Genomic DNA, 53,611 nt, shown 5'->3' on the forward strand with positions numbered 1-53,611 from the left:
CCCGCAACAGATTGATGAAGCGCTCACGTCAGGTGTCACGACCATGGTTGGCGGCGGCACAGGACCAGCCACCGGCACGAATGCAACCACTTGTACGCCGGGGCCTTGGAACATTCACCGTATGCTGCAATCGTTGGATGCGTTTCCAATGAACTTTGGTTTGCTTGGGAAGGGCAACGCCAGTTTGCCAGAATCGCTTGAAGAACAAGTGGCCGCAGGCGCGTGTGGCTTGAAACTCCATGAAGATTGGGGTTCGACACCTGCAGCCATCGACAACTGCATGTCGGTTGCAGAAGCAACAGACGTGCAAGTTGCGATTCATACCGACACCCTGAACGAATGTGGCTTTGTGGAAGAAACCTTGGCGGCCATTGGTGATCGCGTCATCCATACCTACCACACCGAAGGGGCGGGGGGCGGTCACGCGCCTGACATTATCAAAGCGGCGGGCTTGGCGAACGTTTTGCCCTCTTCAACGAATCCGACCCGACCATACACGGTCAACACGGTTGACGAACACTTAGACATGCTGATGGTGTGCCACCACTTGTCGCCAGCCATCGCCGAAGACATTGCCTTTGCGGAATCTCGCATTCGCCGTGAAACCATCGCAGCCGAGGATCTTCTTCACGATCTTGGCGCTTTCTCGATGATCTCATCTGACTCGCAAGCCATGGGGCGTGTGGGGGAAGTGGTGATCCGGACATGGCAAACCGCACACAAAATGAAAGTGCAGTTTGGCGCATTAGAGGGCGACCCAAGCCATAGCGATAACCAACGCATTAAACGTTATGTCGCGAAATACACCATCAACCCAGCCATCACGCACGGTATGGCGCATGAAGTGGGTTCGATTGAAGTCGGGAAACTTGCGGACTTGGTGCTTTGGAAACCTGCGTTCTTTGGCGTTAAACCTTCGCTCGTCATCAAGGGCGGGTTAATTGTTACCGCGCCGATGGGTGACCCGAACGGGTCCATTCCGACACCTCAGCCAGTGCATTATCGCCCGATGTTTGGCAGCTACGGCCGAGGTCCTGCAACGAGTTCACTGCTCTTTATGTCGCAGTCTTCCATTGAGAACGGCGTGCATGACATGTTGGGTCTTCAAAGCGGTATCAGCGCAGTAAAAGGCTGTCGGACCATTCGTAAGAAAGACATGAAACTTAATGATTGGCAGCCCAATATCGAGGTTGATCCACAAACCTATGAAGTGCGCGCCGATGGCCAATTGCTGGTGTGTCAACCCGCTGATGTGTTGCCAATGGCGCAGCGTTATTTCTTATTTTAAGTGGAGGTGAGAATGATTGAATTCACTCAGCGAATTAGCGCTGAACATGACAAAAACCACGCATCTCCTGTCACTGGCACGGTCAGTTTGGGCATTGATGCGCGCATCAAAAGTCGTATCAAAGTCGCGTTAGACGATGGACGAGATGCGGGCCTATTACTTCCCCGTGGTATCACGCTTCGCGATGGCGATGTGTTGGTTTCTACTGACGGTGAACATGTCCGTGTGGTGGCGGCAGAAGAAAAAGTGTCAACGGCGAAGGCCGATTCTCCACTTCTGTTAGCAAGATTGAGTTATCACCTTGGAAACCGCCATGTGCCGCTCCAAGTTGGTGATGGTTGGGTGCGTTATCAACACGACCATGTGCTCGACGAGATGGTGGGATTGTTAGGGGGAGAGGTGATTGTCGAAATGGCGCCGTTTGAACCCGAAGCGGGCGCATACGGTGGTCACTCTTCTGGTCATCACCATCATCACTGATGGCACCGCAAAAGTATTTGTAAAAAGAAATAATGAACAAGGAAAAGTAAACATGAAAAAGACAACACAACTTGCTGCAGCCTGTGCAGTGTTTATTGGGTTAATTGCGCTGCCAGCATCGGCACACCCTCATAAAGAGTCAGCCAGCGGCGACTCTATTGTTAATACGGTCACGCATGATCATGCTGGCGGCGTTGTCACGACAAACGCGTGTGTGGGCAAAAACAGTGATAAAGAGACCTCTGCTGATGACTGCACAGTATCGCCTGTTTCAACTCATTAGCCCGTCACTGCCTGTCGGTGCATTCAGTTATTCCCAAGGGCTTGAGTGGGCGATTGAATGTGGATGGGTAGGGAGCCAATCCGATTTAACGGATTGGCTTAATAGCTTGGCGTTTGATTCGATGCAATACCTCGAACTGCCTGTGTTGCGTCGTTTATATCGTGCATTTGAATCACATGATGTTGAAGCGGCAGAGTACTGGTGCCAATGGTTATATGCCAGTCGTGAAACTGCGGAGTTTAGGAAAGAAGAAACCCAACGCGGCAGAACCATGTTGACCTTGCTCAAGCAACTCAAGGTGGTGGATGAGGGAGACGTTTGGGCGAGCATTGCGCAAAAAAGCCAAATAGCGGGCTTTGCACTTGCAGGCGTACGTTGGGGCATTGATGAAGAAACCCTGTGTGAAGGTTATATCTGGAGTTGGTTAGAAAATACCGTGATGGCGGGTGTAAAGCTTATCCCTCTCGGGCAAAAAGCTGGGCAAGAAGTGCTGTTGACGATGACGCCGGTGCTCAATGATGTGGTGGCTGCGTCACATGATGTGATGGATGATCAAGTCGGTGGCTTTGCACCAGCACAAGCCATCGCCTCTAGCCAGCATGAAACACAATATTCGCGACTATTTCGGTCTTAATTCGCAAGGGTTAAGGCGCTAAGGAGAATGATTATGAGCTACAAACAACCTTTACGAGTCGGTGTGGGTGGTCCTGTTGGGTCAGGAAAGACCGCATTGCTTGAAGTATTGTGTAAAGCCATTCGAACCACATACAGCATTGCCGTGGTCACGAATGATATTTATACCCGCGAAGATCAGCGAATTTTGACGGAAGCACAAGCTTTAGATGCTGACCGCATTGTGGGTGTCGAAACAGGCGGGTGTCCGCACACGGCCATAAGGGAAGATGCCTCTATGAACCTGGAAGCCGTGGACAGCTTGGCGCGCCATCATAAAGATTTGGATGTGGTGTTCGTTGAGAGCGGCGGTGATAACTTGAGTGCGACGTTTAGCCCTGAGCTTGCTGACCTCACCATCTATGTTATTGATGTGGCGGAAGGGGAGAAGATCCCGCGCAAAGGTGGCCCCGGCATTACCCGCTCAGACCTGTTGGTCATCAATAAAATCGATCTAGCCCCTTATGTTGGCGCAGATCTCAATGTAATGGAGGCGGACACGAAACGGATGCGTAAAGACAAACCGTACGTGTTTACCAATCTCAAAGAGAAGCAGGGGTTGAGTGACATTATCGCGTTTATCGAGACGGCGGGGATGTTAAAGAAAGCGGGCTAATCGCCCGCTCTTTTCTTGAGGATGTCGACTATTAAGCCAAGGTATTTACCGCATCTTGAAGCTGTGCTTTTAGCTCGTCGTTGCGCATTGTTTGCGTTTCTATGTCGAAGTTATCATAGAAACTTGGCACAGAAAGCGAGCCTTTCACCTCTGCGGCAAAGTAAGGGGCTGAACCGACAGCGCCTTGAAGCACAGAACTTGCGCCGCCAGGGCCTGGTGATGTTGCAAGGAATACCACAGGCTTGCCTTGGAACACTTTCATGTCGATGCGTGATGTCCAGTCGAACACGTTCTTGTAGGCCGCGGTGTAAGAACCATTGTGCTCAGCAAAAGAGATGATGATGGCATCTGCGTCGCCAATTTTTGCAAAGAATGCTTTTGCTTGTTCAGGCTGACCCAATTCCGCTTCGCGGTCTGAGCTGTAGATGGGCATTTCAAAATCGTTCAAATCGAGCGTTTCTACTTCCGCACCTTCAACAAGGTTTGCTGCATAAACCGCCAATTGTTTGTTGATTGATTGAGAGCTGTTGCTTGCGCCAAATGCTAATACTTTCATTGTGTTTTCCTCTAAGAATTCGTGTTTTTCTCGCCAAGTGGCGTCAGGTCATAAGCCAGTGAGTTTGGTTGACGTCTTATGTCTTGAGGTCACTATAGATATATTCCATACGAAAATTAATAGTGTTTTTGAAGAATGATTGTTTCCATATGACATGTAATTGCTTATGCTTTATTTCTGGTACGGCTTGAGACGTTAGAGATGAACACACAATTGCTTGATGGAATGGTGATATTTCGAGAGGTGATGAAGTACGGCAGTTTTACCAAAGCCGCTGATCGCACGGGGCATTCAACGTCCTATATAAGCAAAGAAATTAATAAGCTGGAAGAACGTTTGGGTGTGCGCCTTTTACATCGAACAACACGTTCATTGAGTCTAACGCCGGAAGGTGAGTTGTATTACGAGCAGTGCCGTCAGATTGTTCAGGATGCAGAAGAGCTCGAAAACGCCATGCTGGGCCGTCAGGTTACGCCCAAGGGAAACCTAAAAATAAGCTGCCCAACCAGTTTTGGTTTGACGCGCTTAGCGCCTCTTTTGCGGGGCTTTGCCGATGCATACCCTGACATCACGCTAAACATTGAACTTAATGATCGAAAAGTTGACTTGGTGGCGGAAGGGTTTGATATCGCTGTGCGCGCTTCACAGGCACTCGATGATTCAAGCTTGATTAGCCGTAAAATTCACTCGTCACACGCGGTGACGATCGCTTCACCGGCTTATCTCGAAAAGCATGGATTCCCGACGCATCCCAAAGAGCTCGTTAATCATAAGGTCATCAGCTACAGCAACATCCCGTCTTACAATACATGGCGTTATAAAGATCATGATGGCAGTGCGATTGATGTGGAACTGGAAAGCTTTGTTGTGAGTAACAGTTCGCAGTTAGAGCTTTTATTGTGCATTTCTGGCGAAGGCATAACACGTATGCCGCTGTTCAACTTAAATGGTGAGATTGATTCTGGCGAGCTAGTGGAATTGTTTACTGATTTTCCGCGCACCAGTATTGATGTGTTTATTGTTTATCCAAGCCGTAAACATATGTCCTCGAAGGTACGCTGTTTCATCGATTTTCTTATTGACGCTATGGACGAGCAATAGAGCCAATGATCCTTGTTGCATGGCGCTTAGCGCCGGCTCCTTATTTAGGACGGGACACATCAATAGAAAAAGCCCCAAGAAGGGGCTTTTTTGCGTTCTAATGGCTATATGCTTTTTGCTATTTGCCGAAACCGTAATGTCGTATGTAACCCACGCTAACCCAAGCGACAAGCAGAGTTGCAACGGTTAGCTCTGCCAATCCCAGCCGTTCGAGCCATGCCCAGTGCGCATGATCTTTCTCAAGCCATATTGTGAGTCGTTCCATGGCGACGGCGCTGATCACTGAAGGGAAGGTCAGTGCCGCGATCGTCGGCTGAAAAGGTTCTTTTAATAAGTCGACATAACACAGATAGACAAAGAGCGTCATCATGATCCCAACGCCGGCAAGCGCGCCCGCCAAGACTGGATCGGGGTTCGGTAAGTTAACCAAGTAGGCAGTGAGGGCAAGGTTAACGGGGGCTGCCATAATGGCGAGTACTGGACGACTGTTTTTCGGCAAGCTTTCTAAAAAGCACAGACGGTAAAGCACAAAGGGCAGCATGAAGAAGTATGCACCAATGCAAACGTGCGCCAGCAAGGCCGATTCATCGGTAAACCCTAGCTTCGGGGCGGCCAGCGTGCTGCTAATTAAGCCGACAGGGTACAAAAACCAGCTTGGGTAGATATTGCACTTCTCAAACGATTTGAACTGGTGAAAGAAGAAGTAACAAGCCATGAAGACGTGCATTGTCATGGCGGGATACCAAATCATGGCTGCGGCTTTGGTATCAAATTCCGCAAGGAAGTCGGCCATCAATAGCAATGACATGGTCATTGGTGCCATGAGGCTGCCATAGAGAGGATCCCGAAGATCTTGTAAAAAGCGTTTAGGTTCGAAGGCGTATTTCAGCCACACAGGCGCGATTAAGAAAATGCCAATGACCGATAAGAGCGGGCGCGTGAGTTCCCCTGTCGGAGGATGGTAAAGCGTCCATGCGACGCCGAGGCCAAAAAATGCCATCGCGAGAGAAGACTGTGCGGTTGGCACAAATCGAAAAGGGGAGCGAAAAACGGAAAGTTCAGTATCCATGACTATTTTAATGCTGTGTTTCGAGCGGCCATTATACGTGCGGTTTTGAACAATTAAGAATGTCGATCCGACCTTAATTAATGATTTTAAACCGTATGTGTGATGAAGACACAAGAGCGATGCGTAAAACCCACATTATGCAACGAACGCAAAGCATAATCCCTGCCGACATTATGTGATGATGTTAACAAATTGTTGTTTACGGAAACTAGGTCACATTCATAGAAATGAGATGTGGAAGGGGTAAAAGAGCGGCCTATACTCAAGATGCACCCAAAGAGAACCTTATGACGAATAGAGGACTGAGCGACAACGCTACACATCATCGGGCAACAGAAAGCCGATGTGGATTTGGGTTGCAAAACAATTTGGAGCGTTACATTAGCGTAGTAATACGCCACAGATAGAGATAAGACCTTGCTTTCTAACAACCCGTGATTTTTAAACTCGCGAGGTAACGGTGCTCAACGAAATGAGCAATGCAGGGCACGAAATATCGACGTAAAGCAATTTCACAGTATTTCTTTTAATCAATGTAGAATAATCAAAAAGCCACCCGCTAAGGTGGCTTTTTTCTTTGGAAATAAATAGAACATCAGAAAGAAATAGAACGTCGACCAGATGTGGAACGAGAGCGGGTGTCGGTATCTGATTCTTTTGCAGGCTTTTCGCTTTGTTGGCTTTTGCCTTTGCTGTTAGATGCTGTTGCACTCAATCCGTTTTTCTTTGGTTGTTTTTTAGCAACAGGGGCCGGTGCAGATTGAGGCGCTGCTTCGTGGCTTTGCTTATTCTCACGCGCTAAACGTGGCTCTGTGGGTGCTGGTGGGGTATCACACAACAGCACGTAGAACTCTTCATTAAAAGCAATCACATCGCCGTCGTAAATCTTGCAACGTTTACGCGTTTCTAGTTCGCCATTCACAATCACGTAGCCTTCAGCGATAGCATGTTTTGCTTCGCCGCCGCCACTGACTGCATTCGCCAGTTTAAGCACTTTGTAGAGTTCGACAGGTTGAGAGCTTACTTCGATGCCGATCGCTTCAACTTCAAATTCTTCGTGTGTCATGTCTGTATGTCTCTATCACTATTTCGAGGCAGTGTAACTGAACATGCATTTCGACACTACGAATAGTGGCGTGTGTGCTCACCAAAAGTCGGTGAAATTGAATAAATCGTTTAAATTTCAGTCATTAAGTGCGTTGGTGCATATGATCTGTGATCTGTACAACATAGATTCGGCGAGAATCACTTGAAAGTTGAAACCTAATGTAATAAAAATGGTCGTAACGTGACAGTTGATTAAAAACCAATCTAATTAACGCTGTCGCTTGTGCTGCTTCTTTAAAGCACATGGAGAAGAGGTCCTCTACAAAAAAAGAGGAAGTTAGCCAGCTAATGGCATCCGTGTTTTAGGAGGCAGGTTTATCAACTCAGGAATGTAATGTCGTTTTGTGATTCATCAAGGTGAACGCGAAATTACGCATTTTAACCTGATAAAAAAAAGAGGTGTTTATGAGTAACAAAAGCAGACGCCTGTGGTTCTACCATCAAAATAGACCACAAACCACGCGTCCACTAAAAATGCGCTAGTCGCAACAAATCCAGAAACGTCGCTACGGCGTTTCTGGTTGTAATACCTTCCTTCAAGTGTCATCTCCTTACCTTGTTTACCTAATCTCAGACTTCACCCGAAAAATTGGGGTAACTGTCAGAAAAACCGTTGTAAATCCGTATTATCCTGCACAAAGTGGCTACAATTTAGTCTATACAGCTCGTTGAGCGTGGACGTAAAAAGTAAGACTCAGGAGATAGTCGATGAACGTATTGTCGTGGGAGAATATTTCAAAGCTAGAGGGCCAATCTGTCCAGCTGATCGATGGCGCAGAAAATGAGTACGAAGTGCTTGTTGAATCCGTCAACGAAGAAGAAGGGAACGGCACCACCATTGATGATCGTCTCGTCGAACATTACACCATTGTACTCGTTGGTCCTGAGGATGCAGAGTTTCCTCAAGGCAACTATCTCATCTCTCACCATTCCATGGGTCAGCAAATTTTGTACATGATCCCTGCAAAGAACAATCACTACACCATTACGATGAACACGGAAGCATAAGCACCTCAACACCTCGTCACTACACCTACTCTCGTGAGCGTCTTGGGCTAATGGCTCGCTTAACTGATTGGGAAATGGTCAGGTTAACGGTGTGGTTGCGACAGAAGAATTTATCTGGTTATCTGCTCGCATTATCATCAGACACATCAATAAAGGCTTGATTCGATACCTTTGTCGTATCGATCGTTGGTATGATGTGCTTCTCAATCGCGCTTTTTATAGGGAATTCATGCAACGCACGTTTCGCGTCATTGTCAGCACATTCTTCTTATTGTTTTCACTGCTGCTTTCGCCTTTTTCTCATGCCAATGAAAGAGAAAGGGTGCTCGTTTTTGCTGCTTCTTCGATGACAACGGCGTTAGACCAGATTGCTCAGGCCTACCGGAAACAAACTGAACGTACTGTTATTTTGTCTTATGCATCCTCTTCTGCACTTGCTCGGCAACTCGCTTATGGCGCACCAGCAGACATCTATGTCTCCGCAAACGAAAAGTGGATGAATTACGCCGTCGACCAAGCGGTGATTAACGCCAATACATTATCTCCGTGGGTCAGCAATGCATTGGTTGTTGTCAGTGCCCGAGATGATATTTCTCAGGTCAACCTTGATGAAGCGTCTTTCCTTCATGCTATTGGTAATGCGCGTATGGCTATCGCAGACCCAACGCACGTGCCTGCCGGTATTTACGCAAAAGAGTCGCTCGAAAACCTTCAGCTATGGTCGGTGTTAGCGAATAAATTGGCTTACTCAAACAGTGTGCGCGCTGCGTTGGCGTTGGTAGAGCGTAAAGAAGCGCCCATTGGCATTGTTTATCGTTCAGATGCGATTGCATCAAAGGCCGTACATGTTGTTGCTGATGTGCCTGATACGTCCCATGCACCTATTATCTTTCCGAAAGCGATGACTAAAGACGCGTCTGAAGCTGCGGCGCAGTTTTTTGATTTTCTGTCTTCAGATGACGCACACCGTATTCTGGCAGAGCAGGGTTTCAACCTTGTGTCATCCTCGCTATCCGATCAGGAAATCTCGAAATGAACCATCTATGGAGTAATGTTTAACGCATGTTGTTAACTCCTCTCGAATGGCAAGCCCTCGCGCTGAGCTTGAAAATATCCACGGTTGCCGTTGCTGCAAGTTTGCCACTTGGCATTGCCGTTGCTTGGTTGTTGGCGCGTAAACAATTCCCTGGTAAATCTGTTCTCGATGGTGTGATTCATTTGCCGTTGGTGCTGCCACCTGTGGTCATTGGTTATCTATTGCTGGTGGTCATGGGGCGTCGTGGTGTCGTCGGGGAGTGGTTATACAATACGTTTGGCGTGTCATTTTCATTCAGTTGGAAAGGCGCAGCATTGGCGTCTGCCGTAGTTGCATTTCCCTTGCTGGTAAGGGCTATTCGCTTGTCGCTGGAATTGGTTGATCAGCGTCTTGAAGATGCGGCGAGAACCTTGGGTGCATCGCCATGGCGTGTGTTTTATTCGGTCACATTGCCATTGATTGCTCCCGGGATTTTGTCAGGTTTGGTGTTGGCGTTTGCCCGTAGTTTGGGCGAGTTTGGTGCAACCATTACGTTTGTTTCGAACATTCCCGGGGAAACGCAAACCATCCCATTGGCCATGTTCGCGTTTCTCGAAACCCCAGGCGCTGAAGAAAGTGTCGCGAGACTCTGTATTCTTTCGATAGTTATCGCATTACTGTCCTTGTTTGGTTCGGAATGGCTGAGTCGCCGAATGAAGAAAAGGATGGGCTTGTCATGATCACCTTGAATTTTTCGTTAGCACTCGATAATTTTTCATTGTCATTAGACGAAACCATTCCATCGTCGGGGATTACTGCGATTTTTGGCCGTTCTGGTGCGGGAAAAACATCGCTGATCAATGCGATAAGCGGGCTATCAGTGCCAGACACAGGCAAGATTTCGGTGGGTGACTCAACACTGTTTGATGCAGAAAAAAACATCAAACTGCCACCCGAAAAACGACGTATTGGGTATGTGTTTCAAGATGCACGTTTGTTTCCGCATATGTCAGTTGAGAAGAACCTGCGGTACGGGCAATCACGTGCGAATCCTTCAATGTTTGAAGAAATCACCCAGTTGCTTGGCATTGGAGAGTTACTTGCTCGCTACCCTCGAGATTTGTCGGGGGGCGAAAAACAGCGTGTGGCGATAGGGCGCGCATTGCTTTCTGAGCCTGAGCTTTTGATCATGGATGAACCCACCGCTTCTCTCGATGGTCCACGCCGACAGGAGCTGATTTCCTATTTGCTTCGCCTGACGGAGTCGCTCTCTATTCCAATGATTTACGTCAGTCACAGTTTGGATGAAATCCTACAATTGGCTGATCATATGTTGCTGCTAAACAAAGGCAGGGTGATTGCCAATGGTTCACTGCATGACGTGTGGAGTTCAGAGCACATGCAGCCGTGGCTGTCGGTAAAAGAACAAAGCGCCTTGGTCACCGCCACAGTGGTAGGGACGCATCCGCGCTATGCAATGTCGAAACTCGATCTTGAAGGCGAAACATTGTGGGTTCCGGCCGTTGAGGCAGCGCTAGATTCTCGCCTGAGATTGCGTGTCTTTGCCAATGACATTTCGATAGTGAAAACACCTGCATCAGACACCAGTATTCGTAATGTGCTGCCATGTTCGATAGAGTCGGTAACCCGAACCAAGCAAGGTGAAATGTCGACAGGCTACTGCCAAGTGATGTTAAGGATTGGTAACGAGGTATTGATTGCCAATATCACTGAATGGGCGGCGGATGAGCTTACCTTATCAGCGGGTGAAAAAGTATTCGCTCAATTAAAAGGCATCAGCATCGCGAAAAGCGATTTGGCACAGCATCATAGTAATTTTTAACAAATTACTTGCATACTTTTCGTGAGTTTTCAGTAGAATCCTCGTTACCGTACACTGTGTGCAGTGTGCCGCAAACGTCCTAGAAATATATGTATAAGAAGTATTATCGTGAGCGAATTAGATACTCTATTTAGAGAACTTACTCGAGGTGAGTGCAGGGGGACTAAATGTTTGGTTGGCTAAGCGGCTTGTTTGGCAAGGAAAAACTCAAGTCGACAGATTGGGTTAAAAAGCTCATGCATGCCAATAAAACGGGCAGTTACAGCAAGTACAAGGAATACTACGATAAACACGTTGTGCGTATTCACAAAACGTATCACGCAGATTTTGTTCGGTTTGAGCGCTTCGCGAATCAAACCTATAAGAAGAATGATCAGCGTGCATTTCTAGCGATTAAAACCGCGATGTATGCGCATAAGCTAGGGCAAATTAAAGTAGCTGCATGTGTAACAGCGTCAGTGATTAACCTTAATAAAAGATTGCTCGACAGTAAGCAGCTTCAAATTCACCCACGTTTGATGCGAGCTGCAACCGCGCTGCATAAGCAAATTATCGAAACACACGCGAATTCGAAATTGAAGAAGCGAAAAGAAAAAGCCTGATGAACCAGGCTTTTTTTATACGCAAATAACAGGCGTCTGTGGTGGTAAATCACGCTAACGTGTCACACTCAAGATTATGCGTGATGTGAATACGCGCAATCTCTGCAACCCGCCAAGCATTCTATGACCGATATTTAGAGCTCTTTGAAATTCCGAATTCAGATAAGGGGATTTATCACGATAGGCTGCCAATCGTGTCGTGTATAAGAGCATTTCAAACAACTTGGTTCGCAAAAACTTGAAGCAATAATGTTTAGTGTTCAAATAAAAGTGATGGCGATCACGTCGACAAGCTGCTAAAGTCCCGTCCCTCACGCATAATGTGAGAACACAATGACTTTTAAATCTCTAATTGCTAGCGATAAACTCGTTTCAACACTGACTATCGGTTTTTTCTCTTGCTTCCTCTTTGCTGCATTGTTTGACCTGCAGTCTTTTACTAACACGATCAATTCTCTCTATGCGATGTCAGCCAATATATTTGGCTACGCTTGGCAGTGGCTAATGGTGCTTAATTTTGCTATTGCATTGATCATCGCCATCTCGCCTGCGGGTAGAATGACACTGGGTAAGAAGCTCAAGCCTGAAATGAGCACGTTTCGCTGGCTTTCTATGATCATGTGTACTTTGCTAGCGGGGGGCGGTGTCTTCTGGTCTGCTGCTGAGCCCGTTTATCACTTCATGTCAGCACCGCCTGTTTTTTCTGGGGCAGAACCTTACACAGAAGCAGCAGCGTCTGCAGCATTGGGGCAAAGTTTCTTTCATTGGGGCTTTCTTGCATGGGCTGTACTTGGCACGCTGGCGACCATTGTTCTGATGCATGCACACCATCATAAAGGCTTGAGCCTGCGTCCTCGCGCACTGCTATACCCATTGTGTGGTGATCGCTTAGAAAACCATTGGCTGGGCGCGGTTGTCGATACGTGTGCAATCATCGGTGTTGCTGCGGGCACGATTGGCCCAATCGGCTTCTTGGCGAGTCAACTTGGTTACAGTGTCGAGTCTCTTACGGGTATGGAGAATACGCTGACACTTCAGATCTCGATTCTTCTGGGTGTTGTCGCGGTCTACTCGATTTCAGCATTTTCTGGATTGGACAAAGGGTTACAGTGGTTGAGTAAGATGAATGTCATTGGGGCATTTGCATTGCTGGTTGCTGTACTATTACTTGGGCCGACACAGTTTATTTTCGGTGAATTTGCCGCAGGTTTCGGCACCTATATCAGCCATTTTTCTTCGTTGGGGCTTGATGCTGCAAACGAAGGCTGGCAGAGCGGGTGGACGTGGTTCTTCTGGGGCTGGTTCATTGGTTTTGCGCCGATGATGGCGATCTTCATTGCCAAGATCTCTGAGGGTCGAAGCGTGAGAATGCTGATTCTGGCTATCAGTGTTTGCGCACCTATCGCAACCAATTTCTGGTTTAGTGCGTTGGGCGGCACGGGTATCTTCTTTGAGATGACAAACCCTGGCAGTATCTCTGGGCCATTATCAGACGCTGGTTTACCCGCTGTTCTGATTGCCATGCTTCAACAGTTACCGCTTCAAGCCATTCTCGTTCCTGCGTTCTTGTTACTGACGACGACATTTGTGGCGACCACGGGTGATTCAATGGCGTATTCCATTGCAGTAGTCACGTCAGAAAATACAACGCCTTCAAAGTACCATCGTCTGTTTTGGGCGATCATGCTGGGTGTTGTTGCTGCTGTGTTGCTGGCGGCGGGTGAGGGCGGATTAAGTGCGCTTCAATCCTTTATCGTGATCACTGCCGTCCCTGTGTCGATTCTCATCGCGACGACTTTGATATCTGCGCCTGTGACGATTTTTTGGATGATCAAACAATCGAAGCAAGAAAAGCGTTGGAAGCTCGTCACTACGAGTTGAATAAGATAAGCGAAATATACAAAAAAGGAGAACAGCCATTGTTCTCCTTTTTTGTTAGTTGGTTTCCCACACTGTTAGCGCTTGTGGCGTATCGATGTCAACGCTGGCATGTATAAGCGATACCGCTGTTATCGTGTACCCATCTTCATAAAACAACACCTTTGCGCCTTTGTCTCCTTCAAGTGATTTAAGGCGGTCAAACGTCGTTTGATTGAAAACAGCAGGCACACCTAAGGTATCCGCATATTGGCTACACGCAATATCCACGTCTTCGGCATAAAAGGCGGCCAATAGCGCGTTCGTATCCGCCCCTGAAACATCAGGTTGGTCAGCCAATAGAATCATCATTTCTGAACATGCCTGTTCCAACTGTTCGGTGACACTGGCAATCACACTTCCAATGCCGGATTTCCACTCTTTGGCATACAACAATTGCACTGGCCACGCATGTTGTTTTGCGGCTTTGCTAATGTCGTTATGCCAACATCCTGTCACAAGGTAGATGTCGTCACTGATGGCTTTTGCAGCCTTAATAGCGCGTGCAACGAGTGGTTCGCCATTGGCGACAGCGAGCGTCTTACACGATCCAAATCGAGATGCTTTTCCCGCCGCGAGAATGACGACCGTGGGTTTTGTCATCATGACAGCGAGCCACTGAACGATGCCCCAGACGCATCATTTAATCTGGCCATACATTCTGCCAATATCGACATGGCAATGCCTTCTGGTAACGCTGCGCCGAGATGTAAACCCGCGGGGCCTGATAAGTGACAGGGAAGATCGTCGATCTTAATCTCCGCAGCCGTTAACACGTCATCACGGCGATGTGTCGGCCCAAGTAACGCGAGATAGCGCAATTGCGTCTGTCGAAGTGATGAGAGCACTTGTGCGTCCAAGGTGACGTTGTGGGTCATGACAACAGCCGCATCAACACGATGCTTGAGGCAATACGCGGAGAGTGATTCCGCGGGGCCTCGTAAAATGGCATTGGCGGTTTGGAAATACTCGCGTCTTGCATTCGCAGGGCGCGGATCCCAAAGTGAAACGTGCCAACCTAATTGGCTTGCTAACGTGGCGAGCGGTTTTGTGTCTAAGCCTCCGCCTGCAATCAAGAGATGGACTGGCGGTTGAACATAGGTACGTAGCCAGTCTTGCTCACCTTCTTTGATAAGCTTTCCCAAAGTGTCTCCGTCGCTGACATAATGGAGTGTCTGCTCTGACGGAATGAATGATGCCGCGTCTGATTGCGAGCCAGAACGGTCAGCATTCTTTGTTGGAATACGCTGATAGAAGTGGCCGGATTGTCTCTGCATTAGGTGGGTATACACCTCCTCTAATGCGAGATAGTTGTTTGCAGCCGACAAAGGTTGCAGCATGACTTCGACTGTGCCGCCACACCCGATGCCAAGTTGAAAAGAGAGATCATCTTCATCCTGGCTATCATAAATTAGCGTGACACTGTCACCTGCATCCATCACTTTCTTTGCATGGCGCTGGATATCTGATTCCAAACATCCGCCGCTAAGCATGCCCAGTTGTTGACCCAAGCCATTAAAGAACATCATGGCACCTGCTTTCCGATAGCAGGGGCCATGTGTGTTGAAGACAGTGCCGAGCACCCACTCGGCATTGTCTTTTTCTGGGTACCATTGGCTAAGCAAATGGAGTAAATGATTCGACATGAATGTCCTTTACATCAGTTCCGTTTGTTTCACCTGATTAGCTTTTCGCTAATCGCAACGGCAAGTCGGTTAAACGCTGACCCGTCAACGCATACACGGCATTCGCGACAGCAGGTGCAATCGGTGGCGTGCCAGGTTCACCAACGCCTGTTGGCGGCTCGGCTGAAGGCACAATGTGCACGTCTATGGTTGGCATCTGAGCAAATCGCAGTACCTTGTAGTCGTGAAAGTTAGATTGCACGACAGCGCCATCTTTGAGGGTGATTTCGCTTTCCAGTGTCTGTGAAAGACCAAAACCTATGCCGCCTTGCATTTGTGCTTCGATGTTACTTGGGTTGATAGCAACGCCACAGTCAACGGCACACACGACGCGCTCGACAACGATCTCTCCGTTTTTCACCGACACTTCGGCCACTTGCGCAACGAAAGTACGAAAGGATTCATGCACGGCGATGCCTCGCGCGCTCCCTTCAGGTAAGGGCTTATCCCAACCGGCTTTTTCTGCAGCAAGCTTTAACACGCCTTTAAGACGTGGGTGGCCTTCTAGCATGTTTAGCCTGTAAGCCACGGGATCTTTTCCTGCGGCATGCGCGAGTTGATCGATGAAGGTTTCGGTCGAAAACGCGTTATGAGTATGGCCAACCGAACGCCACCACAGCACGGGAACCGGGCTTTTTGTGGTGTGTAGTTCAACAGCAAAGTGTGGAATGCGGTAAGGCAGTGTCGAAGAGCCTTCAACAGACGAGTTGTCGATGCCATCTTTCACCATGAAATCTTCAAACGAGGTGCCCGCTGCGATGGATTGACCCACAACACGCTGTTCCCATGCGTCGACATTACCTTGGTCATCCAATGATGCTCGGATTTTTTGAACATACATGGGGCGATAATAACCAGCATGCATGTCATCTTCTCGTGTCCACACCAGTTTGATCGGCACACCGCGTTGTGTGTTCGCGATCATCACAGTTTCAGCAACATAATCTGATTGTGGGTTGGCGCGTCGACCAAAGCTACCGCCTGCAAATACGGTGTTGATGGCGATGTTTTCTGGCTTGATGCTCAAGATAGACGCCGCAACAAATTGATCGATGGTCGGTAGCTGTGCGCCGTACCACATCTCACATTTATCATCTTCGGCCAACACCACACAGTTCATCGGCTCCATGGCGGCATGGGCGAGAAAAGGGAAGTAATAGGTGGCTTCAAGCACTTTATCAGCGGTGGCAAGTTTTCCACTGGCGTCGCCCTCAACCCGTGCGGGTAAGCCTTTTTGATCGGCCAGTGTTTTGTATTCTTTTATGAGGTCATCCGTGCTTTTGGTGAATGCGGAACGATCCCACTCCAGTTTTAGTTTGTCGCGTCCAACCTTGGCACTCCAAAAGTCTTTCGCAACAACGGCGACGCCTGTAGGTATTTGAACAACATCCACAACACCAGGGGATTTTTTAGCGTCTGTCGCATCTACGCTGATGAGCTTGGCACCGAAGGAAGGAGGGTGAGCTACCACAGCCGTCAACATGCCTTCGATTTGAACATCTTGAGTGAAGGTTGCTGTGCCGTTGCTTTTCCCGTGATCTTTGCGTGTTGTGCCCGTCTTACCAATCAGCGAAAACTGATCAGGCTTTTTCAACGTGACAGCATCATCAGCAGGGACGGCTTCCATTGCGGCCAATTCAGCCAGTTCACCAAAAGAGGCAGATTTGCCTGAGGCTTGGTGAGAAACAACGTTCTTGCTGACAGAAATATCACTTGCTGGCACTTTCCAGAGCTTGGCTGCCGCGCTCACTAACATGGTGCGGGCTTTTGCACCTGCCACACGAAGCTGCATGAAGGAGTTGGCGATGGCTGTACTGCCGCCTGTACCTTGTACGGGGCCAAACAAGAGGTTGTTGTAGAGGTTTGCATTCGCGGGAGCCGCTTCAGTTGACACCAATGCCCAGTCTGCGTCTAACTCATCGGCGGCAATGGTAGCGAGCCCAGTTGTGACGCCTTGCCCCATTTCTAGATGCTTAATCAAAATGGTGACGGTATTGTCTTCGCTAATGCGAATAAACGCGTTCGGCTCAAATTTTGCCCCCGTGGTGTCTGTTGCTGATGCAGCAAAGGCAGGCAGGTGAACGCCAAGTGTTAAACCCGCCCCTGCCGTGGTCATCAGCTTAATGAAGCTTCGACGTGATGTGCCAGAGGATGGTGTCGCTAAATCGGCGTTGCGTTTCGCTTGAAACGCATGAATAAACGTTTGCATGTCATTACCCCTGTGCTGATTCTTTCGCGGCTTGCTTAATGGCCTCACGGATTCGAACGTACGTTGCACAGCGGCAAATATTTCCGTTCATCGCGGCATCGATATCGTTATCTGTGGGTGAAGGATTGTTAGCAAGGAGTGCGCTCGCCGCCATGATTTGGCCTGACTGACAATACCCGCATTGTGGCACTGCAAGTTCTTCCCACGCAGCTTGAATGGCTTTGGCGGCTTTTGTGTCAATGCCCTCAATGGTGGTGATATGTTGCCCAACGACTGCTGAGACAGGGGTGACACAAGATCGAATTGGTTGGCCTGCCATGTGGACGGTACACGCGCCGCACTGAGCAAGACCACAGCCGAACTTAGTGCCTGTGAGTTTGACATTGTCTCGAAGTGCCCACAAAAGCGGCGTTTCAGGTGGGACATCCAGCTCATGATCTTGCCCGTTAATATTGATAGAAACGGTCATGTTTTTCTCCTTCCATAGGGGTTTTATTCTTCTCGAGTGACGCAGCTACACTGCGCTCGGTAGGGTGGCGATATCACCCTTTGTGGATGCATAAACCATTCAATATCAATCCACGTTGACTGCAAGTTACGCGTCTATTGGCTCGCGATCTTATAGGGCTTTAAACGTAGTGATGGATTATGATTTTAGGCAATAGCGGTCTACGACGTATTCTCATGTTAACTATGGCCACATTTCTGGTGATATGTTATCGAGATGTTCCTGTATTCTTGCCTATTTCTCCGAAGCTATTGCCATTAGCGGGCTTGAGTACGCGTTAGGTGTCATAATCCTACGATCGATATTGAAAGAGAGTTTGCATGGAATTTAATTCAGAATTGGCTGAATACGTATTCGAGCTAGCGAAGGGGAATTGTGTTCATCCTACGGCGATTGAAGGCTTGACGCTGTTTTCCTCGACACAAAATTTTCCTGTTATGCCAATTGTCCTGCAGCCTTCAATTTGTTTTGTGTTGCAAGGGAGCAAACAATTGAGTTCGGGGCAAAATGTCTATCAATATGACCCGTCTACTTACTTGATAAACTCTGTTACACGTCCCGTTGACGCCAGTGTGTCGTGCGTTGAGCCCGCCAGGCCTTATGTCGGTGCGAGTTTACGTATTGATCGGCAGGTGGTTGGGCAGTTGATGATGGAAATGAGTCAATGGCAGTCTGACAATGACCTTACACAGCAAATGGAACTCACACAATCAACGCCTATTACGCCAGAAATATTGGGAAATCTCGCTCGCTTGATTCGTATTGCTGACGATCCTATGGATCGGCAGGTATTGTCAGACTCTTTATGTAGAGAGCTTTATTATCAGGTTTTGAAAGGCCCTTCAGGGGGATTGTTGCGCAATAGCGTGAACAACCATGCGGGCGCGAACCGAATTACGCCAGTGGTGCACTATATTGAGCAGCACTTTGAGCGAAATCTGGATATCGATGAAATATCTCATGTGGCTGGAATGAGCGCGTCAACATTGCATGAACATTTTAAGCAAGTGACCTCGGTATCTCCGATGCAATATGTAAAATCGTTGCGGTTACATAAAGCGCGATCAATGTTGTCTTTGGGGTCTCAAGTGGCAGAAGTTTGCTATGCGGTAGGTTATAGCAGTCCATCTCAGTTCAGCCGTGAATTTAAGCGATACTTTGGTTTTACGCCGAGTGAAGCCAAGTCTGCGGTAATTGCGATTGGCTAGAAGATAGGCAGATAAAAACAGGAAAGGAGGTTCGAGTTTTCGTCTCGAACCTTACTATGGAAGAGTAGCGTTACATTAAAGACTAGAGTTCGAATCTCACATTGAGATAGAACTGCTCTTTGTATAAACCATTGGCGCGATATGATGCACCAATTGAGAGCGCATCGGTAGAGTGAAAGCGCCCCCCAATTTCAACCACACTTCGCGTGTCATCGGAATCAAAGGCCACTTGGCCAACCTGAAGGTTAGCTTCCATTTGTGGAAGCACCCACGCTCGAACGCCAATATTCACGCCGTAGGCGAGCTCACCCCAATCATGTTTGTCATCTTGAGGGAATTTGACCGAATAGACTTGCGCGTCACCATGCACATCGACAAAACCATTGATCGGTGCGTGAAATCCCGCGCCACCAGACGCAATCCAATCGCCCTCGAATTGGCTACTGCCATTCACAATGAAATGTGCGCCGTCCATAAAGGCCAATCTTGCTTTCGCTGCTAACCCTGACGGATTAGAGGTAAAACCAACCTCAAGGTTGGTGTAATTAAAATTTGTTGCCGAGGCAGCAGCGGAAAACAGGCCAAGTGAGAGTGCAATAGTTCGAATAACGCGTGTTCTTTTTCTAGTATTCACAGCTTTCCATGCCTTATCTATAAAGTATTACAACCGTTTGAGTGTATGAGTAGCTGGACGAAATTTGCAGGTGTGAAGCACATAAATTTGATGAAGATTACAAACAATTTCTCGTGCGAGGATTTCGGTAACATTTTTATGCAAACGGTGTGGTATCTTTGCATTTAATCACTAGTTCAAAGAAGCGGGATTTCGCTTTGTGGGCAACGGGTTCACGCATTACGTTGACGATCTCAGTACTTCACTGAACCTCACAGACACGCACACCCCTCAGAATATTCAGGTTTATTACATGCTTTCTACTCACAAAGCCCTCATGGTTCAAGGTACAACGTCAGACGCTGGTAAAAGTGTTTTGGTCGCTGGTTTGGGGCGTGTACTCGCGCGTCGAGGCATTTCCGTTGCCCCGTTTAAATCTCAAAATATGGCGTTAAACAGTGCTGTGACAAAAGACGGTGGCGAGATAGGCCGGGCACAAGCTTTTCAAGCCTTTGCTTGTGGTGTTGAGCCGACGGTTCATATGAATCCCATTTTGCTTAAACCAAACTCTGATTGTGCAGCACAAGTCATCGTACAAGGCAAAGCGACGGCGTCCATGGACGCAATTGGTTTTCAATCCTATAAAGCATTTGCGATGCCGCCTGTGATGGCGTCTTTTGAGATTCTTCAAAGCCAGTTCGAGACCATCTTGATTGAAGGTGCGGGTAGCCCCGCTGAAGTGAATTTACGTGCAAATGACATTGCAAATATGGGGTTTGCCGAAGAAGCCGATGTGCCCGTTATCATCGTTGCTGATATCGATCGTGGAGGGGTGTTTGCACACCTAACAGGCACGTTGAATTGCTTGTCTCAATCAGAACAAGACCGCGTTATTGGCTTTGTGATCAACCGATTTCGCGGCGACATTAAGTTACTAGAGCCCGGTTTAGATTGGCTGGAAGAAAAAACGGGCAAGCCTGTGATTGGGGTTATTCCTTATCTGCAAGGTTTGATGCTGGATGCGGAAGATGCCATTGATACTGCACAGTCAGACGATAAAGAATCGGAGTTATTCAATATTGTTGTTCCTGTGTATCCACGTGCCAGTAACCATACTGATTTCGATGCACTAAGAATGCACCCTCAGGTGAATCTTCAATTTGTCCGTCCGGGAGACCCATTGCCTGCTGCAGATTTGATCGTGCTTCCCGGAAGTAAGAGTGTGATCAGCGATTTGGCATCGTTACGTGCGTATGGCTGGGACAAGCACATCGCCAAGCACCTTCGCTATGGGGGCAAGATTGCGGGTATTTGTGGTGGGTATCAAATGCTGGGACAACGCATTGCCGATCCTTTTGGCATGGAAGGTGAACCTGCATCGGTAGAGGGGTTAGGTTACTTGCAGTGTGAAACCACAATAGAAAAAGAAAAGGTACTTACACAGAAAACAGGCACATTGGCATTACTGGGGCGTGAAGCACCAGTCAGAGGTTATGAGATCCACATGGGCGTGTCGACAGTCCATGGTAAATCCCCTATATCATATAAAAACGAAGGCAGTGACAACGTTTTGTTCGATGGTTTGGTGAGTGAGGATGATGTGGTGTTGGGAACCTATTGGCATGGTGTGTTTGATTCGCCAGATGCTTGTGCATTGATCCTTCAGTGGGCGGGGTTGGAAAAAGCGAAACAATCAAACCTAGATGCGCTTCGAGAGAAGAGTATTGATGTATTGGCTGATGCTTTGGAGGCGAATTTAGATCTTGATTTGCTTTTTCCTGAGCTGAAATTGCTTTCAAAGGAAGAGCGATAAACGGCGATTAACTGTCTGATAGTGATAGAATAAAAATTTCGTCGCTCCTGCTTTTTACTTATTGCTAGCACATAATTACCACCAGTCAATACGCCGCGGTGATAAATATTTTTAAAATCCTGTAAAAATAGGTTTGCACTCACGTTGGATTGGCGATAAGTTAACGACATATGAAGGAAGCATACGTTGTTTTGAACAGACAAAATGACGGCAAGAAATGAAAAAGGGTGAAATATGAGCATTTATCAAACAGACGACGTTCGCATCAGCAAAATCAAAGAACTTTTGCCGCCAGTCGCGATCCTAGAAAAATTCCCGGCAACAGATAACGCGTCAGAAACCGTGTTTAATGCTCGCCAATCCATCCATAACATTCTTAATGACCAAGATGATCGTTTGTTGATTGTTATCGGTCCATGTTCTATCCACGATCCAGAAGCGGCCGTTGAGTACGCAAAAAAACTAAAACCTTTGCGCGAAAAACTGAAAGGTCAGCTTGAAATTGTTATGCGCGTGTATTTTGAAAAGCCGCGTACAACAGTAGGCTGGAAAGGTCTTATCAACGACCCATACATGGATAACAGCTTCAAATTGAACGATGGTCTTCGTATTGGCCGCAAACTGTTGTTGGACATCACTGATATGGGTCTTCCAACGGCAGGTGAGTTTCTCGATATGATCACACCTCAGTACATGGGTGATTTGATCAGCTGGGGTGCAATCGGTGCGCGTACAACCGAATCTCAGGTTCACCGTGAACTGGCGTCAGGCCTTTCTTGTCCTGTTGGCTTCAAAAACGGTACTGACGGCAACATCAAGATTGCAACTGATGCGATTCGTTCAGCGGAATCTCCGCACCACTTTTTGTCTGTGACCAAATACGGCCATTCGGCGATTGTAGAAACTGCAGGTAATGAAGATTGCCACATCATTTTGCGTGGTGGTAAAGAGCCTAACTATTCCGCGGAGCATGTCTCTGCGATTCAAGAGCAGCTTGATTCTGCAAAACTACGTAACAAACTGATGATTGATTTCAGCCATGCAAACAGCAGCAAAGACTACAAACGCCAAGCGGTTGTTGCTGATGACGTAGCAAACCAAGTGGCTGGTGGTAACGATGCTATCTTCGGTGTGATGATTGAAAGCCATCTCGTTGAAGGTCGTCAGGATCTGGTTGATGGTAAAGCTGCTGTATACGGCCAGAGTATCACTGATGCTTGTATTGGTTGGGAAATGACTGAGCAGGTTCTTCAACGTCTCGCTGATGCTGTAGAAGAGCGTCGCGCTGCAAAATAATGCGCAACAGACAATAGATTGAATTCGAGGCCCGTAGCATGATGCTGCGGGCTTTTTTTATGCGTGAAATTCAATGAAAGCACTTTCTTTACGCAGAGGGTAGGGAAAGCGGTATAAGTACGTGTTAGCCAAATTTTTAGGGTCAGAGTTTGGGTTTCTCAAACACGTTAGCGCATGAAATACGGTGATTGGTTAACGCTAAATTAACACTTGATAGAAAAGCTTGATTGACACGAGTGACAATAAAATGACGGTGGCGCCAATAACCCGTAAAAATAAGTGTAACCTGTGTCACTGAAATGAAAGATGCCGAAAATATCTTAATATTTGGTGGATTGTTATGTAACTTACCCATTTATGGTGGCCATGTTGGAATATTTGTTTGCTCTCAAATAAAGAGACCAAAGAAAGCGCTTTCTTTTTGTGTTTTTAGAGGTATCTGTTGTTTGGCTCCGGTTTGAAGTCACTCGCACTAGACCGTTACTATCAGTACACGTATTCACATATGGTTAACAAATGAGTTATGTCGCAAACTGAAGCAACAGCCAATCCTAGCAACGTAGTCAGAGCCGATGTTCCTATAAAGCAAAAAGGAGCATACGGTGCTGGTACACTCACACTCAACCTCCTGCCTGGAGCGCTTGGTGTATTTTCGTTCTTTTTGATCACCGCGTTTGGTATTGACCCGTTTTTAGCCGGTCTACTGGGTGGTCTTCCTCGGTTATTCGATGCCTTGACCGATCCAATCATGGGCTTTATCACGGATAACACCAAATCACGATGGGGACGCAGAAGACCTTATATCGTAGTTGGTGCAATCTTGAGTGGCGTATTCTTTGCGTTACTTTGGCAACTCGACCCTGAAGCATCTCAAGCGTATAACTTTTGGTATTTCCTCATTTTCTCGCTGATCTTCACCATTGGTAACACCATGTTCGCAACACCGTTTGTTGCCTTGGGTTACGAGATGACTTCTGATTACAACGAACGTACGCGTCTGATGGCGTTTGCTCAAACCATGGGTCAAATCGCTTGGATGATCGTACCTTGGTTCTGGGTAATGATTGCAGACCCTGAGCTGTTTGACTCCCAAGCTCAAGGTGTTCGCACGCTCTCATTGTATGTGGCTGGTGCCTGTATCGTATTGGGTATTCTTCCGGGCTTGTTCTGTAAGGGTATTGATTCGAACAAAATGGAAAACCGTGCTGAAATTTCGTTTGCAACTATTTGGACAAACTTAGCCGCGGTATTCTCTGGCATTAAGAAAGTGTTCAAAAACGGCCCATTCGTTAGATTGTGTAGCGCGACGTTCCTTGTCTTTAATGGCTTCCAGCTTGTTGCTTCGTTTAGCTTCTTTATCATCGTATTCCACATGTTTGATGGCGATTATGGTGCAACAGGTAGCTGGCCAGCATGGTTCTCTACCATCAGTGCAATTACGACCGCGTTTTTGGTTATCCCGATCATTACTTGGATGGCAAATAAGTGGGGCAAACGTAACGCTTTCGTTATCTCAACCATGATCTCTATTGTCGGTTATGCGCTGAAATGGTGGGGCTTCGATCCTTCAAACCCTTGGATGATCTTCATGCCTATCCCGCTGATGTCATTTGGTATTGGTGGTCTGTTCACATTGATGATGAGTATGACGGCGGATGTGTGTGACATGGATGAGCTGGATAACGGTATGCCACGTCGCGAAGGTACATTCGGCGCGATCTACTGGTTGATGGTTAAACTCGGTCAGGCGCTAGCTCTAATCCTAGGTGGTCTAGTGATTAAGCTGGTCGGCTTTGATCCAGGCGCAGCAAGTCAATCTGCTGAAACGATGATTAACTTGCGTCTTGCAGACATCATCATTCCAGCATCAACGGCTGCACTCGCCATCCTGGTTATGTGGAACTATGACCTTACAGAAGAGAAAGCCCGCGCGATTAAAGCGAAGCTGGTTTCACTTCGTGGTGAGTTGTAAGCACGAGTATCGATGAGTCCTAGCACGGGACTAAGCGAGAAAACGGTTCACTTCGGTGAGCCGTTTTTTTTGCATCAAACAAAAGGTGTTAAGCATAAAGGTCTTCATAAGAAACAAGCGATACTAAGGAGAACGAGAGAATAAATGCTATCTAAGTCCGTTCATGTCTCTGATGATTTGTTCGAAGATTTTGCTAGAGATATCGATGAGGGTATCAGGGAAATCATAATGTGGGTCATGCAATGGTGGGTGCTCTGTACCACTACCTAGGCCAAAGAAAGCCGATGGCCATTGTGCGGAGTAAGCTGAAAAGTCTTCTGACCAACGCATGGGTTCATTGAGATCGGCATAATGAAAACCAATGTCCTTACAGGCTTGTTTTAGCAACATGTTGGCTTCACTGTGATTGATGGTTGCGTTGAAATTATCGTCCCAATCAATATCAAGCGTTAATCCGTCGCGATCTGCATATGCCTTCGCTCTTTCCTCAAGTCCTTCACACAATTGTTGGAAGCATTTATTACTATCACTTCGTAGTGTCACCATGAGTTGCCCTGATTCTGGTGTCGTGCCAAATGCTGGTTGTCCTAGGTTTACGTGGACAAGGGTTGCCATCGTTAGACCACCCAATGTGATAGGGAGAACGTCTATGTCTTGCATGAGCTCCCGAATAGCAAATGTTGGGTTAATTGCACTCTCTGGGTACGCCGCGTGTGCTGTCTTGCCTTTAAAGGTGATGGACACCCCCGAAGAAGCGCAAGCAAATGTATTTTCTCGACACAGTATTTGCCCCAATGGATAACCTGGAACGTTGTGGTATCCAAAGGCATAGTCAATTTTCCCCTTATCCCATTTCTCATCGCTTAGCATCGCGAGCGCACCCTGACCATTTTCTTCTGATGGCTGGAAAATCATCGTCACGGTGCCACGCTGCAAGGTGAACAATGATAATCGATATGCCAATGCCATGAGGCTCGCAGAATGCCCGTCATGGCCGCATGCATGCATGATGCCGTCATGTTCAGAACTATGCTGATGGACGGCGATTTCGTTAATGGGAAGCGCATCCGTGTCTGCTCGAAAAAGTAAGTGAGGGCCCGGCAATCCGCTGTCTATTTTCACCACTACACCGTGCCCACCTACATCTTCAATGGGCGAATAGCCAAATGTTCGTAAGGTTTTCACAAGGAGCTCATGCGTTCTTTTTTCAGAACCAGAAAGTTCGGGGGAGCGATGAAGTTTGTGGCGGAATAGAATCGGATTAAACATAGCAACCCTCGTGATTATGAAAATTAGCCCACTACCATACGCGCGCAGTTAATGAGATTTTGTGACATAGATCTTATCTAAAACGTGAAAGCGTAGAGGGTTTAAAAACTGTAACAGTTGTGGCGGGGAGAGGGCATTTTAGGGTGTGATTTTAAAAGGAAATTGACGGATGAAAAAGGAAAAGAAAAAAGGCGGATGTCATATCCGCCTTAAATAAAACTAATAAAGTGAGCAGGTTGCGTTGTGATTATTTACGCACACCTTCAACGTGAAGCTCTAGGTCAACAAAGCTTGATGCACCTACGACAGGGATGTCGAAGTCAGCCAGCTCTAGGCGTGTAGTACCTTCAAAACCCGCACGGTAACCGCCCCATGGGTCTTCACCTGCGCCGATGAAGTTAGCAGCAATGGCAATAGGTTTGGTTTTGCCGTGTAGCGTCAAATCACCATTGATTGTGAGTGTTCCGTCTGCGTTTTCTGCTATAGAGGTGCTTTTAAACGTCGCTGAAGAAAACTTCGATGCATTGATGAAGTCATCGCTGCGTAAGTGCTTGTCACGCTCAGCATGGTTCGAGTCAAGACTTGTTGTATCGATAGTCACTTGAATTTCTGATGCCGTTACATTGGCTGGGTCGTAGGAAAATTCGCCGCTGAAATCGTTAAAGCGGCCTTTAATAAAGCTGTAACCCAAGTGAGGAACTTTGAAGTTTACTGACGCATGCGCACCTTTTGTGTCGATAACGTAGTCATCAGCCATCGCAAAAGTTGGTGACAAAGTGGCAGCTGCAAGTCCTAGAGCTAATAGTGTTTTCTTCATGATGTCTTGTCTCCGATCATTTTCCGTAATGTATTGTCTTTATTGATGACATGGTGCTTTATGGCAGCGGCAGCATGTAAAATGGCTAAGCCAATGAGCGTGAATGCAGCGTAATAGTGAACCGCACCCGCGATGTCAGATTGATTTGGAAATAACTCACCCATTGATGGCACAGAGAAGACATTGAAGACTTCAATTGCTCGACCATCAGAGGTAGAGATGAGGTAACCTGAAACAAAAATGACGAACAGAAGAAGATAAATCGTATGGTGTGCAGCGTGTGCTGCTTTTCTTTCCAACGGTTTTCCTTCGATTGCTGGTGTGCCTTTAACGATGCGCCAAACCAATCTGAATACAGTTAAAGCAGCAAGGCAAATACCGATAGATTTATGCCAGAAAGGGGCTGTTTTATACCAACTGCTGTAATACGTCAGATCAACCATCCACCAACCAACGGCAAAAAGTCCGACAACGACAAGTGCTGTTAACCAATGAATGACGCGCAGCGTCAAATTGTAGTGTGAAGGGTTATCCATTCCTTTTTGTTTCCGATGTATTGTTGTTAATGAGAATTATAATTAATCGTGGCGAGAGTATAACCAGCCACGATTGAACAACTTGTTCGAAAAAATAGAATGAACTCTGGGCTAGCTGTCCAATTTTGCTGAACAACTCGCCATTTTATTGCGGCTTTTGCCAACTTAAACTGAGTGACACTGAGTCCGCAAACCTTAAAGCATGGGGCTTATCTATGGTTACGCGCGAGTATGTTACCCAATGATGCTCCGTCGTAATGTCTAGAACACTAGAAACTAATTTTTCGAGCAACAGGAATCGTCCATTTTCCACGTGATCGATAATGGTTTTTGTGATCACCTTGTAATTCAGTGCGTCTTCAACGTTGTCGTTCATACAGGCTTTTTCGCCGGGGTAATGAATTTCGATGTTGAGGACGACGTCTTGCTTCTTCTGTTGCTCTTCATCATTGAAACCAATATAAGTGCGAAGACGTAGGTTCGTGATAGTAATGATGGCGTTTTGCATAATCGATATCCGTTATTTTGGTGAATTACTTGAGCGCGCGACCGCCGTCTAAGTTGACACTTTGACCCGTCATGTATGCGCTTTTTAGGATGAAGTCTACGGCGTTTACTGCTTCACGTTCGCCAGGTGCTATCCCCATCAATGACTTAGAAAGGGCTTTCTTTTTATAGCTCTCAGAATCGCCCGCATTAAACATGATAAGGGCAGGGGCGATGCTATTCACTTTCACTCTAGGCGCCAGTTTCTGTGCAAATGAAAGGGTGAGGTTTTCCAGTGCAGCTTTACTTGCTGCATAGGCAATGTGCTTGGCACTTCCTTTGCGTACTACGTAGTCCGTAAAGTGAATGATGTCGGCGCTCCCGGTTTCATTGCCTGTGGTTGATCCTTTTAAGAACGGGTGTAACGCCAAATTGAGCAAATAAGGTGTTTTAACATGAATTTGCATCATCTGATCAAGCAACGCGGGGTAGTCATCGGTTTGGCTTTCTGCATTCCAGTCTGATGCGTTGTGTATCAATGCACGGACGTGAACGCCTAAACCCGCAATGTGATTTGCAAAAGATGTGATGCCTTCGTTGGTGGAGAAGTCCGCATGGATGCATTCCACGCCACGTTCTCTTAAATCAGAAATTGCTTTGTGTTCCGTACGGTAAGACACAATAACGTGATAATTGAGTTCTGAAAAATGTTGGGCAAGGGCTAAGCCGACGCGTTGTCCTGCACCTGTGATCAAAATGGTCTCTTGAGCCATATAAAAGAATTCCAATGATAAACAGCAGGAAAAAGTACGCATGGGCGTGGAGAAAGATCATTTTCTTGCTGTGTTTGAATGAAAATCATACGTTTAGAATATATTAGCAGAACGAATTAAGGGGTGAGGATGCAGAAAACAGTATTGGTGGCTGGCTCACATGGAACGATTGGTCGTGCAATTATTGATACACTGAGGTGTCAGGGTTATCACGTCATCAGCATCAGCCGCCATGGTGATCCATCGGACGAGCATCTATGTGTTGATATGACAGATCAAGGCAATGTTAAGAGGATTACCGGCTTTCTCACGCCGCATATCTCGACATTATACGGGGTGATTCAATGTGCAGGCGTGCTCCACAATCAGACGTATCAACCTGAGAAGAATCTTATGCAGTTGGATGAAGCATGGCTGCATGAATCCATGCGTATCAATGTGCTTCCGTCTGTGGTTCTTGCTCAAGCGTTGTCACCTTTGCTAAATCGCAAGTCCTCGGTACGTTGGATATCATTAAGCGCAAAAGTAGGGAGCATCGAAGACAATGGGCTGGGTGGTTGGTACAGCTATAGAATGTCAAAAGCGGCGTTGAATATGTTTATCAAAAATCTAGCCATTGAGTGGGGGCGAAAGTCACCGGAAAGCAGTGTTATTGCCATGCACCCTGGAACAACCCCCAGTGATTTGTCTGAACCGTTCACGAAAAACTGGCCCAAAGAAAAGCTATATTATCCAGAGATGACGGCATCACGCATTGTGAGTCTGTTTACCTCCATGACCGCCAGTGACAGTGGACAACTGTATCACCATGATCATTCTGTGATCCCTTGGTAAGACGATTCGCCATTGAAACTGGCGGAATATAAGGTGGCTTTGTCGTTAGGGAATGTAGATTTAGTGGTTAGTTTTTAACGAGCAGCGAGGGCGTTGAATATCGTCTAACTTGCCAGAATTTGGACGCCCAATACGGGTTGTCGAGACGCGAGATAATGACACCTTTTGACGACGATGCGTGCATGAATTGCTTCTCACCCACGTATATCCCGACGTGAAAACGTTGTGGCCCTGTTTTGAAAAACACCAAATCGCCATGCTTCGCTGCATTTAATGTTATTTTGTCGCCCAATTTGACTTGTTGACGTGTTGTTCTTGGTAGGGCGTGTTGAAAAACGGTGCGATACGCAATCTGCGTAAAGGCTGAACAATCGATGCCTTTTTTGTTTACACCGCCCCATTGGTAGGGCGTGCCTTGCCATTCTTCATAGTAAGCACTGAGTGCGACATTGGTGGGAGATTCCAAGCTGCCAAATGCAGCAAGGGTGTCAGGGCGTGGCGTCGTGTAGTGATGAGAGTTGAGGCCTTGCTCGGACGATGATGTGGATTCACAGCCAGAAAGCGCCACGCCTGCCATTGCGAAAATGGCAGTGAACAGTCGGCGTTGATAATTCGGTGAGAAACGCATAGAAATATCGACTAGCTAGTCCAAATAATGTGAAAAGTCTAAAAGTGCAAATGACGATGCGCAAGAGCCTCTATTCAGCGGTAGGCATAATGTCTCATCTTTGATGCGTATTTTTGCAACTTTCTACGCCGCGGTCTGATTTCTACGCAAATACCACTCAGTAATATAGTCTGAAAGTGCTAAAACGGCGGGCTCACTCGCGCCAGGTTTGAGGCATAACCCGCTTGCGATGGATGTTTCAAGGTTATCGTTATTTATCCAGTCGAGCAGATCCATCTTGTCTGTCACAGAGCAAGCGGCAATAAGAGAAACGGCCATACCAGATTCTATGGCTGCATTAAGGCCATGGAAATCCGCAGCTGACAGCACAACCTGATAGGGTACACCTGCACGATCAAGTAACTCCAATGCCAGCCTTCCCCAGCGACAATCACTTTCAATCGCGATAGGAATGGGGCGATCTTTACAAAAGGTGACATGCTTGCTTTTTGCCCAAACCAGCTTTTCTGTAAATAAAGGGGTCGCCGGATAGGTATTGTCGTGGATATTGATTAACGCTAAGTCCAACCTGCCATCAACAACTTGTCTGAGTAAGCGTTGGCTGCTGTTGCTTTGAACGGAAAGCTGCAGATTTGGGTATCTCTCGGTAAATCCATTAAGAATACGGCGAAATACAAGGTTTACGTAGTCGTCACAGACACCTAATTTCACCACACCATTCATATCAGGGCAGTGAAAGTGGGCGAGCGCTTCATCATTGAGTTGAAGCATTTGTCTGGCATAGCTCACTAGCGTTAATCCGTGTGTGGTGAGTTCATGGCGTCTTCCTTTCTTTTGGAAGAGTGCTACACCGGAAACTTCTTCCAATTTTTTCATCTGCATACTCACCGCCGACTGTGTTCGGTGGACACTATTGGCAGCCGCGGCAAAGTTACCGCAATCAACGATGGCGACGAGGGTTCTGAGTTGGTCTAGATCGAAGTTTGTCATTACTTCAACTCCTTTGAAGTATTAGGCAAAAAGTATTGGCTTTTCTTAATTATTTAATTGGTTAAAAATGCATCTGTCAAGCAAGAGGTCTAAAAGCGATAAGCGGGGTGAAGCATGAAAATCAATAGCGCAAAAAATTCACACGTAACAGGCTCTGAGAGCAAAACACCGTTTGAGCAATTTAAGCGCAATGTGTTAGCACGTATGGTTCATGCCGTTTGGTTGTTATGGCGAAAGCACGCGTTAATTTCTTCTCTTGAGCGAAGAAAAAACGATCCGCATTTTTTGAATGATATTGGCTTAACACAAAAGGATGTTGTGCGAGAGATCGAGAAACTGAAAGCGCAGAAGCCATTTTAGTTTAGGTTCAATACTACCGAGTTCGAGTCCATTAGCAGGTGATTTCTGCACATATAACCGCAATGATTTGTCATTTGCGGTTTTCTTTTATTTACCCAAAGCGCTTTAACTGACGTCTACAAACACGCTTTACATCAGTGTGTGAATCATATCTCGCACTAAATTCTAGGCAATGAGACAGCGGCGTGGCCTCTGTTTAGTTAATATACATGCCATTGATATCCGGTGTGATTGGTTCCTTATCGTTAAATAACGCTGACACATCAATGTGTAAAAATTTCTTTTATTGTGTTTTGCTTAAGGAAAGAATCCTGACTATTCTTTTATTAAGACACTGAGTTTAAAGATATTGTTTAGCCAAGCATTAATGTGCGACAGGGCACATGGCTTTTGCAATGATGATTCAAATGTGAGATGCTGGTCGCATCGAGATTGAGTAGATACAGTAAGCTGGTTTGTGAAAAGAGATTTCGGTCAGCAATAAAGGTTAGAACGCGAATCTTTACACGCTGTTATTGCTGCCCAGATAGTTTGTCCAATTGAGAACAAGTTAATAACAAAAAGATCTGCCTTGAGTGGATCATTTATGGACACATACAGTCATCAGGTTTTGGTTTGGTCGCCGACAGCCTAGTGATTGGTCCAATTTTGGCGTTACTGCATAGCTGGACTTTACGTTGCTTCGGCATTGAAAAGTTAAAATGAGTAACCAACCCGGCACATGGACCGGGTTTTTTATTGCCTAACGTTTGTGATTCACTCGCATTCGTTCGATATTTTCTCGCTTCTCGCTTCTCGCTTCTCGCTTCTCGCTTCTCGCTTCTCGCTTCTCGCTTCTCGCTTCTCGCTTCTCGCTTCTCGCTTCTCAAACGACAGATACAAAAAAGCCAGACTGTCGTCTGGCTTTCTGAATTTAACCGCGAAGTTAATGCACTAACGCTTATTCGCTTTTAGCGGCTTCTTCTGTTTCTAGCTTCTCAGCAACGACAGCAAATTCACGTGTTGGCTTACCTACGATAGAACGCGTAGTTTCTTTGATGTCTGCCAATACAATTTCTATTTGGTCACCCAGTTGGAATGCTTTGTTGCCATCTACAGATATGGTGCCTTGATCGCCATTACATTCAACACGCTTCTTGTTATCAACAATCAATGAGCCTGGAATGAAGGCCATTGCGCCATTTTCAAGTAGGCGCGTACGCATGCCAGCACGGTTGATGTCGAAAATCTCAGCGGTGAAGGTTGTTTTGGCCGCCACGCTGTCTTTCAACAGGCGAACGTATAACCAATCCGCAACATCACGTTCCGCCATGCGGTGGTGCTTACGATGCAAAGCCAATTCATCACCAATGAGCTCATCAGGCGTTTGTGCAGCAGTTTCACCACGCACAATCGCTTTCAATAAGCGGTGGTTCAGCATGTCACCGTATTTACGGATTGGAGAAGTCCATGTCGCATAAACATCAAGACCCATTGCGAAATGCGGAGATGGGGTGTTGCCTACTTCACTGTAAGATTGGAACTTACGAATGCGGTTGTCCAAGAAGCTCGTGTCTTGTTCATTCAACCAACGACGTAGCGCACTGAAGCCTTCTAGCGTTGCTAGGGTTTCTACGTCTGTTTCGCCGCCATGGCTATTCAGCAGTTCAACCGCCTCTGCGATCTTTTCAGGGTTGAAGCCCGCGTGCGTATTAAACACGCCGAAACCAAAGTGCTCGCGAAGCGCACGACCCGCACAGATGTTTGCGGTGATCATGGATTCTTCAACCATGCGGTTGGCAATGCGTCGTGCATCCACATGGATTGCAACAACATCATTGTCTTCGCTAAGTTCGAAACGGTAATCTGGGCGATCAGGGAAGGTCACAGCATTCGTTTCACGCCAGTTCATGCGTGCTTTAGCAAGGGCATGAAGGGCGGTGACTTGCTCTGCAATGACTTCAGATGGCTGCCATTTCTCGCAGTGACCGGTTTCGATGAAATCCGACACATTGTCGTAAGCCAAACGGCCCTGTGATTTAACCCACGCTGAGAAGAACTGTGCGTCGTCTTTGATGGTGCCGTCAGTATCGACGGTGACACGGCAGCAAAGTGATGGACGTACTTCATTTTCACGCAGTGAACACAAGTCATCGCTTAGTTCACGAGGAAGCATAGGGATATTGCGACCAGGCAAGTAGATGGTATAGCCACGCTCGCGTGCTTGACGATCTAGATCGGTGTTTTCGGCAACGTAAGCGGTTGGGTCTGCAATTGCAATGGTCAGTGTAAACGTACCATCGTTGTTCGCTACGGTGTGGAGTGCATCATCCATGTCTTTGGTTGATTCACTGTCAATCGTAATAAAAGGAACGTGGGTGAGATCTTCGCGTACGAGTGATTCATCCAACATGTCCCATTGCGCTTGCGGTGCTGGCTCTTGGTTCGGCAAGTTATGCTTTGCTAACGTTACCCACCAAGGTGCGATTTTGTCATTGGCGTCGGTGATTTTTTCGCTGATTTCACAGAAGAAACCGTTACCGCCTTTAAGAGGGTGCTGCGTTAAATTAGCAACAACCCAATCGCCTTCTGCCAATTCACTGTGGCTAATGCCTTTGCGTGTTTTCGCGCGAATAGCATCTTTTAACTGAGGATGATCTGGAACAACGTTCAATTTGTCACGAATAAGCTTAACGCGACCGATAAAACGCTCCACTGATTGCTCAAGCAACGCATCGGGTTCAGCGACTTCTTTGTCTTTTTCAGTACGAATTAGAGCCACAACCTTGTCACCGTGCATGACTTTTTTCATGTACGGAGGTGGGATGAAGTAGCTGTTTTTATCGTCAGCTTCCAAAAAGCCAAAACCTTTTTCTGTGGCTTTGATCGTGCCTTCTTTCTTTGGAATGCTTTCTTTGATTTGTTGTTTTAGTTGTGCAAGTAGCGGATTGTCTTGAAACATTAGCCTGGTCTCAGAATGTGAACCGCCACACTATACGTATTCGGGACGCTAAAACCAAGGTGTACCACGTTAGAATTTCCGACGATGAATAGCGCAAAAACTTAGTGGAGCCTCCCAAACTAGATGTAATCAGTATGCCTAATGTTCTTGAAATGACAGAATGACTTGAGAAATGTCCCAAGTATGAGAAGGCATAGATGGAAAATGCGCAGTTAAGCAGCCATACAAGAATTGTTAAGAAAGCCGACTCGTTAGAAGGATGGTGTGAAGAAGTCTTTGATCGCCTTAGACAGAGGAACGAAGCGCAAAATATCGCTCTGTTCATTTGGCATGAAGAAGGTTTGAAACTCGTTGCCAGCCAAACCCAGCGCGAGTTTTGCTTCTTTCAACAATTTCGCCCTGCAGAAGAATACAGCGGTTATCGTATTGATTGGGAAAAGCTCGCTGAAAGCGTGAAGGAAAACGACGGCTCATACATTTCAGAACTTCCTATCAATGCTGCATGGCGACAAAGTTCAATGCAGTGGGAACATGCGGTTATCCCTCTTTATGAAAATGAAGAAATCCTTGGCTACATGCTACTGGAAGTGGAATTGTTTAATGAAGAGAAGAAATTTTCCGAATCCAGCTTACTGTGGCTAAAAGATCGCGCTGAACGACAATTAAAATGTCGAATCCTTTCTCACAACCTTAATCAATTCCATTTATCCAGTAAGAAAAATGAACTCGATCTGGCGTTGAATAACCATACGCTTGCCTCTCAGCTCTCTCATTTAAAAAGTCTGCATGAGATTTCCCTTCGCTTTACTAAGGCAACCTCCATCAGTTCGTTATGCCGTATTGCAGTAGAGCTAGGAAAGAGCCGGCTTCAAATTGACCGTATGGCGATTTTTCTTTGTGACATGGAAACCTGCATGATGTGGGGGACATGGGGCACCGATAAATACGGTAATACAATAGACAGATCGGATGTAAACCAAAATTTACCCAATAACCCATTCATGGAAGAAGCCTTAGCACGAAAGAATGAGCTCATCGTGAAAGAGAACGTGCCATTGTACTTCGGTCAGGAACAAGTCGGGATCGGTTGGAACATCATGATGGCGATGTGGAACAATGATGAATGCATAGGGTGGATAGCGGCAGATAACCTTATCTATAAATCGCCATTGGATGAGCCTAAAAAAGAAGCCATCAAATTGCTTGCTGCGTCAGTGTGTCAAAAAATCATAAAGCTCCGAGAAACAGAAGAAGCGGATGAGCGCTTTTATCAGTTACAAGAACACTGCCGTCGTCAGACTCAAGACCTAGAGTATCTGCAGTCTCGTGTGGACGTGGTCAATGCACAAAATCAATGGCTAGGTATTCATGATGCGTCAACGGGATTACTGGGGGCACGCTACTTCGATTTGAGTTTCGCCTCTTTTGTTGCATGTGCCAGAGACAGACGACGGAATATTGCCAGCTTCTCTATTTGCATGGACTTCTATAAAGCATTTCAGAAAGCCTATGGGGAAGAAGCAACCATTCGGGTTTTCCAAACCATTGCGAGGGAGGTGAAATCCATCATTAAACCGGTTGGACTGAACATGCTCTTCACAACCCAACCTGGAAAGCTCTCTCTATTGGTTCATTGCAATGATGAAGTCCTGTTGAAAGAGGTTGCAGATAAAATTGTAAAAACAGCGTATACGCTAAATATTGAAAACAAGGCGTCCCCCTTTTATCAACGTGTGACACTGAGTGTTGGGCTGTCGACCAATTGTGTTTCTTTGTTCAGTTTGCAAAGCAAAGTGTTAAAGAAAGCAGAAAAAGCGTGTTTGATGGCGGAAAAGTTAGGGAAAAATCGCTATTGCGTAGACTAGAAAAAACGTTGCCTTGAAGTTTGATTGCCTGATTTAACAGCAAATTGCTACGTAATTAGTCGTTTGCAGTCAAAAAGCCATCAGTCGTAGAAAGAATTGTGAACTTGTTCAATTTTTTCTGGCTTTTTTTGGTTTATTAGCGCAGAATTCTCGCCTCATTTGTCGAGGCCCGTAGCGTTGGATGCTGTTGCAGTGAGTAGGAAGTCATTTGATTTAATTCATTTTGACCCTGCATCAGTAAGGATAACAGTGCAAAACCGCTAACAGGGGCCCCGTTACTTTAGTCTATATATTGGGATCCCAATGCAAGATACTGTTACTGAATTTCGTCAGTTAGATCTGTCTGAAAACCTTCTTTCCGCTTTAGATTCAATTGGCTTCGTATCACCAACGCCAATCCAAGCGGCTTCGATTCCTCTTCTATTAACTGGTGCTGATGCACTGGGCAAGGCACAAACTGGTACGGGTAAAACCGCCGCGTTTTCACTGCCAGTTCTGAACAAAATCGATCTGAACCAACACAAGCCACAAGCTATTGTTATGGCGCCTACTCGTGAATTGGCTATTCAGGTTGCTGCGGAAGTTAAACTTCTGGGTAAAAACATCGCTGGCTTGAAAGTGCTAGAGATCTACGGTGGTGCATCTATCGTTGATCAAATGCGTGCTCTGCGTTCAGGCGCTCACGTTGTTGTTGGTACTCCTGGTCGTGTTAAAGACCTTATCAACCGCGAACGTCTACAACTAGACGAAGTGAAAACTTTCGTACTAGATGAAGCCGATGAAATGCTGAAAATGGGTTTCGTTGACGACGTAACTTGGATCATGGAACAAGCACCAGAAACTGCGCAACGCGTACTGTTCTCTGCAACCATGCCTCCAATCGTTAAAGAAATCGTTGATCGTTTCCTACGTAACCCAGCGCGCATTGACGTTGCAGGTAGCAACCGTACTGTTGAGAAAGTTGAGCAACAATTCTGGGTTGTTAAAGGCGTAGAGAAAGATGAAGCAATGGCTCGTCTTCTTGAAACTGAAGAAACTGATGCATCAATCGTGTTCGTTCGTACTCGTCAAGATACCGAGCGCCTGGCTGATTGGTTGCAAGCACGTGGCTTTAAAGCTGCAGCACTTCACGGTGACATTCCACAGTCACTGCGTGAGCGCACTGTAGACCACATCAAACGTGGCGTAATCGATATCCTAGTCGCAACTGACGTTGTTGCTCGTGGTCTTGACGTTCCACGTATTACACACGTATTCAACTACGACATCCCATTCGATGTTGAGTCATACATTCACCGTATTGGTCGTACTGGCCGTGCTGGTCGTGCTGGTAAAGCGATCCTGTTGGTTCGTACCAACCAAATCCGCATGCTGCGCACCATTGAACGTGTAACTTCAACGCGTATGGATGAGCTTGAGCTTCCAGCACGTGATAAAGTTGCTGCTTGTCGCCTAGCGGCACTGGCGACTGACCTTGCAGAGCAAAAACAATCAGAAAGCATCGAAGCATTCGTTGGTCTGATTGAGAAGCTTCAAGAGCAGATCGACGTTGATGCAGCAACACTTGCTGCAATGCTTCTTCAGCGCCAACAAGGTAAGCGTCCGTTGTTCTACAATGGCCCAGACCCAATGGTTGCTGCTATTGAGCGTGAAAATAAACGTCGTGAATCACGTCGTGATGAGCGCCCTCGTGACGGTAGCCGTCCTGAGCGTGGCGAGCGTCGTAGCTACAACGCTGAAGATTGGGATATCTACCAACTACAAGTTGGTCGTGACCAAGGCGTTCAAGTTAAAGACATCGTTGGTGCAATTGCGAACGAACTAGGTCTTGATAAGAACTCAATCGGTTCTATCAAACTAGCAACTGGCCACACTTACGTGCAACTTCCTAAGAAGATGCCAAAAGAAGTATTGGGTCAACTTAAGCAACTGCGTATTCGCCAAAAAGCAACTGAAGCTCAGTTGGTTGAAGGCTCAGTGAACATGGATCCACCACGCCGTCGTACCGGTGGTGACCGTGATCGCAACAGCAATGGTGGTAACGGCGGCCGTCGTTTTGACAACAATGGCCCACGCGGTGGTAACAACCGTGGTGATCGTGCTCCTCGCGGTGACCGCGCTCCACGTGGTGAAGGCGAACAACGTCGCTTTAACCGCGACCGTGGTAGCGACAGCCGTTCATCATTCCGTGGTGAGCGTCGTCACGCTGACGCATAATAACGAACCCTCGTTATAAGAAAGAGCCAGCTTATGCTGGCTCTTTTTGTATGTGTCGACAGTCCTATTTTGTGCAAAAAATGCTTAACCTGCTTCTGCTTACCCCCGTCCACATCCGTGTTTTTTGCGCACAACGGCGACGCGGTGCAGCAAGCAACCCAAATCTGCTTTTGAATGTTGATCCACAGGTCATACGTTTCTCCCACTTTTGCTACGTAGTCGTATGCACTTCCTTGCTATATTTCACCTATCCGCTGTTCGCGAGTGGGAATGTGTCAAATAAACGTTCATGTTTCCTTCAGTTTGAGGACTGTCTTATGCTGAACATGCAGTTTGATAAACGCGTCATTATTGATACCCAATCGCTCGATTGGCAACCATCGCCCGCTGAAGGTGTGTTTAGAAAACCGTTAGCACGAGAAGATGCTGAGCGGGGACACGCCACCAGTATTGTGAAGTACGTCCCCAACAGCGCCTTTTCCCTTCATCAGCACCCCATGGGTGAAGAGATATTTGTGCTCGATGGCGTATTTTCTGACGAGTATGGTGACTATCCAACGGGCACCTATCTTCGCAATCCGCCAGGAACATCTCACGCGCCTTTTAGCCGTTTGGGGTGCACCTTATTGGTAAAACTTCATCAGTTCTCTCCGAATGATACGCATCAAGTACAAATAAATACGCGCGATGCGGAATGGGTAAACGGGCAGGGCAAATTGAAAATGCTGTTGCTCCATGAATTCAATGGAGAGCAGGTTGCGTTGATTCGTTGGCCTGCTGGTCAGCACTTTTTTTCTATCTCACACTTTTGCGGTGAAGAGGTATTAGTGCTGAGTGGGGAGTATCGCGATGAGTTTGGTCATTACCGATCTGGCACCTGGATCAGAAACCCGCACATGTTTGAATATAACCCTTATGCCGAGGAAGATACCTTGCTTTGGGTAAAAGTAGGGCACCTCCCTTATCCTAAGCCTCTTTGAAAAGTATGCGTTCGACGCAAAACAGAGACAAATGTCTATACGTTTCATCGCTAGTATGGTGGTTGAGTGAATAGCTTGAGAATTCGGTCGTTTCTTGACAATGGCTCAGTTTTTTTGGCTCAAAACTTATAGGACGCGATGGACGAGGATGTTTCAGATAACTAACCAGCCGTGCCAGCCGTATTTCGATATGGCACCGGTTCCCATGATTCTTCTCAACGATTTCGGTGAAATTGTTCATCGAAATGCAGAGTGTGACCTGCTTTTTAATATCCATCCATCACGACCCGTTTTTAACGACTATGTGGCTGAAGATGTTTGGACTGCATTGAACGCGTATTTTTCAGAGCTTCCTAGCTCGATCCCTAATGAACCCTTTTCTTTTGACATTACATTGCATCAAACAAAGATGCGGTATCGTTTCAAAGCAAATGTTGCCACCACATTTCCATCCCCCAGTTATGTCGTTGTGCTTTCACCGCTATCGCAAAATACAGTGGAGCCTAAACGTCGAGCACTCGAACAAGGAAAAGCGTTCCTTGAGCAGCTGCCAGTCAGCATGGCAATGCTGGACGAATACGGAATATTTGTTGGGGCTAACCGTGCTTTCTGTGAATTATTGGGTTACGACGAAGCGTCGCTAGTGGATCGCATGGAGGCGGATGTGACGTTTGCGCCAGACGCTAACAGTGAAACACCGCTTCGCAACAACCTTAAATGTCACATAGACAAACAATATAGCGTTGATAAGCGTTACATACACAAAGACGGTCATCAGATCTGGGTGCGTGTTTTTGTCTCGCTCACCACTGATTCAGAATGTGATTCTGCCAATGATAACGTTCGTTATGTCATTGCGGTTATTGATATTCACGAAGAAAAGCAATTGCAAAACGTCATTGCCACGTCTGAACGTCGTTTTCGTGCCATCGCAGAAAACATCAGTTCTGTTGTATGGATGTCGGGCGCTGATCCGCAACGCGTGCTTTACGCGAATAAATGCTATCGCAGTGTGTGGGAAGAATCGGTCGACAAACTATACAGTGACGCGCGTTCTTTTCTCGATAAAGTACACCCTGCAGACAGGGAAATTGCTGAATCCATTCGTTTTAATACATCCGGTGACTCCTGGAGTATTAATTATCGCTTGCTGTTTGATGATGGACGCGTCAAACATTTGCGCGACAGTGGGCATTGCGTTTTTGATAGTAATGGCGAATTAATCTACCGCGTGGGTACATCAACCGACATCACTGCTGAAATTAGCCAGCGCGACAATATGGTTGTTATGGCGAAGAAGCTGAAAGAGCTTGTTGATTATGATTCCCTCACGGGCTTGAAGTCACGCCATGCGATCATGACGGATATTCAAGAGAGTTTTCAGCGCTTTAAACAAACTAATGACCCTTCTGTTCTTGTTTACATTGATGCGGATGGATTTAAAGGTATCAACGATACATTGGGGCATGATGTTGGTGACAAAGTGCTATGTGCTATCGCAAAACACCTAACCAGTCATATTCGTGACACCGATGTAGCGGGACGTATTGGCGGCGACGAATTCATCGTTTTGCTTCGTCATACTTCACAAGAAGATGTCGTGCAAATTCTTGAGCGATTGTGCAGTGACATACACGACATAAGCTTACCCGGTGACATGAAGGTGTCCTTGAGTCTCGGTGCTTATGATCTTAGTGACGAAGTTATTACGGCAGAACAATGGCTTAACGACGCTGATAAAACCATGTATCACAATAAAAGGGCACGAAAACGTGCTCGTAAATCGCAACTAAAAACACAGTGACTCTTATTGCTCTAAGCGAGTATTAGAACTTTCTGCTGATATAGTGCAGTTGTTTTTTTATTGAGACAGTTCTTTGTATTGCATCAGAGTATTCTCTTAGTTGTATAACAGAGGGATTTACCATGCAGAGTGTTGTGGAAGTTTTCGGTACTGCGCTAGCCAGCTATTACAACGGTAATAAATCAGGGAAACTCATTGTTAGGGAAAACAATGGTACATCAGTGATCCCAACATCTGATTTCTTTCGACGACCAGAAGATGTGGCGACAGATCGCATCGCGTTGTCTTACTGCCGACGAAGTGTTCTGAACATCGGAGCAAGCAGCGGAGAGCATTCGCTGTACCTCGTGGCAAAAGGTATAAAAGTAACGTCAATAGACAGTTCTCCTATTGCGTGTGCCATCATGCATCAGCGAGGCGTCCCGTCCGTTATCTGCGGTCATCTTTTTGATCAACATCCTATGTTCGATCGCACCTTCACATGGCTCGCTTTACGTGGCGTCGTGGGTCAACTCGGGAATATCCGCAATTTCTTCCATTTTCTGGATCTTGCCCATCGTAATTTGTACCCGGGCGGGCGATTGATCCTAAGCTCAGAAAACCTTCGCTATGAAGGTTACCGTACTCGCCATTTGACGTTTGAGTTTGATGGAAGGGTGAGTGAAGAAATGCCGTGGTTTGACATTGGTATGTCAACGCTAAGGCGTGTAGCGGAAAGTAAGAACTTTAACTGCCGAATTGTCTATTGTGATGACAGCAACAAGTACGTGGCGTTACTAACAAAGCGTTGATTGAGTGACACTGTCACAATGTCACGGGTGATGAAAACGCCAATATAACTGTCAGATATTTATAAATTAAATAAAAATGGGGCAATTATAGCCCCATGATTTTTGAATATTTTTCCACACAGTGTTCAAAATGCTCGCGCATGCTATCTTCAGTTTGCGCCTGTGCTTGCTGTAAAAGAATACCGCGTTCTGCCACCCCGTTTTTCACCTGCCATACGGCGTATGAGGCTTGCTTATCAAGCTCGATCATCTGTTTTTCATCGGGTGGCAATAGGGCTAAGTTTTGGCTCATGCTGACTCTCTGTAGAATTTAAACCTCAAAACGTGCATAACATAGCTGAGACTCGCATTAACGACAAGCGCTTACCGTCCCCTTACGGGAATCTGACACAGTTTTGGCCGATCTTGATTACTATTGGTGCTACATCGCGTTAAGCAGTAAGAAGGCGGATATATGGAATTCACTTATCAAGACAGACAAACACTTTACGATGCTTGGATGTCTTACAAAGCCAAGTTGAGAATCACTCAAATTGAGATGGCGAAGCGCTTAGGCATCAATCAATTGGATTTTTCCCGTGTACTGAGAGGCGACGTGCCTCTGGAGCAAGGCTTTGTTTACCGTTTTTGCAAAGAAATCGGCATCGAACCTGATCAATCGCTTCCAAGCTTAAAAGCCCTTCGAGGCGTTTCTACTTCTTCTGGTCCTGTCACGGTACGCACATCAATCACCGTCGATGGCACGATTTCTAAAGTGGAATACCAAGGCAACCAAGTCTTCATCGAGTTTGAAACGCTGCCATAAAAAAAGCCATCTTTCGATGGCTTTTCGCATTTTAGCCCCATCAGGGCGTAGGCAAGCGTAGTTTAGGCATTCGCAAAGGCAGGGCGTTCAGCCACACGCTGTTGCCATTTCTGAAGCGCTGGCAAGTTGTCATCAATGTGTATATCGAGGTTTTTTATAAAACCACACATGACAAACGCGGTGATATCCGCAACCGTAAATGTGTCACCAGCGATATATACCCAAACAACCTGAAGATACAGGATTCAGCGAGGTTTACTGACGTTATGATCTAGGCGTCCCTTTGCCGATGTAGTGTTCTCCATCAAAAAGGGATAACACCGAGCATGGCGTCAGTAAACTCGCCCGAAGGGAGGCCCTCAGTGCGTCCACTTCATCGTTAAATTCCTGTGAAATAGAATGACTATTTCTACAAGAATTTGCCTTGAACTGAACGCACTGATGGCCTCTGAAATCGAGCATCTTCAGGTTGTTTGGGTATATGCAGAGTGCTCCAATCGTGCTTCTAAACGCGGCAGGAACTCAATCACACGTTGTTTTGACTCTTCTCCCCACGCGGGTACGCAACGCTCTCTGTCGTCGTAAATGCCGGTGATGTTTCGAAATGCCTGAAACGCAGGAAATAAACCATCCAGCTCTACAATACGGTTCCACATTTCGACTTGTCCGATCGCTATAGGCGTATCACCAAAAAGGTGATTGTTTGTGGGGAAGGCGGCATCAATGTATCGGCAAATCGCCATGGACTCACACAGGCTCGTGCCGTCATCCAATGCCAATACCGGGATCTTTTTATTCAGGCTCAGTGCAGCAAATTCGTCGGAAAGGTTTTCACCGCCACCGATGTCCACATTGACACGTGGAATTTCAATGTTCTTCTCTGCAAGAAACAGACTGACACGTCGAGCGCTGGGCGCAGGGCCTTTTTCATAGATCTTCATCGTTTCTCCTTGCCGTTTTCATGGGCTATGGGTTTCTCTATTTGGGTGAATTTCTCGTTACTTGGGTGAAAGAGGAAGCCACACCGACACGCTTACACCGTTCTGTGTCTGCAAGTTTTGGATAGAGAGCTCTCCACCATGGAACTCCGACACTAAACGCGCGATATAAAGGCCTAAACCTAAATGCGGCTTATCGGACTTTTGTTTTTCCTCCCGAACAGAGACCATGGAATTGAGCAATTGATTTCCCATATTTTTAGGCAGGGTTGGCCCAAAATTTGAAACTGTGATGCAGGCGCGGCTATCAACACGGTTGAGCTGAACCGTAATTGCTGTCTCTGGTGCGCGAAATTCAGCGGCATTGGCAACCAATTTATCGAGTAATTGAGCAATGTACTCAGGCACACCAAGCATTACGTAACCGTTTGATTGTGTGGAAACATCAATCGTGAATACGTGTTCCGGATACGCATATTCATAGCCTTGAACGCACCCTTTGATCACTTCATCAAGCGGAAACGCCTGCGTATCTGCGTGGTTAAAGCTTTGTTCTAAACGTGTCGCTTCCGTCATGCTGGATAAAATGGTCGCCAATCGAGAAACACCTTCTTGAGCGCGATCAATATAGCGTTGCTGATCATCATCCGTGGTGACGAAGGAAAGGTTCTCCAAAGAAGAACGCACAACCGCCACTGGCGTTCGAAGTTCGTGAGACAGGCTGGAGGACATTTTTTCTAGGTAGCTGTTGTACTCGGATTGTCGATTAACCATGTTAGACAGCGTGCGAGAGAGGTCGCCAATTTCGTCTTTACTTTGCGCAGGAGAAAGCTGGTGGCGAACACGTCCTTGCGGGTCGATGGCGCTCTCTGCATCATCCCTGAGTTTCCTCACACGGCGTGAAATGTGTGAACCGAATAACAGTAAGACCACAACCCCAATACAAATTACCGCCAGTAATACATTAAACAACTGCTCTAAGGCTTTGTTGCGCAGTGTCTTGATGCCCTTGGTGTTCTCTTCAACAACCACTGCGCCAACCACTTGATTGTTGATCTTGATGGGGTAAGCCGCTGATAAGATCATGGCCCCTTGGTCCGGCGTTAATCGCCAATTCGCGTAAGGTCGACCCAATAGTGCTTGTTGCACTTCGATGCCGCGAAACACCGCTGCATTCTGCATCGTATCAACGATAGATTCTGGAGGGCGCTCAAGCCATTGGTAGTAAAGCGGGTTGAGTATGTGGGTTTGCAGCCAGCCCATGATACCGTTCGGCGGCTCTTGATATTCAACGGTGGTTTCCCATACGCCATTGGCGGTTTGCAGGTCGCCACTTTTGGCCAATACGCGGGCATGACGATCGACAACCCAAACCCGTGAACCATCATCGTTGATGGTATTGAGCACGCTTTCCAGTGCAGGTGATGGCGTGAGTAACGTGCCTAGGGTTTCGGCGTTCTTGGGATTGGATGTTGCAATGATGGTTTCTATTTCTCGATTGAATGGGTCGTTAACGTTATAAAACGCTAACCCCAATTTTTCGCCCACGAGCCAGTTGGGAATTGCCAATTCAATGACATGACCTGTCGAGGTTTCCTGCCACCACGCGTTTATTGCATTTGAAGGAAAAACGCCGTCCTCTGAAAGAATAGAATCTTCAATTAAATCAACGTGTGCACGTCCGCTTTGTGTTGCAGTGACGGCGTAACGTTTAAGGTCGCCTTTTGGGGTGGTTAACGCCACTATTAGGTGGTCGTTTCTGTCAATGCGACTGGTCCCTTTGCGTTTTAATACTGGGGTCGCATCGGTTACATCAAGTAGGGCATACACATCGTCACCGTCACTCCCCATGACCAAATCAAACTTAATGTTGTCAGGCCTGTAGGTGTTCTTGCTGAAGATCACGTGCTTTGATGTGTAGGGTTTAAAATGCTCGCGGTAGCGCTCCCAATCAAGGGGGCTGCCATCTATATCGATATGCGAATTGAGGTCAAAGGCATACAGGTCTTTGCCATCGTCTAAACGTGGTTTCGTAAAGCGTTGGCGTTCAAATAAGCGAGGTTGCTGATTAAGCGCCATTGAGAATGCTCGCGCTGACCCCATCACGGTTTGTTCTTGGCCTTGGCGAAGCACATTCTCAAGTTCCCACACGTAGTTGTAACCAATAAATGGCAACAAAAGCAGTAAACCTGAGAGCAAAACGACTTTGGTGCGAATGCCTGATGCCCAGCGAAGCACGCGCTCAATCAGCGATGTCATTTGTTGCTATCCCAGCGGTAGCCCATGCCATACACCGTATCGATGTGGTCAAAGTTACTATCCAACGCGATAAATTTTTTACGAATACGTTTTACGTGTGAAGTGATGGTGCTGTCGTCGACAACCACATGTGCCTCTTGCATCAAATCTTGGCGGCTTCTTACGTGGCCAGGCCGCTTAGCCAAGGCATGCACCAGCCAAAATTCTGTGACGGTGAGATCAACGGTCTGATCATCCCATTTAACCTGCATGCGGTTGAGATCGAGTGTCAGTTTTTCTCGCTCAAGCAGAGATTCTGTGTCTGTCGCTGCTTGGCTCAGTAATTCACTGCGACGAAAGAGTGCAGCAATACGCGCCATCAAGTGTGGCAGGCTAATGTCTTTTGTTAAGTAGTCATCCGCGCCCATGCGAAGGCCCACAACGGTATCAATATCACTGTCACGCGCGGTTAAGAAAATAATGGGAATGGTGGCTGACATTGCACGTAGAGATTGGCAGAGGTGAAACCCACCATCGATTTCATCAGCAAGGCCAATATCAATGATCGCCAAATCGGGCAGGCGTTGCTTAAAGCCATCTTCCGCATCTTGTCGGTTGGCATAAGGTGATACCGCATAACCTTGCTTGCGGAGCACATCCGCATAGTTTTCTCGGATAGCGGGTTCATCTTCTACGATAGCAATACGTTTCATTTTTTCTCTGGTAATCAATCAGTAGTTGGTTTGACTATACCCGAAATCATGCCATGAAAAAGGGGGGAAATGCGTCATAAGTGAAAAGCCATTTTTTTGCCACATTTGATCGGCACATTGCCCGATTTGTTCCCAAAGCTTGCCATTTTACCTTGGTTTAATGAACTCATCGAAACACACATTAACGCAGTAACCGGTTCATACCGAACCCAAGCAAAAAACGTTAACACCTAAACGGATGAGGAATTCACCATGAAAAAGATGAACAAAACTTTGATCGCACTGGCGCTTACTATTCCGATGGCAACATCAACGGCATTCGCGTCTGGTCACACAACGTCGACTGACCGTGATGAAAACATCGGCGCGATTGGTTTCGGTGGCGGTGCGGCATTGGGCGCAGTGGTTGGTGGCCCTGTTGGCGCAGTGGCGGGGGCTCTCGTCGGTGGTTTGATTGGTCAGCTTGTGAGCTTCGAAGACTACAGCCAAGAGCAAGATGACGTGATTGCCAGCATGAGCCAGCGTAACCTCGAGCTAGAAGAAGTGAGCGAATTGTATGCGCAAAACCAAGTTGAGATCGCCAACCTTAAAGCTGCGTTGAACGAGAAAAACATTGAGCTAGAACTGGCGATGGACATTCAGTTTCGCACTAACTCAGCGGAGATTGAACCGCACTTCCAGTACCAACTTGATGAAATCGCCTTCTTGATGCGCCAACAACCTGACATGTTCTGGGATCTTGAAGGACATGCGGATGTTCGCGGGAATCAAGACTACAACTTGCAGCTTTCACAAAAGCGCGTCGAGTCAGTGTATCAGTACCTTGTCTCTCAAGGTGTTGCACCAGAGCAATTGATTCAAACGGCATACGGTGCGCAGTTAGCGATTGAAACGGAAGGCGACCGCGAAGGCTATTTCTTTGACCGCCGTGTTAGCTTAAAAGCCTCTCCACAATCAACCAAAACAGCCAACAACTAAGCAGGGCAGTTTGAGATGGATATTCGACAAGCAACCCGTCACGATGCAGAGCGCATTTGCGCGCTCTGCGAGACGCTGGGCTACCCAGCGTCGCTCTCTGAAACGGAAGAACGTTTAGCCCGTGTACTGGACAGTGAAAATGGCGACATCTTGGTGGCAGAATTGTGTGGTGTGGTAGTGGGTTTTATCACGGTTCATATTGTCGATGTGGTGCATGATGCAATGCCGTGGGGGCGAATTTCAGCGCTGGTGGTCGATGAGAACTTCCGAGAGCTCTCAGTGGGTCGACAGTTACTCGATTATGCGGAAACCTACTTCAACGCGCGACAATGTCTGCGCGTTGAAGTCACCAGCCACATTAGCCGAGAAGAGGCACATGGCTTTTATCTTCACTTGGGTTATCGCATTACACCCATGCGTTTTATTAAGCTGTTGGCTCAACGGACGTTAGTGGCGATAAGCTAAAGGTATCGGCGGCCATTTTTTGCTCATGTTTTAGCAACCATTGCTTTGCATCTAGGCCGCTCGCATACCCTGTTAATGTGCCATTTTTACCAATCACACGATGACACGGCACGATAATGGACACGGGATTTTGTCCATTAGCAGCGCCAACAGCGCGAGAAGCGGTAGGGCGCTCAATACGTTGTGCCAGTTCGCCGTAACTCAATGTTTCACCGGCAGGGATGGTTTGTAGCGCTTTCCACACAGTGCATTGGAAATCCGTACCTAACAAATCAAGCGGCACATCAAATTCAATCGCCTCGCCTGCAAAGTAGCGATCGAGCTGGGCAATGACAGTTTCAAAGGGCTCGTGAGCAATAACGTCATCCTCTGATGTTGGAATGTCATATTTATAGTTTGGTAACGTGAGCGACGTTAGACCTTTCTCGGATGCAGTCAGAATAATCACGCCAAGTGGAGAGTCGTATTCGTAGCGATAATTTGTCATGGTCAATTCCTTCTTCTCTTCCGTTGGTCAGAGCGAACCCTGGCAGAAATAGGTATATGGGCAGAGTGCGTGTTTCAGTTGTCTTTGTTTGCAAGTGTCAGCGCGAGATAGCTTCGCCAAGGAATAGCGTTATCCATTCGGCTTTTCGCGTTGCCATTCAGTGTTTCATCGCCGTCATCAAGAGACAGTGCAAGGTCGGGCAGCCCAAAGCCACGCAGCAAGGTGTAGCCTTTTTGTTGACTTGAAAGTGGTGAATCACAAAAATCACGTTGAGCATCAAGATCGGGGTGTTCGATACAAAATTTCGCCCATGCGATAAGTTTTTCTCCTAACGTTTCGTTGATGTCATTGATCGCTGCACTATTTGCGTGTTCGCCATGCGGCGAAAGTGCTGAAAATAGCGCATCAGGCGTTGGAAAATACGTTGTTGTTTGAACGTTTTCCTCACCGCCCAAGTACGTTTGAGAGCACTGTACGACACGTGTAAGTGTTGAGAGGCTGTCATCGACATGATCTCGATGAGTGTCTATCGACTCACCGCAAAGACTTCTCACGCCCGCCTCAAACACATTCCATACACCAGGGATTCTTACGCCGAGTGGCACGTCTTCGTGTGCTGAGAGGACATCAGCGAGCACCGAATCTATGACGGTCTGATTCGCATCGACATCAAAAATGCGTTTGATTCTATTGATGATTAAGTACAAATACTTTGGATTATCGAGCGTCAATTCAATCGAAATTGCATGCTTATCCGGGTTCAAGGTGGCTGTAAATTCACCTTTTGTATCCAAATAGATAAAGGATCTACCGTAGCTATTATCATTTAGCCACTCCATGCCTGTTATCTGTCTTGTGTTCACAAAATCATGGAACGCCTGCCAATTGAAAGGAGGGCGGAAAGAGAGCATCAAACAGATGGCATCAGAGTGGTGTGTTTTCTTGCGCCTGACTTGTGTTGGCGATAATTGCATTTGTAGTTGGAAGCAATCGTTAAAGCGGCGAACACTGTTAAAGCCAGCAGCAAATGCAATGTCAGTGACAGAAAGATGGGTTTCGTGAAGCAGCTTTTTCGAAAACAAAATTTGTTGGTACAGCGCGTATTGCTTTGGCGAACACCCCAGTGTTTCCGTGAACAGTTTTCTTAGGTAGCGATCTGTCACGCCGAGTTTTTCTGCGAGTGCTGGAATGGCGTTTTCTTGTAAAAAGCCTGCTTGAATCAACCCTAGGGCGCGTTTTAGCGTTGTTTCTTTTCCGATCCACGCGGGTGAACCCGGAGCACTGTCTGGACGACAACGTAAGCAAGGTCGAAACCCTTGGGCTGATGCTTCAATCGCGGAATCAAAATACCGGATGTTTTCTTCTTTTGGTGTGGGTGCAGGGCAAATAGGACGGCAGTATATACCTGTCGAAAGCACACCGATATAAAACACGCCATCAAATCGAGGATCACGGGAAAGCCGCGCTTGTTGTCTGAGTGTGTTGACGTTGTCCATTTGCCTACATCCGTCACTGAAGATGCAGTAACAATAACATTGGATAACGGTAAAAGTAGCCATAAACGGAACTCAACGGTAAGACGGTGAATCAATTTATGCGGTGGAAGGATTGAGAAAGAAAACTGGAGAGGGCTTACAGCAAACAGGCTGCACGAGACAGCCTGTTTTTCACGGTGTTGCGACTTACTTGTTCAAGTATGCGCAACCGGTCATGAATGCTTGTTCTTGGAACTGCTTCAAACCGATTTCTTTTAGCGACACCAATACAGGGGTACGCTTGAGAGACTCTTTCATTTCGCTAGACGTGAAAACGACACAATCCATGTTATCGATTAGCTGCATAGCGGCTTCCAGTTTGAAGCCAATGGCGCTACCTGCGAACTTCCCCTTCATTGGGCGATCACGAATAACAATTTTGTCGACTTTGTAGTCTTCCATCAATTTTGCAAAAGACTGTTGGAAGTGACGCATTTGCTCAGTGTCAGATGCGTTAGTAATAGTGAATTTACGCGCGCGGCAATCCGGCACTTCAAACAGACCTTGGTCCAATTCAATGAGGCAGATGTTCGCTTCGTTGCTTTTTAAATCGACGGCACAAATTCGCATTTTTCTTATTCCACGAGTAAATGAGCGCATCATTATAGGCAAATAGTGTGCTGCGGTCATGGAGAAAGATGGTAGGGCGGGTTCGTTTGATGCTGAAAACAACAAAAAGCGCGGTAATCAGAGTCTTTTTAGCGGAATTCTTTAAAAGATGTTTTGAGTTTCGCTTCCGTGAGGCCACGCACAATCTTCAGGTCGGGGCGTTTTTTCAAATCGATGTATTCGACTTCGCGAAATGATTCTGTACGGCCTGAGTAAAAAAGCTTCACGGTTGGGGTCATTAAATCGTCAGGGTTCTCATTGCAGACCAAGCCAATCCGCCCATTACTGAGTTCAACAACAGAACCGATAGGGTAGAAACCGATGCAGCGAATGAACTTCTTCAGCAGGTCGGAATCGAGATGAAAGGGCGTTAATCCAATCATGATCTTGAACGCTTCAGAGGGCGAAAGGGCGGGTTTATAGACACGCTCAGCCGTTAGTGCATCGTAGATATCAACAATGCCTGACATGCGACCAATCAAGGTGAGCTGTTCGCCCTTTAAGCCGTTTGGATACCCGTTTCCATCGATCTTTTCGTGATGCATCAAGCTTACGTCTTTGCTGGTGGACGATAATTCGGCCATGTTGTCGAGCACAGGTTGAGAGAGCGTTTGGTGCTCTTTCATGTGCACAAATTCATCGTCGGTGAGTTTACCCGGTTTGTTGAGCACTTCATCTCGGATAAGAATCTTGCCAATGTCATGCACCAAACCACCAATCGCTAATTCTTCTAGGGTTTGCCTGTCGAGTTCCAGATAACGCCCGAAATTAACCAAATGAAAGGCAACATTCATCGAGTGCTCAAGTAGGTAGGCACTTTTTTCGCGGATACCGCTAATCCACAAAACCGCTTCACGACGCTCAAAGATGTTATCTACGATATCAGCACTGACTTCTTTTACGGGTTCGATATCGACAGGTTTGTTGGCGTAGACATCGTTCAATAGCTTGCTCAGTTGTTCCTTAGACTTGTCTACGAGGTCTTTGGCTACACGGAATTCACTGTTTCCTTTGACGGAGGAATGCTTTCCGATTGGCGTTGCATGGTATTGAATGTCTTCCGTTGTGGTGACTTGATCTGCGTCGATGTAAACATATTCAACGCCTTTGCCTCTGAGGTTTTCGATGGTTTCTTGCTTGCGGATGAAGCCAGGCTTTTTCATTCGGGTGCGGGTACGCTGAGATTCGATTTGTTCGACATACATGCCAATCTCAACGCTATCAATGGCGACTTTTTGCAACATTGATGTTCGCTCCGTGTCGAAAAATATAAGGATGAAGAATGAGGAAACAACTCTGTCGAGCTGCGGGATCGGCGCGCTTTTTGAGTAATTAAACAATAGCTAATGTTTATAACTATATACAATGTACGAAACCCCGGGGTATTTTGAAGACGAATCTAGAACAAAAAACCAGAATAACAGTACGCAATGCGGAGTTTTAAACAATACAACGTCGGATCCTGATGTCACTCAATGTGTGTTATCGCCGTTAAACCCGATGAAAACGGCGCCTTTTGACATGTGTCTAGTACATTTCACCGCGACACATAATAAAAGTGCGCTGCATCTTAAATGTTATCCGTGAAATGTAAACAGGATGGTGTGTGGAATGCGACGCATAGAAAGCGCTTGAACCCTCATGGTGGATCTATAGACTGCGTGAACGTCTAAGTGCCCATATTGCTTAGATGGATTTTTACGCAGCGAATGCGTTGCTTTGACCATGATTGAAATACGCAGGCTTAATTCGAATGCGAGTAATTAAAAGCAGCATCCATCCAGATGCGCTTCCTTTGGAAGACAAAATCACTTTTCATCGACGTGCAGCACGCGCCATTGTTGTGCGTGGAGAGAGTATTCTTTTGCTGTATACCGATCGCTATCAAGATTACTCGTTGCCGGGTGGCGGCATTGATCCTGATGAGAATGAAGTAGAAGGCTTGATCCGGGAACTTCAGGAAGAGACGGGGGCGCAAAACATTCGAAACATCGTCCCGTTTGGTGCTTACGAAGAATACCGTCCTTGGTACAAGCCAGATTTTGATGTGATGCACATGATGTCTTACTGTTTCTGGTGTGATATTGACGAAGAATTGGGTGAAATGTCGCTTGAGGACTATGAAATCAAAAACGGCATGCAGCCTGTTTGGATGAATATCCACGAAGCCATTCGTCACAACAAGCACAACATGGCGACAAACGAGAAACAAGGTTTGTCGATCCAACGTGAAACGTACTTGCTTGAACTGATTGCTTCTGAATTGATGGAAAAGCAGAAAGTAAGCTAACTGATAGGGCGTTGTTTCTATCCCGATAAGTTGTTTCTACCCCGATAAAAAGGCGAGAGTTCTCTTAATGCCGATCGTTTTAAGTCATTGAACGATCCTACGCAGGCTTCATAATCGGCCTCAACATTGTTGAGGCCGATTTTTTATGTCTGAGTTTTTGAAAGAGTTACACATCACCGCTGAGTTTTGCCAAGACCACCCTATCAACGCATTCTCTAAACACATTCCTCTTGAGTGGGTTGAAGAAGCAGTCAAACAAACCGGACGCGCTTCTTTGCGTAAACGTCGCTTTCCCGCTGAGCAGGCTGTTTGGCTAGTTTTAGGGATTGGATTACTGCGCAATCGCTCGATTCAGAATGTTTGTGACCAACTTGAGTTGGCTTTTCCTGATACCAAAGGGG

General features: G+C 46.8%; 52 protein-coding genes and 1 pseudogene (1 of these 53 only partly in view). 28 read left to right on the forward strand and 25 right to left on the reverse strand.

Going from position 1 to position 53,611, the window contains the following annotated elements:
- The 5 genes in view from ureC to ureG are tightly spaced (at most 52 nt apart) and all read left to right on the forward strand, a layout consistent with a single transcriptional unit that may run on beyond the window.
- Positions 1–1,288, forward strand: the 3' portion of a protein-coding gene (gene ureC / locus BM082_RS01180; RefSeq protein WP_074924954.1) for an urease subunit alpha. The gene continues 416 nt to the left of window position 1, outside the view; only the last 1,288 of its 1,704 coding nucleotides appear in the window; its start codon lies off the left edge, out of view; its stop codon occupies positions 1,286–1,288.
- A gap of 12 nt (positions 1,289–1,300) precedes the next feature.
- The gene (ureE, locus tag BM082_RS01185; protein WP_074924956.1) at positions 1,301–1,768 is read left to right on the forward strand and encodes an urease accessory protein UreE; all 468 of its coding nucleotides are present in this window, start codon (positions 1,301–1,303) and stop codon (positions 1,766–1,768) included.
- A 52-nt stretch (positions 1,769–1,820) separates the two neighbouring features.
- Positions 1,821–2,051, forward strand: coding sequence for a hypothetical protein (locus tag BM082_RS01190; RefSeq protein WP_017011568.1), 231 nt, complete (start codon positions 1,821–1,823; stop codon positions 2,049–2,051).
- Positions 2,017–2,685 (forward strand): urease accessory protein UreF, encoded by a 669-nt coding sequence (locus tag BM082_RS01195; protein WP_017011567.1) that lies wholly within the window; start codon positions 2,017–2,019, stop codon positions 2,683–2,685. Before BM082_RS01190 ends, BM082_RS01195 begins: the two co-directional genes overlap by 35 nt.
- 33 nt (positions 2,686–2,718) lie before the next feature.
- The gene (ureG, locus tag BM082_RS01200; RefSeq protein ID WP_017011566.1) at positions 2,719–3,339 is read left to right on the forward strand and encodes an urease accessory protein UreG; all 621 of its coding nucleotides are present in this window, start codon (positions 2,719–2,721) and stop codon (positions 3,337–3,339) included.
- A gap of 31 nt (positions 3,340–3,370) precedes the next feature.
- Here the strand turns inward: ureG and BM082_RS01205 are convergent, their stop codons facing one another.
- Positions 3,371–3,895, reverse strand: coding sequence for an NADPH-dependent FMN reductase (locus BM082_RS01205; RefSeq protein ID WP_017015910.1), 525 nt, complete (start codon positions 3,893–3,895; stop codon positions 3,371–3,373).
- Positions 3,896–4,096: 201 nt separating this feature from the next.
- Here BM082_RS01205 and BM082_RS01210 point away from each other — a divergent pair, with 201 nt between their 5' ends.
- A complete protein-coding gene (locus BM082_RS01210) occupies positions 4,097–4,996 on the forward strand; it encodes a LysR family transcriptional regulator (RefSeq protein WP_017015911.1) in 900 nt (299 codons plus the stop codon).
- Positions 4,997–5,114: 118 nt separating this feature from the next.
- Here the strand turns inward: BM082_RS01210 and BM082_RS01215 are convergent, their stop codons facing one another.
- Entirely contained in the window at positions 5,115–6,065 is a 951-nt protein-coding gene (locus tag BM082_RS01215) for a TDT family transporter (protein WP_017015506.1), read from the reverse strand.
- A 595-nt stretch (positions 6,066–6,660) separates the two neighbouring features.
- A complete protein-coding gene (locus BM082_RS01220) occupies positions 6,661–7,131 on the reverse strand; it encodes an RNA-binding S4 domain-containing protein (protein WP_074924959.1) in 471 nt (156 codons plus the stop codon).
- Between the two features lie 749 nt (positions 7,132–7,880).
- Between BM082_RS01220 and BM082_RS01225 the strand changes: the two genes are divergently transcribed.
- The 6 genes from BM082_RS01225 to BM082_RS01250 all read left to right on the forward strand — a co-directional run bounded on the left by BM082_RS01225 (position 7,881) and on the right by BM082_RS01250 (position 13,521).
- Positions 7,881–8,180: a DUF6916 family protein gene (locus BM082_RS01225; protein WP_017009957.1), complete on the forward strand. Its 300-nt coding sequence runs from the start codon at positions 7,881–7,883 to the stop codon at positions 8,178–8,180.
- A 67-nt stretch (positions 8,181–8,247) separates the two neighbouring features.
- The gene (gene modA, locus BM082_RS01230) at positions 8,248–9,216 is read left to right on the forward strand and encodes a molybdate ABC transporter substrate-binding protein (protein WP_244275878.1); all 969 of its coding nucleotides are present in this window, start codon (positions 8,248–8,250) and stop codon (positions 9,214–9,216) included.
- 26 nt (positions 9,217–9,242) lie between these two features.
- Complete coding sequence (gene modB / locus BM082_RS01235; protein ID WP_017009955.1) at positions 9,243–9,935, forward strand: molybdate ABC transporter permease subunit; 693 nt, start codon at positions 9,243–9,245, stop codon at positions 9,933–9,935.
- Positions 9,932–11,038, forward strand: a complete 1,107-nt coding sequence (gene modC, locus BM082_RS01240) for a molybdenum ABC transporter ATP-binding protein ModC (RefSeq protein WP_017015510.1) — start codon at positions 9,932–9,934, stop codon at positions 11,036–11,038. The genes modB and modC overlap by 4 nt, the downstream gene beginning before the upstream one ends.
- Positions 11,039–11,205: 167 nt before the next feature.
- Complete coding sequence (locus tag BM082_RS01245; protein WP_017015511.1) at positions 11,206–11,640, forward strand: hypothetical protein; 435 nt, start codon at positions 11,206–11,208, stop codon at positions 11,638–11,640.
- Positions 11,641–11,973: 333 nt separating this feature from the next.
- Complete coding sequence (locus tag BM082_RS01250) at positions 11,974–13,521, forward strand: BCCT family transporter (RefSeq protein ID WP_074924961.1); 1,548 nt, start codon at positions 11,974–11,976, stop codon at positions 13,519–13,521.
- Between the two features lie 54 nt (positions 13,522–13,575).
- Here BM082_RS01250 and BM082_RS01255 read toward each other — a convergent pair whose 3' ends face one another.
- From BM082_RS01255 to BM082_RS01270, 4 genes are read right to left on the reverse strand one after another with little or no spacing between them, the layout of a single operon-like run.
- The gene (locus tag BM082_RS01255) at positions 13,576–14,163 is read right to left on the reverse strand and encodes a nucleotidyltransferase family protein (protein ID WP_074924963.1); all 588 of its coding nucleotides are present in this window, start codon (positions 14,161–14,163) and stop codon (positions 13,576–13,578) included.
- A complete protein-coding gene (locus BM082_RS01260; RefSeq protein WP_074924965.1) occupies positions 14,160–15,203 on the reverse strand; it encodes an XdhC family protein in 1,044 nt (347 codons plus the stop codon). Before BM082_RS01260 ends, BM082_RS01255 begins: the two co-directional genes overlap by 4 nt.
- A 37-nt stretch (positions 15,204–15,240) precedes the next feature.
- On the reverse strand, positions 15,241–17,451 hold the full coding sequence (locus tag BM082_RS01265; protein WP_074924967.1) for a xanthine dehydrogenase family protein molybdopterin-binding subunit: 2,211 nt from the start codon (positions 17,449–17,451) through the stop codon (positions 15,241–15,243).
- 4 nt (positions 17,452–17,455) lie between these two features.
- Positions 17,456–17,920: a (2Fe-2S)-binding protein gene (locus BM082_RS01270; protein WP_017009948.1), complete on the reverse strand. Its 465-nt coding sequence runs from the start codon at positions 17,918–17,920 to the stop codon at positions 17,456–17,458.
- Between the two features lie 359 nt (positions 17,921–18,279).
- Here BM082_RS01270 and BM082_RS01275 point away from each other — a divergent pair, with 359 nt between their 5' ends.
- Positions 18,280–19,167: an AraC family transcriptional regulator gene (locus tag BM082_RS01275; protein WP_017015515.1), complete on the forward strand. Its 888-nt coding sequence runs from the start codon at positions 18,280–18,282 to the stop codon at positions 19,165–19,167.
- An 82-nt stretch (positions 19,168–19,249) separates the two neighbouring features.
- Here the strand turns inward: BM082_RS01275 and BM082_RS01280 are convergent, their stop codons facing one another.
- Entirely contained in the window at positions 19,250–19,801 is a 552-nt protein-coding gene (locus tag BM082_RS01280) for a hypothetical protein (RefSeq protein ID WP_017009946.1), read from the reverse strand.
- A 292-nt stretch (positions 19,802–20,093) separates the two neighbouring features.
- On the opposite strand from BM082_RS01280, the gene BM082_RS01285 reads away from it, so the two are divergent.
- The 3 genes from BM082_RS01285 (at position 20,094) to BM082_RS01295 (ending at position 24,861) form a co-directional block, all read left to right on the forward strand.
- Positions 20,094–21,593 (forward strand): cobyric acid synthase, encoded by a 1,500-nt coding sequence (locus BM082_RS01285; protein ID WP_074924973.1) that lies wholly within the window; start codon positions 20,094–20,096, stop codon positions 21,591–21,593.
- A 240-nt stretch (positions 21,594–21,833) separates the two neighbouring features.
- Positions 21,834–22,889: a 3-deoxy-7-phosphoheptulonate synthase AroG gene (aroG, locus tag BM082_RS01290; protein WP_026025021.1), complete on the forward strand. Its 1,056-nt coding sequence runs from the start codon at positions 21,834–21,836 to the stop codon at positions 22,887–22,889.
- A gap of 523 nt (positions 22,890–23,412) precedes the next feature.
- Positions 23,413–24,861 (forward strand): MFS transporter, encoded by a 1,449-nt coding sequence (locus BM082_RS01295; protein WP_017015518.1) that lies wholly within the window; start codon positions 23,413–23,415, stop codon positions 24,859–24,861.
- Between the two features lie 147 nt (positions 24,862–25,008).
- On the opposite strand, the gene BM082_RS01300 is transcribed toward BM082_RS01295, so the two are convergent.
- From BM082_RS01300 to folM, 5 genes are all read right to left on the reverse strand, one after another.
- Positions 25,009–26,130, reverse strand: coding sequence for an amidohydrolase (locus BM082_RS01300; RefSeq protein WP_017015519.1), 1,122 nt, complete (start codon positions 26,128–26,130; stop codon positions 25,009–25,011).
- Positions 26,131–26,377: 247 nt separating this feature from the next.
- Positions 26,378–26,947 carry a YceI family protein gene (locus tag BM082_RS01305; protein WP_017009941.1) on the reverse strand — a complete coding sequence of 190 codons (570 nt, stop codon included), beginning with the start codon at positions 26,945–26,947 and terminating at the stop codon, positions 26,378–26,380.
- A complete protein-coding gene (locus BM082_RS01310) occupies positions 26,944–27,483 on the reverse strand; it encodes a cytochrome b (RefSeq protein ID WP_017009940.1) in 540 nt (179 codons plus the stop codon). The genes BM082_RS01305 and BM082_RS01310 overlap by 4 nt, the downstream gene beginning before the upstream one ends.
- A gap of 145 nt (positions 27,484–27,628) precedes the next feature.
- Positions 27,629–27,994 carry a dihydroneopterin triphosphate 2'-epimerase gene (gene folX / locus BM082_RS01315; RefSeq protein ID WP_198928635.1) on the reverse strand — a complete coding sequence of 122 codons (366 nt, stop codon included), beginning with the start codon at positions 27,992–27,994 and terminating at the stop codon, positions 27,629–27,631.
- 22 nt (positions 27,995–28,016) lie between these two features.
- The gene (folM, locus tag BM082_RS01320) at positions 28,017–28,742 is read right to left on the reverse strand and encodes a dihydromonapterin reductase (protein WP_017009938.1); all 726 of its coding nucleotides are present in this window, start codon (positions 28,740–28,742) and stop codon (positions 28,017–28,019) included.
- Positions 28,743–28,871: 129 nt separating this feature from the next.
- On the opposite strand from folM, the gene BM082_RS01325 reads away from it, so the two are divergent.
- On the forward strand, positions 28,872–29,576 hold the full coding sequence (locus BM082_RS01325; RefSeq protein WP_017015520.1) for an SDR family NAD(P)-dependent oxidoreductase: 705 nt from the start codon (positions 28,872–28,874) through the stop codon (positions 29,574–29,576).
- A 67-nt stretch (positions 29,577–29,643) separates the two neighbouring features.
- Here BM082_RS01325 and BM082_RS01330 read toward each other — a convergent pair whose 3' ends face one another.
- Complete coding sequence (locus tag BM082_RS01330) at positions 29,644–30,153, reverse strand: C40 family peptidase (protein ID WP_371734810.1); 510 nt, start codon at positions 30,151–30,153, stop codon at positions 29,644–29,646.
- Positions 30,154–30,327: 174 nt separating this feature from the next.
- Entirely contained in the window at positions 30,328–31,194 is an 867-nt protein-coding gene (locus BM082_RS01335; protein WP_017009935.1) for a LysR substrate-binding domain-containing protein, read from the reverse strand.
- 114 nt (positions 31,195–31,308) lie between these two features.
- Between BM082_RS01335 and BM082_RS01340 the strand changes: the two genes are divergently transcribed.
- Positions 31,309–31,554 carry a hypothetical protein gene (locus tag BM082_RS01340; protein ID WP_017015522.1) on the forward strand — a complete coding sequence of 82 codons (246 nt, stop codon included), beginning with the start codon at positions 31,309–31,311 and terminating at the stop codon, positions 31,552–31,554.
- A 940-nt stretch (positions 31,555–32,494) separates the two neighbouring features.
- Here the strand turns inward: BM082_RS01340 and BM082_RS01345 are convergent.
- Positions 32,495–34,495 (reverse strand): exoribonuclease II, encoded by a 2,001-nt coding sequence (locus BM082_RS01345; protein ID WP_017015524.1) that lies wholly within the window; start codon positions 34,493–34,495, stop codon positions 32,495–32,497.
- A 197-nt stretch (positions 34,496–34,692) separates the two neighbouring features.
- Here BM082_RS01345 and BM082_RS01350 point away from each other — a divergent pair, with 197 nt between their 5' ends.
- The 5 genes from BM082_RS01350 to BM082_RS01370 all read left to right on the forward strand — a co-directional run bounded on the left by BM082_RS01350 (position 34,693) and on the right by BM082_RS01370 (position 42,152).
- A complete protein-coding gene (locus BM082_RS01350) occupies positions 34,693–36,360 on the forward strand; it encodes a GGDEF domain-containing protein (protein WP_017015526.1) in 1,668 nt (555 codons plus the stop codon).
- Between the two features lie 303 nt (positions 36,361–36,663).
- Positions 36,664–38,577, forward strand: a complete 1,914-nt coding sequence (locus BM082_RS01355; RefSeq protein WP_017009931.1) for a DEAD/DEAH box helicase — start codon at positions 36,664–36,666, stop codon at positions 38,575–38,577.
- 317 nt (positions 38,578–38,894) lie between these two features.
- Positions 38,895–39,557, forward strand: a complete 663-nt coding sequence (locus BM082_RS01360; protein ID WP_017015527.1) for a cupin domain-containing protein — start codon at positions 38,895–38,897, stop codon at positions 39,555–39,557.
- 148 nt (positions 39,558–39,705) lie between these two features.
- Positions 39,706–41,361 (forward strand): sensor domain-containing diguanylate cyclase, encoded by a 1,656-nt coding sequence (locus tag BM082_RS01365; RefSeq protein WP_241810451.1) that lies wholly within the window; start codon positions 39,706–39,708, stop codon positions 41,359–41,361.
- A gap of 122 nt (positions 41,362–41,483) precedes the next feature.
- Entirely contained in the window at positions 41,484–42,152 is a 669-nt protein-coding gene (locus BM082_RS01370; protein ID WP_017011129.1) for a methyltransferase domain-containing protein, read from the forward strand.
- A gap of 85 nt (positions 42,153–42,237) precedes the next feature.
- Here BM082_RS01370 and BM082_RS01375 read toward each other — a convergent pair whose 3' ends face one another.
- Positions 42,238–42,444, reverse strand: coding sequence for a DUF3283 family protein (locus tag BM082_RS01375; protein ID WP_017011128.1), 207 nt, complete (start codon positions 42,442–42,444; stop codon positions 42,238–42,240).
- Between the two features lie 162 nt (positions 42,445–42,606).
- Here BM082_RS01375 and BM082_RS01380 point away from each other — a divergent pair, with 162 nt between their 5' ends.
- On the forward strand, positions 42,607–42,957 hold the full coding sequence (locus BM082_RS01380; RefSeq protein WP_017011127.1) for a helix-turn-helix domain-containing protein: 351 nt from the start codon (positions 42,607–42,609) through the stop codon (positions 42,955–42,957).
- 62 nt (positions 42,958–43,019) lie between these two features.
- Here the strand turns inward: BM082_RS01380 and BM082_RS25260 are convergent, their stop codons facing one another.
- The 4 genes and pseudogenes from BM082_RS25260 to pdsR all read right to left on the reverse strand — a co-directional run bounded on the left by BM082_RS25260 (position 43,020) and on the right by pdsR (position 46,846).
- Positions 43,020–43,202: a glutathione binding-like protein gene (locus BM082_RS25260; protein WP_083257315.1), complete on the reverse strand. Its 183-nt coding sequence runs from the start codon at positions 43,200–43,202 to the stop codon at positions 43,020–43,022.
- Between the two features lie 234 nt (positions 43,203–43,436).
- Positions 43,437–43,898, reverse strand: a pseudogene (locus BM082_RS01390) (glutathione S-transferase N-terminal domain-containing protein); the annotation flags it as partial.
- A gap of 57 nt (positions 43,899–43,955) precedes the next feature.
- A complete protein-coding gene (pdsS, locus tag BM082_RS01395; RefSeq protein ID WP_017016206.1) occupies positions 43,956–46,154 on the reverse strand; it encodes a proteobacterial dedicated sortase system histidine kinase in 2,199 nt (732 codons plus the stop codon).
- Complete coding sequence (pdsR, locus tag BM082_RS01400; RefSeq protein WP_017011123.1) at positions 46,151–46,846, reverse strand: proteobacterial dedicated sortase system response regulator; 696 nt, start codon at positions 46,844–46,846, stop codon at positions 46,151–46,153. The genes pdsS and pdsR overlap by 4 nt, the downstream gene beginning before the upstream one ends.
- A 252-nt stretch (positions 46,847–47,098) precedes the next feature.
- Between pdsR and pdsO the strand changes: the two genes are divergently transcribed.
- Entirely contained in the window at positions 47,099–47,824 is a 726-nt protein-coding gene (gene pdsO / locus BM082_RS01405; protein WP_017011121.1) for a sortase-associated OmpA-like protein PdsO, read from the forward strand.
- A gap of 15 nt (positions 47,825–47,839) precedes the next feature.
- Positions 47,840–48,289, forward strand: a complete 450-nt coding sequence (locus BM082_RS01410; protein WP_017015533.1) for a GNAT family N-acetyltransferase — start codon at positions 47,840–47,842, stop codon at positions 48,287–48,289.
- On the opposite strand, the gene BM082_RS01415 is transcribed toward BM082_RS01410, so the two are convergent.
- The 4 genes from BM082_RS01415 to BM082_RS01430 form a co-directional block, all read right to left on the reverse strand.
- A complete protein-coding gene (locus tag BM082_RS01415) occupies positions 48,249–48,776 on the reverse strand; it encodes a methylated-DNA--[protein]-cysteine S-methyltransferase (RefSeq protein WP_017016205.1) in 528 nt (175 codons plus the stop codon). The genes BM082_RS01410 and BM082_RS01415 overlap by 41 nt on opposite strands.
- A 74-nt stretch (positions 48,777–48,850) precedes the next feature.
- Positions 48,851–50,272, reverse strand: coding sequence for a DNA-3-methyladenine glycosylase 2 family protein (locus tag BM082_RS01420; protein ID WP_017016204.1), 1,422 nt, complete (start codon positions 50,270–50,272; stop codon positions 48,851–48,853).
- Between the two features lie 186 nt (positions 50,273–50,458).
- A complete protein-coding gene (locus tag BM082_RS01425) occupies positions 50,459–50,881 on the reverse strand; it encodes a DUF3010 family protein (protein ID WP_017011117.1) in 423 nt (140 codons plus the stop codon).
- Between the two features lie 128 nt (positions 50,882–51,009).
- Positions 51,010–52,164: a cyclic di-GMP phosphodiesterase gene (locus BM082_RS01430; protein ID WP_017016203.1), complete on the reverse strand. Its 1,155-nt coding sequence runs from the start codon at positions 52,162–52,164 to the stop codon at positions 51,010–51,012.
- 509 nt (positions 52,165–52,673) lie between these two features.
- Here BM082_RS01430 and BM082_RS01435 point away from each other — a divergent pair.
- A complete protein-coding gene (locus BM082_RS01435) occupies positions 52,674–53,210 on the forward strand; it encodes an NUDIX domain-containing protein (RefSeq protein ID WP_017011115.1) in 537 nt (178 codons plus the stop codon).
- Positions 53,211–53,355: 145 nt separating this feature from the next.
- Positions 53,356–53,611 (forward strand): transposase domain-containing protein (locus BM082_RS01440; protein WP_208862508.1); only part of this gene is annotated, 256 nt, incomplete at its 3' end.

The organism is Enterovibrio norvegicus DSM 15893 (genome assembly GCF_900115495.1).
GTDB classification, from domain to species: domain Bacteria; phylum Pseudomonadota; class Gammaproteobacteria; order Enterobacterales; family Vibrionaceae; genus Enterovibrio; species Enterovibrio norvegicus.

Excerpts from the sequence above, each read along its gene's own strand:
- ureE (WP_074924956.1), top strand. The coding sequence starts at position 1,301 with ATGATTGAATTCACTCAGCGAATTAGCGCTGAACATGACAAAAACCAC.
- BM082_RS01190 (WP_017011568.1), top strand. The coding sequence starts at position 1,821 with ATGAAAAAGACAACACAACTTGCTGCAGCCTGTGCAGTGTTTATTGGG.
- BM082_RS01195 (WP_017011567.1), top strand. The coding sequence starts at position 2,017 with ATGACTGCACAGTATCGCCTGTTTCAACTCATTAGCCCGTCACTGCCT.
- ureG (WP_017011566.1), top strand. The coding sequence starts at position 2,719 with ATGAGCTACAAACAACCTTTACGAGTCGGTGTGGGTGGTCCTGTTGGG.
- BM082_RS01205 (WP_017015910.1), bottom strand. The coding sequence starts at position 3,895 with ATGAAAGTATTAGCATTTGGCGCAAGCAACAGCTCTCAATCAATCAAC.
- BM082_RS01210 (WP_017015911.1), top strand. The coding sequence starts at position 4,097 with ATGAACACACAATTGCTTGATGGAATGGTGATATTTCGAGAGGTGATG.
- BM082_RS01215 (WP_017015506.1), bottom strand. The coding sequence starts at position 6,065 with ATGGATACTGAACTTTCCGTTTTTCGCTCCCCTTTTCGATTTGTGCCA.
- BM082_RS01220 (WP_074924959.1), bottom strand. The coding sequence starts at position 7,131 with ATGACACACGAAGAATTTGAAGTTGAAGCGATCGGCATCGAAGTAAGC.
- BM082_RS01225 (WP_017009957.1), top strand. The coding sequence starts at position 7,881 with ATGAACGTATTGTCGTGGGAGAATATTTCAAAGCTAGAGGGCCAATCT.
- modB (WP_017009955.1), top strand. The coding sequence starts at position 9,243 with ATGTTGTTAACTCCTCTCGAATGGCAAGCCCTCGCGCTGAGCTTGAAA.
- modC (WP_017015510.1), top strand. The coding sequence starts at position 9,932 with ATGATCACCTTGAATTTTTCGTTAGCACTCGATAATTTTTCATTGTCA.
- BM082_RS01245 (WP_017015511.1), top strand. The coding sequence starts at position 11,206 with ATGTTTGGTTGGCTAAGCGGCTTGTTTGGCAAGGAAAAACTCAAGTCG.
- BM082_RS01250 (WP_074924961.1), top strand. The coding sequence starts at position 11,974 with ATGACTTTTAAATCTCTAATTGCTAGCGATAAACTCGTTTCAACACTG.
- BM082_RS01255 (WP_074924963.1), bottom strand. The coding sequence starts at position 14,163 with ATGATGACAAAACCCACGGTCGTCATTCTCGCGGCGGGAAAAGCATCT.
- BM082_RS01260 (WP_074924965.1), bottom strand. The coding sequence starts at position 15,203 with ATGTCGAATCATTTACTCCATTTGCTTAGCCAATGGTACCCAGAAAAA.
- BM082_RS01265 (WP_074924967.1), bottom strand. The coding sequence starts at position 17,451 with ATGCAAACGTTTATTCATGCGTTTCAAGCGAAACGCAACGCCGATTTA.
- BM082_RS01270 (WP_017009948.1), bottom strand. The coding sequence starts at position 17,920 with ATGACCGTTTCTATCAATATTAACGGGCAAGATCATGAGCTGGATGTC.
- BM082_RS01275 (WP_017015515.1), top strand. The coding sequence starts at position 18,280 with ATGGAATTTAATTCAGAATTGGCTGAATACGTATTCGAGCTAGCGAAG.
- BM082_RS01285 (WP_074924973.1), top strand. The coding sequence starts at position 20,094 with ATGCTTTCTACTCACAAAGCCCTCATGGTTCAAGGTACAACGTCAGAC.
- BM082_RS01295 (WP_017015518.1), top strand. The coding sequence starts at position 23,413 with ATGTCGCAAACTGAAGCAACAGCCAATCCTAGCAACGTAGTCAGAGCC.
- BM082_RS01300 (WP_017015519.1), bottom strand. The coding sequence starts at position 26,130 with ATGTTTAATCCGATTCTATTCCGCCACAAACTTCATCGCTCCCCCGAA.
- BM082_RS01305 (WP_017009941.1), bottom strand. The coding sequence starts at position 26,947 with ATGAAGAAAACACTATTAGCTCTAGGACTTGCAGCTGCCACTTTGTCA.
- BM082_RS01310 (WP_017009940.1), bottom strand. The coding sequence starts at position 27,483 with ATGGATAACCCTTCACACTACAATTTGACGCTGCGCGTCATTCATTGG.
- folM (WP_017009938.1), bottom strand. The coding sequence starts at position 28,742 with ATGGCTCAAGAGACCATTTTGATCACAGGTGCAGGACAACGCGTCGGC.
- BM082_RS01325 (WP_017015520.1), top strand. The coding sequence starts at position 28,872 with ATGCAGAAAACAGTATTGGTGGCTGGCTCACATGGAACGATTGGTCGT.
- BM082_RS01330 (WP_371734810.1), bottom strand. The coding sequence starts at position 30,153 with ATGGCAGGCGTGGCGCTTTCTGGCTGTGAATCCACATCATCGTCCGAG.
- BM082_RS01335 (WP_017009935.1), bottom strand. The coding sequence starts at position 31,194 with ATGACAAACTTCGATCTAGACCAACTCAGAACCCTCGTCGCCATCGTT.
- BM082_RS01340 (WP_017015522.1), top strand. The coding sequence starts at position 31,309 with ATGAAAATCAATAGCGCAAAAAATTCACACGTAACAGGCTCTGAGAGC.
- BM082_RS01345 (WP_017015524.1), bottom strand. The coding sequence starts at position 34,495 with ATGTTTCAAGACAATCCGCTACTTGCACAACTAAAACAACAAATCAAA.
- BM082_RS01350 (WP_017015526.1), top strand. The coding sequence starts at position 34,693 with ATGGAAAATGCGCAGTTAAGCAGCCATACAAGAATTGTTAAGAAAGCC.
- BM082_RS01355 (WP_017009931.1), top strand. The coding sequence starts at position 36,664 with ATGCAAGATACTGTTACTGAATTTCGTCAGTTAGATCTGTCTGAAAAC.
- BM082_RS01360 (WP_017015527.1), top strand. The coding sequence starts at position 38,895 with ATGCTGAACATGCAGTTTGATAAACGCGTCATTATTGATACCCAATCG.
- BM082_RS01365 (WP_241810451.1), top strand. The coding sequence starts at position 39,706 with ATGTTTCAGATAACTAACCAGCCGTGCCAGCCGTATTTCGATATGGCA.
- BM082_RS01370 (WP_017011129.1), top strand. The coding sequence starts at position 41,484 with ATGCAGAGTGTTGTGGAAGTTTTCGGTACTGCGCTAGCCAGCTATTAC.
- BM082_RS01375 (WP_017011128.1), bottom strand. The coding sequence starts at position 42,444 with ATGAGCCAAAACTTAGCCCTATTGCCACCCGATGAAAAACAGATGATC.
- BM082_RS01380 (WP_017011127.1), top strand. The coding sequence starts at position 42,607 with ATGGAATTCACTTATCAAGACAGACAAACACTTTACGATGCTTGGATG.
- pdsS (WP_017016206.1), bottom strand. The coding sequence starts at position 46,154 with ATGACATCGCTGATTGAGCGCGTGCTTCGCTGGGCATCAGGCATTCGC.
- pdsR (WP_017011123.1), bottom strand. The coding sequence starts at position 46,846 with ATGAAACGTATTGCTATCGTAGAAGATGAACCCGCTATCCGAGAAAAC.
- pdsO (WP_017011121.1), top strand. The coding sequence starts at position 47,099 with ATGAAAAAGATGAACAAAACTTTGATCGCACTGGCGCTTACTATTCCG.
- BM082_RS01410 (WP_017015533.1), top strand. The coding sequence starts at position 47,840 with ATGGATATTCGACAAGCAACCCGTCACGATGCAGAGCGCATTTGCGCG.
- BM082_RS01415 (WP_017016205.1), bottom strand. The coding sequence starts at position 48,776 with ATGACAAATTATCGCTACGAATACGACTCTCCACTTGGCGTGATTATT.
- BM082_RS01420 (WP_017016204.1), bottom strand. The coding sequence starts at position 50,272 with ATGGACAACGTCAACACACTCAGACAACAAGCGCGGCTTTCCCGTGAT.
- BM082_RS01425 (WP_017011117.1), bottom strand. The coding sequence starts at position 50,881 with ATGCGAATTTGTGCCGTCGATTTAAAAAGCAACGAAGCGAACATCTGC.
- BM082_RS01430 (WP_017016203.1), bottom strand. The coding sequence starts at position 52,164 with ATGTTGCAAAAAGTCGCCATTGATAGCGTTGAGATTGGCATGTATGTC.
- BM082_RS01435 (WP_017011115.1), top strand. The coding sequence starts at position 52,674 with ATGCGAGTAATTAAAAGCAGCATCCATCCAGATGCGCTTCCTTTGGAA.